Raw genomic sequence first — 54,653 nt, 5'->3', positions numbered from 1 at the left:
AGGCGAAGCCGACGCCCGCGACCCCGAAGACGGCGCCGAAGGGGCTCGGCCATGTCGCGACGAGCAGCCACACCCCGCCCACCAGCATGGACAGGGCGAACAGGTGGACGGCCGAGGCGAGCGCGTACGCCGCGATCCTGCCGGGGTCACGGGACGGCGTGCCCACCCCGGAACCGAGCACCTGCCGGTGGAGGTCGGCGGCGAACCGCGCGTCGAGGCGGTTCCTCAGCCGCGCCAGCGGGCCGGGGCGGGTGGACGGCGTGTCCCGGTCCGGGCGGCTCAGGTTCCACTCGCACTCCGGGCACCACATGACGAACCGGCTGTCGCCGGTGATGGACGCCGCACACTGCGGGCATTCCTGAATGATCGCTGAGGGGGTCATGGAGCGAGGAGCGTGCCACAGCGCGACGATCATGTCCAGGTCAGCACACGCTTGCGCCAGGCGTACAGGATGCCGAGGGCGATGAAAGCCAGGAAGACGAACATCTCGACCAGCGTGGCGACCCCGAACCCCGGAGCGGCGAAGATCGTGGCCCACGGGAAGAGGAAGACCGCGTCCACCGCGAAGACGACGTACAGGTAGGTGAAGACGTAGTAGCGGACCTGGGACTGGGCCCAGCCTTCGCCGACCGGATCGACGCCGCACTCGTACGTCAGCAGCTTCTCGGGGGTGGGCCGGTGGGGGCGCAGCAGCCGGTTGACGAGCAGCGCTCCGGACACGACGGCCAGGCCGATCGCGAGGAGGGCGGCGACGGTGAGATAGGAACTGAAATATCCGTTCATGCTCGCCTCCGAGCCCGTACAGCTACTGCCACGATCATAACCGTGTCACCGCTTTGTCACCGTTCGCAGCCAAAAGATGCGCGGTGATCACACAAAGAGCCAGTAAAGCCGACATATCCGCCCATACCCTCCAGGCATGCCCCCACTTGGTTTCGCCGGCGCCGTCATGCTCCTGGTCCTGGTCCTGGCGAGCTGCGGCCTTCCAGTGTTCGGCGGCCACAAGGACAGGAACGTCGACGTCAAGTCGGAGCCGACGGTCCTCGTCTTCGCCGACCCGGCCAAGGTCGCGGGGCTCTCCGTCGCCACGATCTCCAGCGGCACGGCCAAGCCGCACGTCCACGTCAGCTACCCCACCCTCGCGGACGCGCCCGCGCTCAACCGGCGGCTCAAGGACGAGCTGGCGGCCAAGGCGCGGCGGTTCACTGAGAAGACGCAGGTCCGGGAGGGGCAGCCGGTCCTGGAGTACAACGTGGACTGGGATCTCACCGCTGCCGCCCTGGACGCCGTCGCCGTCAGGCTGCGGGAGAGCCGGTTCACCGGCCGCACCTGGGTCGACTCCTACCGCACCCTCTGGTACGACCGGAAAAGCCGGAAGGTGGTGGATTCCACCAGCCTGATCGCCGACGTCGAGCAGCTCTCGGCGACGGTGCGCAGGCACCTGCCCGGCAACTCGCCGGTCCAGGCCCAGAACGTCGTGGTGGACCCCGAGCTCTTCGACTCGCTCAACTTCAACGCCAGGGGCGACCTCGTCGTGGAGTTCGACGGCCAGGAGGCCAGCCCGGGGACGGTCGGCCGGGTGGCCGTGGCGATCCCACGCAAGGAGGCCGACGGGCTGCTGACGCCATTCGGACGCCTGGCCCGCTCGGCGGTCGCCGCCACGGTCACCCGCCCGCTGTCCAAGACCATGGACGACAACCCCACCGCCGTCAGCACCATGAACGGCTCGGTGAACTGCGCCGTGGCCAACTGCGTGGCCCTGACGTTCCAGGGCGGGCCGGGGCCGCACACCGAGCGGCTGCTGAAGACGCTGTCCGCGCGGGGCGCGCGGGCGACGTTCTTCATGGTCGGCACGAACGCGGCGGCGACGCCCGGGGTGCTGCGCCAGATGCGCGAGCAGGGCGACCTCGTCGCCAACCAGACGTGGACCCACCGCGACCTCACCCTGCTGTCCGGCAGCATGATGTACGACCAGCTCCGGCGCTCCCAGCACGCGATCGGCGTGGCGAGCGGCCAGACCCCGTCGCTGCTCATGGCGCCGTACGGAGCGGCGGACGCCAGGGTGGCCGACGCCGCGCGCGAGTTCGGCCTGTCGATCGTGCGCGGCGACGTGGACGCGGGCGACGTGGCCGGCGCGGACCCGAAGGAGGTCGCCAAGCGCGTCGTCGCCGGCGCCCGGCGCGGCTCCGTCATCGTGATGCGCGACATCGACCAGGTGACCGCGGACGCGCTCCCCCAGGTGCTCGACGAGCTCGGCAGACGCGGCTTCGTCTTCGTGACCGTGCCCGAGCTGTACGGCACCGCCCAGATGACGCCGGGCCGTACCTATTCCGCTCCGATCGTGCCGGCGACCGCCGGGTCCACCGCCGGGTCGCCGAGCTCGCAGGCCGCGCCTTACGTCGGGTCGACGAGTCCGCAGGTACCGTGAAAGGCCCGGGGACATATAGTTGGACCTCGTGACTCGCAACATCCTCTTCGCCCGCTTGCACGTGGATCTGTGCCGGCTCGCTGCGGGGTTGTGTCGAACGAAGCGTCACCCACGTTCGTGACAGCGCCGTCGACCCGACGGCCATGGAATTTCCGAGCGATACGCGCAGCGGCGGGCACCCCCGTGGGCGGGCCCCTCCCCGCCGTCCGATGCGACGCAGGTCACACCTTGGGGACGAGCGGTTCGCGCGACAATCGACGCGTGTGCCAGGTGACTTCTTTGCTCCCCGCAGAGATCGTCCTCTCGCTTCCCTCGGTGGAGGTGGGTGGCGACCGACCCCTGACCGCTTCGAGACACGCACCATGACAGGGAAGCGATTCGCCAGCCGGTGAAGCCGGCGGCACCGTCGCTGGAGATGATGGATCTAGCATGGACAGAACAACGTGCCACGAGCTAAGACAGCCTGGCGCGGCGAGGAGGACTGAGCAGCTGTGACCAAGCAGGTTCAGCAACTCGATCGCGTGATCATCCGGTTCGCCGGCGACTCCGGTGACGGCATGCAGCTGACCGGTGACCGGTTCACCGCGGAGACGGCGAAGTTCGGCAACGACCTCTCGACGCTCCCCAACTTCCCGGCGGAGATCCGCGCCCCCGCGGGAACCCTGCCCGGCGTGTCGAGCTTCCAGCTCCACTTCGCCGACCACGACATCCTCACCCCCGGCGACGCCCCGAACGTGCTCGTGGCGATGAACCCGGCGGCGCTCAAGGCGAACCTCGGCGACCTGCCGCGCGGCGCCGACATCATCGCGAACACCGACGAGTTCACCAAGCGCAACCTGCAGAAGGTCGGATACGCCGCCAACCCGCTTGAGGACGACTCGCTCGCGGAGTGGCGGGTCCACTCGCTGCCGCTCACGTCGCTGACCGTCAAGGCGCTCGAAGGCTTCTCGATCTCCAAGAAGGACGCCGAGCGGGCCAAGAACATGTTCGCGCTCGGCCTGCTCTCCTGGCTGTACCACCGGCCGACCGAGGCGACGATCAAGTTCCTTGAGGCCAAGTTCGCCAAGAAGCCCGACATCGCGAAGGCCAACGTCGCCGCCTTCCAGGCCGGGTGGAACTACGGCGAGACCACCGAGTCGTTCTCCGTCTCCTACGAGATCAAGCCCGCCACGCTGGCCCCCGGCGTCTACCGGAACATCTCCGGCAACCAGGCGCTCGCGTACGGTCTGATCGCGGCGTCGGTGCAGTCGGGGCTGCCGCTGTTCCTCGGCACCTACCCGATCACCCCGGCCTCCGACATCCTGCACGAGCTGTCCAAGCACAAGCGGTTCGGGATCAGAACGTTCCAGGCCGAGGACGAGATCGCCGGGGTGGGCGCCGCTCTCGGCGCCGCGTTCGGCGGCGCGCTCGGCGTGACGACCACGTCCGGTCCCGGCGTCGCGCTGAAGGCCGAGACGGTCGGCCTCGCCGTGGCGACCGAGCTGCCGCTGATCGTGGTGGACGTGCAGCGCGCCGGCCCCTCGACCGGCATGCCGACCAAGACCGAGCAGACCGACCTGCTGATGGCGATGTTCGGCCGCAACGGCGAGTCGCCGGTCCCGGTCGTGGCCCCCTCGACGCCGTCGGACTGCTTCGACGCGGCCATCGAGGCGGCGCGGATCGCGCTGAAGTACCGCACGCCGGTCATGCTGCTCTCGGACGGCTACCTGGCCAACGGCTCCGAGCCGTGGCAGGTGCCGGAGGTCTCCGAGCTGCCGGACATCTCGGTCGAGTTCACCACCGAGCCCAACGGCGAGGACGGCACGACCTACCTGCCGTTCAAGCGCGACACGGAGACGCTGGCCCGCCCGTGGGCCGTCCCCGGCACCCCCGGGCTGGAGCACCGCATCGGCGGCATCGAGAAGGCCGACGGCAGCGGCAACATCTCCTACGACCCGGACAACCACGACCGCATGGTCCGGCTCCGCCAGGCCAAGATCGACGGCATCGACGTCCCGCCGCTGGAGGTGGACGACCCCGACGGCGACGCCCGGGTCCTCGTCCTCGGCTGGGGATCGACGTACGGGCCGATCGCGGCGGCGGTGCGGCGGGTGCGCCGGGAGGGCGGCAAGGTCGCCCAAGCCCACCTGCGGCACCTCAACCCGCTGCCGGCCAACACCGGCGACGTGCTGCGCGCCTACGACAGGGTGCTGCTCCCGGAGATCAACCTCGGTCAGCTCGCGCTGCTCCTTCGGGCGCGCTTCCTCATCGATGTGATCAGCTACAACCGCGTGCGCGGGCTTCCGTTCAAGGCCGAGGAACTGGCCGGTGTCATCCAGGACGTGATCAACAGTGACTGAGAGCCTCAACGGCAAGGGCCTGGCGCTGGTGCCCAAGACCGATGGCAAGCAGACCCTCAAGGACTTCAAGTCCGACCAGGAGGTCCGTTGGTGCCCCGGTTGCGGTGACTACGCCATCCTCGCGGCCGTCCAGAGCTTCCTGCCCGAGCTGGGCCTGCGCCGGGAGAACATCGTCTTCGTCTCCGGTATCGGCTGCTCGTCCCGGTTCCCGTACTACATGAACACCTACGGGTTCCACTCGATCCACGGGCGGGCTCCGGCGATCGCGACCGGGCTGGCGGCGTCCCGCCCCGACCTGTCGGTGTGGGTGATCACCGGTGACGGCGACGCCCTGTCCATCGGCGGCAACCACCTGATCCACGCGCTGCGCCGCAACGTCAACCTGAACATCCTGCTGTTCAACAACAGGATCTACGGCCTGACCAAGGGGCAGTACTCTCCCACCTCCGAGGTCGGGAAGATCACCAAGTCGACGCCGATGGGGTCGCTGGACAAGCCGTTCAACCCGATCTCGCTGGCGATCGGGGCCGAGGCCGGGTTCGTCGCCCGGACCATCGACTCCGACCGCAAGCACCTGCAGAGCGTGCTGCGTGAGGCCGCCGCGCACCGGGGCACGTCGCTGGTCGAGATCTACCAGAACTGCAACATCTTCAACGACGGCGCCTTCGAGGCCATGAAGGAGCCGGAGACCCGGGACGAGATCACGATCCGGCTGGAGCACGGGCAGCCGATCGTCTTCGGCACCGGCGACAACGCCAAGGCCGTACGGCTCGCGCCGTACGGCGGCGTCGAGGTCGTCAACCGGTCGGATGTGGCCGAGAGCGAGATCCTCGTCCACGACGCGCACCGGCCCGACCCGTCCCTGGCGTTCGCGCTGTCACGGCTGGACGAGCCGGCCTTCCAGCATGTGCCGATCGGGATCTTCCGCTCGGTGGACCGTCCGGCGTACGACACGCTGATGAGCGAGCAGCTTGAGCAGGCCACCGCCGACAAGGGCAAGGGGCAGCTCGCCGACCTGCTTCTGGGCGGCGACACCTGGCGCATCGACTAGTTCGCGCGCCTGAGGGCCCGCGTCTCGCGCGAGACGCGGGCCTTCGCGTGTCGGCAGCGGCCGGCACAGTGAGACGGCACAGTGAGACGGCGGCGTCGCGGCGGCTCCTCAGACGCTGTCCACGATCACGGCCAGTCCGGCGATGAGCCCCATCAGGGTGACGATCGCGATGACGCAGACGAAGAGCATCAGCCAGCCGAGCACGATGCTCAGCAGCGCCATCCCACGTCCATCCCCGTCCAGACTCCGACCCCGGTAGCGGCCGACATGCCCGACGCCGATCGCGAGGAGGGCGAAGAGGATCGCCATGCCGACGAAGATGCCGGGGTTCAGCCACGCGATGCCAGTGAAGAAGTTCCCGATGCACGCGATGCTGAGGCCGGCGAACACCATGCCGGCTTTCGCCGGGCGGTTTCTGCTCGGGCTGGTTCGCCGGCTCTGTGTGTCGCTCATGATGATCCTTCGACCGGGAACGATCTCAGTTCGGTCGCCCCCACCCGGATGGCGAGGGTCGTGCCGGCCGACAGATTATCCAAGATCATGACAAAGGGCGTCGTCCGGCGAACCGCCCCGGATTGCCTTCACGCCACGGCGATCGGCATCGAAACGACGGAAATCGTACGGCGCGATCGCGACCCTGTGACAACAAGCTAGTCGTAGTCGAAATCGGGCAGCGGGGACGGGGGCACGGGGCTGCGCCAGACCACGACGTAGTCGCCGGCCGCCGCCTCGACCGCCGAGCTGAGCCGAGCGAGGTCGAAGTCGGGCAGGTAGCGCAGCCGAGCCAGAAAGGACGCGTCCGTCGCCGATCTGGGGACGACGCACTCCTCACCGTCACGGGACAGCAGGACGATCAGGACGTCGTCCTCATCGTCCCCCCGCCGCTCCTCCCGCCCGTCACCGAAGTCCGCGCGCGGGCCGGCGAGACCTCCCACGCGCACCTCGGCGACGTCCTCCCATGCGAGGGCCTCGACGCTGCCGTCGGCGTAGTGACGGGTTACGCCCTCTTCCGTGACGTACACGTAGGACTCCGGCACTGCGTTGGCGTGCATGGGCGGATTGTGACTACATCCGCCCGCTCCGTGCAAGAGCGCGGTCAGCCGCTCCGCCAGTGGAGATGCTCCCTGACGGCCCGCCGCGCCGCCTCCCGAGGCCCCCGCGCGATCGTCTCCAGCAGCTCGCGGTGCTCGGCTACCAGCTCCTCCCGGTCCGGGTAGACGTCGCGGAGCCGCACCAGGCCGAGGCGGGTCTCGGTGGCGAGCGCGCCGTAGAGACGCTCCAGGCGGGGGCTGCCCGCCGCCACGACCAGCGCCTCGTGCAGCGCCATGTGCTCGCTGACGACCGCCGCCCACGGCGCGTCGGCCGGGAGGGCGGCCAACCGCTCCAGCGCGGCCTCGGCCGCCGCCACCCGGCGGCCCGCGACGGCCTCGGCCATCAGGTCCTCAAGGGGCCGCCGCACGTACATGAGGTCGGCGAGGTCCGCGGGCGTGACCTCGGGCACGTACGCGCTGCGATTGGGCTCGCGCCGCAGCAGCCCCTCGTGGACGAGCGCGGCGAGGGCCTCGCGCACGGTCGGCCGGGCCACGCCGTACCGGGCGGAGATCTCCTGCTCGGGCAGGGACGCGCCGGGGTGGATGTCGCCGGAGAGCACGCGCTCACGGAGCGCCGCCGCCAGAGCCTGCACCGTGGAGACGGGTCGGAGGGACGTCACGCTGACGAGCTTAGGCCGGTCGCGTGTTCCGGGGCCGCCGGGTGGGGCGCGCTCCGGTCGGGCAGCGCCACGACGACCAGGCTCGCGGCCAGCAGCGCGAGCCCTCCCCAGGAGATCGCCGACAGGTGCTCGTGCAGCACGACCAGGCCGAGGATCGCGGCCACCGCGGGCTCGGCCAGGGCGAGCGTGGCGGCGGTCGCGACGGGGGTCGTGCGCAGGCCCCTGCCGTACAGGACGTAGGCGAGGGCGGTGGTAGCGACGCCCAGGTAGAGGGCGGCGAGCAGCCCGCGCGGCTCGGCCAGCCAGCCGGGGCCGCTTCCGGCGAGCACGGGCAGCATGATCAGGCCGGCGGCCCCGAAGAGCACGCCCATCACCGTGTCGGACCCCATGCCCGCGCCGATCGCCCGCGCCGCCGTGACGGCGTAGAACGCGTAGAGCAGGCCGCCCAGCAGGGCGAGCGCGATGCCGCCCGCGTCCGCGCCGCCGGCCCCTCCTCCGGTGACCAGTACGGCACAGCCCGCGATGGCGGCGGCCGTGGCGACCGCCCACCGCCGGCTCGGCCGGTTCCGGTCGAGAAGCCAGGACAGCAGTCCGGTGAACACCGGGCCGCTGCCGATGGCGACGACGGTGCCGATCGCGACCCCGGTCCTGGCGACGGCGGCGAAGAAGCAGAGCTGGTACGCCGCGACCGCCAGCCCGCCGGCCGCGAGCAGCGCCCCGGGGACGCGCCGGGTGGTTTTTCCCGGGGCGCGCGATGTCGCCCGCCCGGCGGCGGCACGCGCGGCGCGCGCCGCGACGGCGGCCAGCACGGCACCGCCGATCACGAGGCGGGCCGCGGCGAGCGAGATGGATCCGGCGGGGGCGAGCGCTCCCACGGTGCCCGCCGTCCCCCACAGGACGGCCGCGGCGACGACGGTCAGCGGGCCCGAGCGCGAAGTCATAGCACGATTGTCTGACAATCAGACAAAGTTTGTCCACCGGCGCGGTTCCGTGCCCCTGACCTGGGCGATCGCTAGCCTGGCCGGCATGACGCAGTCAAGGGTCGCGGGACAGTTCATCAAGGCGCCGACGGGGATGGGGGTCGCGGCAGCGATCCGGCAAGTCAGACTCCGCGGCGCGACACCGCACGTTCTGGACGGCTCGGGCGCGCAGAGCCCGGCCGCGATCCTGGAGCTGATCGCCCGCGCCCTCGACTTCCCCGAAGACTTCGGGCACAACTTCGACGCCCTCTACGACTGCCTCACCGACCTGTCCTGGCTGCCCACCGGCGAGCACGTGCTCATCTGGTCCAAGCCCTCGGCACTGCGGCGGGCCGACCCCACCGCCTACGACGCGCTCGGGAGCGTCCTGTCGGACGCCGTCAGCGACGGAGCGTCGGGCAAGGTCACGTTCTCGGTGACGATGCTCGCCAACTGACCGCGACTTCCGGCGTCCGCACAGGTCAGCCGGCGACCACGGGCACGCACGGCCAGGAATGCCGCTCTTTCGTTAGATACCGCCGCTGGTATCCACATCACTGTCATTGCTAATGTTTCGCCGCAATTGACACAGCGGTTCGTGGTGGGCGAGGTCACATGGCAAGACGCAGGCGTTCCGTTCGCGCCAAGATCTTCGCCATCATCGTGGTCCCCGTCACGGCGCTGGTGGTGGTCTGGGCGTACGGCTCGGTGATCACCGTACAGAACGGCACGGAGCTCCTCAAGATCCGCGCCGTGTACGACAACGTGGTGGTTCCGACCCAGGACGTCATCGACGAGCTCCAGGCCGAGCGCACCCTGTCCGCCGAGTACCTCGGCGCCAAGATGACGACGGCCTACCCGGAGCTGCGGAGCCAGCGGCAGAAGACCGACGAGGCGGTCGCGCACCTGGAGCAGGCGTCCGCGCAGGCCAGGGACGCCACCCCGGACGAGATGTGGGGACGGCTCCGCGAGCTGGTCACCTACGCCCGCGGCCTGAACGCGATGCGCAGTCAGGTGGACCAGCGCCTGCTGACGGCGATGGAGGCCGTGGAGCACTACGACTCCGTCACCGAGGTGGGCTTCCAGGTCTACGACCGGCTGATGATCGCGGACGACCTCGACATCATCCAGCAGGTCAAGGCGGTCATCCTGATCAGCCGCGCCCGCGAGGTGATGAGCCAGCAGTCCGCCGTGCTCGCCGGGACGCTCGCGGCCTCCCACATGACCAAGGCCGAGTACGACGCGTTCGGGAAGATGACCGGCAAGCGCAAGCTCCTCTACGAGCTGGGCGTCGGCCAGCTCGACGCCGAGCTGGCCGCGCCGTTCCTGACGCTGAACGCGTCGGCCACCTACCGGGCGTTCAGCGCGATGGAGACCGAGGTCACCGACAGCGTCACGCCCGGCCGGGCCCTGGGCCCCGGCACGCTCACCTGGCGTACCGCGAGCGAGGCCATGACCGTCACCCTCGGCGAGCTGATCGGCGAGGCGAGCCAGACGATCACGGACCGGACGGTCCCGCTCGCCGAGAAGGCGCTCTGGCGCATGGGGATCGCCGCGGGCGTGGGCCTGCTCATCGTGGCGTTCAGCGTCCTCTACTCGATCAGGTTCGGACGGCGGCTGACCGCCGAGATGGTCGGGCTGGAGCAGGCCGCGATCGAGCTGGCCGACCGGCGGCTGCCCGCCGTCGTCGGCCGCCTGCGGCGCGGCGAGGACGTGGACGTGGCCGCCGAGACGCCGCCGGTCACGATCTCGGGAACCACGGCGGAGGTGGACCACGTCGCCAACGCGTTCACCTCCGTGCAGCGCACCGCGATCGAGGCCGCGGTGGACCAGGCGCGGATGCGCGACGGCGTCAGCAAGGTCTTCCGCAACCTGGCCCGCCGCAACCAGTCGCTGCTGCACCGGCAGCTCGCCATGCTGGACCGGTTGGAGCGGCAGGTCACCGATCCGGACGTGCTGGACAAGCTGTTCGGCGTCGACCACCTGACGACGCGCATGCGCCGCCACGCCGAGGGCCTGATCATCCTGTCCGGCGCCGCTCCCGGGCGCGGGTGGCGCACCCCGGTCTCCCTGTACGACGTCGTACGCGCCGCGACCGAGCAGGTGGAGGACTATCTCCGGGTCGAGATCGGGGTGCCGCACGGTCCGGCGCTGGCCGGCCCGGCCGTGACCGACATGATCCACCTGGTGGCCGAGCTGGTGGAGAACGCGACGATCTTCTCGCCGCCGCACACCCAGGTGATCGTCCACGGCGAGGTGGCGGCCAGGGGGTTCACCCTGGAGATCGAGGACCGCGGCCTCGGCATCGGCGCCGAGGAGATGGTGCAGATCAACGCCAGGCTGGCCGAACCGCCCGAGTTCGACCTCGCCGACAGCGAGCGGCTGGGCCTGTTCGTCGTCGGCCTGCTCGCGCGGCGGCACGGCGTGCGGGTCTCCCTGCGCGCCTCGGTGTACGGAGGGACGTCCGCGATCGTGCTCATCCCCGCGAACCTGATGGCCGACGACGCCACGCCCGAGTACGCCGTCGGCGCCGGGGCGGCCGCGGACGAGGGCAGGACCGGCTTGGAGCGCTCGCAGGAGGAGTCGTGACGGAGCAGGAGTACGGCCCGCTGCTACGGCCCTACACCATCACGCGCGGCCGGACCCGGCCCACCGGCCCGGAGTTCGACCTGATGACGATCATCAGGTCGACGCTGCCCGAGTCCGGGCGGGCGGGCGGGCTGTCGCCCGAGCACCTGCGCATCCTCGACGTCTGCCGCTCCGCGACCACGCTGGTGGACCTGGCGTCCGAGACCGGACTCTCGGTCAACGTCCTGCGGATCCTGCTCGGGGACCTGCGGGACCGCGGCATGATCACCGCGCACGCGCCGGCCACGGCGAGCCGGCTGCCGGAGGAGCGCATCCTGCTTGAGGTGATCCAGGGGCTCCAGGCGCTCTGACCCCAGGGAGTGAGTCAGTTCCGGCCCTTCCCGTAGAAGGCGTAGCACTCCACCTCCGACCGCCGGAAAGTGAGACCGCTCCGCACCGACTCCCGTACGCACGCCTTCTGGCGGGGGCTGAGCTTCAGCTTGCCGCACACGGTGACGCTGGAGTACGTCCGGCAGTCGAGGTTGGGGTTGGCCGCCCCGATGGTGTAGGTCCGCTGGACCTTGGCGCGGCACTCCCGCCGGGCGGTCTTCGTGTCGGCGTACCTGCACTGCCTGATGAGGATCCGGTATTGAGCCCGGCTGACCTGTCGCTTGCCTCCGGTCACGCAGTCCATCGCGTACCCGGCCCCGGTCGTCCCGAACACCGTCGCGGCGAGCGCCGCAACGCAGATGATCTTATGCATAGCGTCCCCCCAGTGCTACATAACGTTACATTCCTCCCATACGGTGCGACCAGGTGGGATGCCAGATGTGCCCCGGCCATGTCAGGTGAAACCAGAGGCCCATGATGCCGCTCAGCGCGTCGCGTGCCGTGCCGTACGGACCGCGAGGGCGGCGCCGACCAACACCAGGGCGACGGCGGCGACCGCGAGCGGCGACGGACCGGCCGGCAGGCCGGCGGAACGGACCACGCCCATGTAGTCCACCGCCGCCACCCCGTTGACGGCCAGGTACCACACGCCCAGGTAGACAACCTGGAACACCCGGTGCGTACGGCACGCCACGCCGAGCGCCAGGGCCAGCGACGGGACCAGGAGCGTCCCGCCCGCCCAGGCCCCGGCGCCGGGCCAGTCGGCGGCGACCGCCATCCGGACCAGCGGCGCGACCCCGGTCACGGCCGTGAGCACGACCCCGGCCGCCCACTCCGCGAGCAGCCCCTTCGACGGCGTGGGGTAGGCGCCGAGGAGCCCGTCCAGACCGTGCTCGACCCGCTGGGTGCCGAGCCGGGACCAGATCAGGACCGGCCAGACCCAGGCGAGCGGGAGCAGCATCGTCGGCTCCGGCGCGACGAACCCGGCCACCGTCACCCCCGCCGCGGCGAGCCACCACCAGCGCGAGATCCCCTGGGCGAGGATGCGCAGCTCGCCCGCGAGGAGCCGCCAGAACGGGAACACCCGGCCCAGGCGCGCGATGCTCGCCGGGACGGCGCCGAACACGGCGGGCGCCTGCGGCTCGGCGATCGGCCGCCCCGCTGCTTCCTGCGCGCTCCCCGCCGCCTGCGCGCCCTCGGCCGCGGCCGAGGCACCGAGCAGCCGGCGCGCCGGGTCGAACCTGCCGAACCACAGGACGGGCAGCAGCGCGACGGCGAGCGCCAGCACGAAGAAGAGCAGCCGGCCGCCCAGGAAGGCGCCGTCCAGGGCGAACCCGTCCCAGCGGAAGGTGCGCAGCGGCTCCTTCACCTCGGTCAGACCGAGGCTGAACTCCCGGGCGCGCACGCCGATCCCCTGCTCGGCCATGGCGACGCGCATGGACTCGGCCGCCTGCCGCACCCCGAAGCCGCCGAGAGGGGCGTTGCGCCCCTGCCCGGCCAGCAAGAACGCCATGGAGACGCCGAACCAGACGACGTTCCCCACACCGCTCCGCAGCAGCGGCACGGTCTCGAACAGCATCGCGGCCGCCGCCGTCAGCGCCAGCGGAGGCAGCGTCATCACCGCGAACGGCAGCAGCAGCGCCACCGGGTCGACGGCGAAGGACTCGCCCCGCGCGAGCTGCATGAGCGGGGCCGTCACCGCGAGGACGACCACCATCGAGGCGAGCACCAGGAAGTTGCTGAGGAACTTCCCCAGCAGGTACGTCGGCGTGCGCAGCGACGTGGCGGCGAGGAGCGGGCCCACACCGGTGCGCTCGTCCCGGCCGATCGCGTCGCGTACCACGTAGAACCCGCCGGTCGTGAGCCACAGGGCTCCGGCGAGGGCGGTGGCCGTCCCGACCCAGGCGCTGGTGTAGACGCCGCGGTAACCCCCGACGTCGAGGATCACCCACCGGGACGCGGCGCTCGGGACGGCCAGGCACGCCAGGCCGACCGCCGCGAGCAGGGTCACCGCGTACGCGGGACGCCGTACCCGCTCGCGGAAGTCGGCGACGGCCAGCGCGATCAGGGTCCGCGCGATCATCGGCCCGCTCCGGCGCCGGCCTGCCGCAGGGACCGCCCGGCGGACCCGTTGATGACGGCCAGATACACGTCCTCCAGGTCGGGCGTCACCCGTACGGCGTCGCCGCCCGGCGGCGCGGCGGACAGGAGCCGGAGGCGGACGCCGTCCGCGGTCCGGAGCGTCCGGCTGATCACGTGGCGCTCCCGCAGGGCGGCGGCCTCGGCCGGTCCGGCGACCGTCTCCCAGACCTGGCCGTCCACCTCGCGGAGGAGCTCCTCCGGGGCGCCGCGCCGCAGAAGCCGTCCCCGGGCCACGATCGCGATGTCGGACGCCACCGACTCGATGTCGGACACGATGTGTGTGGACAGCAGCACCACCCGGTCCTCCGCCAGATCGCTCAGCATGGTGCGGAACCGCACCCGCTCCTCGGGGTCCAGCCCGGCCGTCGGCTCGTCCACGATCAGCACCTTCGGGTCGGCCAGCAGGGCCTGCGCGATGCCGACCCGGCGCAGCATGCCGCCGGAGTACTTGCCCAGCGGTCTGCGCCCCGCCTCGGTGAGATTGACGAGTTCGAGCAGCTCCTCGATGCGGCGGCGCGCCGAGCGGGCCGACAGCCCCTTCACGGCGGCGAGGTAGGAGAGGAACTCCCGGGCGGACAGATGGGGATAGACGCCGAAGTCCTGCGGCAGGTAGCCCAGAACCGCACGAAGCGCGTTCGGCCGGGACACCACGTCGGTCCCGTCGAAGAGGATCTTTCCGCTGGTCGGGCGGGTGACCGTCGCCGCGATGCGCATCAGCGACGACTTCCCGGCTCCGTTCGGGCCGAGGAGGCCGAGCAGTCCCGCGCCGAGACGCAGCGACACCGCGTCCACGGCCCGTTTCCCGCCCTTGTAGACCTTGGTGACGTGCTCCAGTTCGAGCGTCGGCGTCCCCTGAAGTGGTGTTCTGTTCATCGTTTTCTGGCGCGCGGCCCCACGGCGTCGGTCTCTGCCTGGGGGGAGACGCGCTTCCATGCCTTCCGCAGATCGTTCGTGGAATGGTGGTCTCGGTGCGCTCAGCCCGCCGCGGGCGTGCCGTCCGTGTCCGGGGACGGCGTGGCGCTCCCGACGAGCTTCGTCTTGCGCCCGTCGCGCAGGACCTTGACGTGGCGCGGCACCTCCACCCGGAACCGGGCCGCGCAGTTCGCCCACCCGTTGCACCCCGCCTGCAGGTTGAGCTTGTTCCCGTCGAGGGACCAGCTCGACTTCGGGTTGGTTCCCTTCACGTCGAACCACATGGTGACCTTGACGTCGTCCCGGTCCGCCGCGACCAGGTCCGTCGCGTTCTCGTGCGCCCGCACGTCCAGCGTCGTGCCGCTGAACGGGAAGGTCGTGGACCGGGGCGTGGCGTTCGACGCGTCCGCGCAGCCGCTGAGGGCCGCCGCGGCCGCGAAAAGCATCAGAACGGACATCGCCGTCTTCCGCGTCATCATCGGGTCCTCCGGATCAAATGGGCGTCCGGAGCAGGATCGGCCTTCTCAGGCGGCCGCGGCATCTGCCGTTCGGCAGATATCGGCCGACCTCTTCCTCGCCCACGGTCCCGGGGACGACGGCGGCCGTCCGGAGGGGCGCGACCGCGGTTGTCGCGGGCCGCGCCCAGGGCGCGGATGACGGCTCAGGGCCGCGCCGCGGCCCCGTCCAGCGCGCCCTCCGGGACCGGCAGAAGCGCCGTGACCTTCCACCCTTGCTCGTGGCGGCCGGTACGCAGGACGCCCCCGAGCGCCTCGACCCGCTCGGCCAGGCCGATCAGCCCGGTGCCCCCGCCCCGCCGCTCGCTCCCCGACAGCCCGGACGGCCGGACCTCGCCGCCGTCAGGTCTCCTCCGGCCGGTACCACGGCCCCGGCCGCCGTCGTCCACGACGGACACCTCCAGAGCGGGACCGGCGGCGCGGGCGACCTCGACCACCACCCGGCCCGCCGAGGACGCGTGCCGCCGGACGTTGGTCAGCGCCTCAAGGACGACGGCGTACGCGGTGCTCTCGATCTCGCGCGGCAGCGGATCAGCAGGGACGCCGTCCGTGCCCTCGGGCATGTGGATCTCGGCGGGGATCCCGCCGGTGGCGGAGAAGCGGCCGACGAGGTCCGGCAGGTCGGCCAGGCCGTACAGGCGGGTCGGCGGCGGCTCCGCGGCCGCGCGCTCGTCCGGATCGCGCAGCGCGCCGACCATGTGGTCCATCGACGCGAGCGCCCGCAGCCCGGCCTCCTCGACGCGGAGGGCGAAGTCCCGCGCCTGCTCCGGGTCGAGGTCGCCGAACTGCGCGGCCTGGGCCTCCAGCACGATGCCGGTGACCTCGTGCGCGACGAAGTCATGCAGGTCACGGGCCACTTCGAGCCGCTGGGCGCGCTTCGCCCGCGCCACCGCGCGTACCCTCCGGTCGTCCTGGATCCTGAGGTACAGCGCGACGCCGGCCACGCAGGCCATGGGAAAGAACGCCAGAAAGCAGGCGATGGCCGACGTCTCCAGCGAGGGGTGGGGCATCCGGAGCGTGAGCCGCAGGGGCAGCTCCACCGCGGCCGCGACGGCCAGCGACGTCCCGATCACCGCGGCCTGCGCGCCCGGCAGCCGCCGGATCACCCGTCCGAGGAGGACCAGCACCCCGCCCATCTCGACCGGCAGCCACACCCCGACGAGCTGATGCCGTCCCTGATAGAAGAAGGCGACGGCGAAGGAGACCCCCGCGACGACGCTCGCCGCCGTGGCGAGGCTGACCCGCCGGTACGGCCAGCGCGTCAGCGCGACCGCCGCGGCCAAGGTGGCCGAGAACGCGACGACGAGCCCACTCGGAGGAGCGAAAACGGCCGGGATCGGCACCATCGCGACGACCACGGCGCACAACACGTCGCGGAACCAGATCTTTCTCGCACGTCCCGCACCGCCTGGCGGGAGCGGCTCCGTGCTCTGCCCCTTTCGCCCCAGCCCGTTTCGCGCCGGCCTCTTTCGCACCGGCCCCCTTCGCACCATGGCCACGAGCGTACGCAGCCTCGCCGCTCCCCCGGTTCGCGCGACGAACGGAGGTCACAGAGGGCGGGCGTACCCCATCTCCCAGGCCCGTACGGCGATGCCGACCCGGTTCCGCACGCCGAGCTTGCGCTGGATGCTCGCGACGTGGGTCTTGACCGTGCCGGGCGAGATGAACAGCTCGGCGGCGATGTCGGCGTTGGTCTTGCCCTCGGCCACCTGGCCGGCGATCTCGATCTCGCGCTCGGTCAGCGGCTCGGGCAGCGGCGCGCGCCGGGGGCCTGAGTCGGTGACGTGCTTCAGCAACCGCACGGTGACGGAGGGGCTGATCAGGCTGTCCCCGGCCACCGCCGCCCGGACCGCCTCAATGAGAAGCGTCGGCCCCGACCGCTTGAGCAGGAAGCCGGACGCGCCGTGCCGCAGCGCCGGGTAGACGTACTCGTCCAGGTCGAACGTCGTCACCACCACCACCTTGACCGGCGACGCGACGTCGGGACCGGCGAGCAGGCGGGTCACCTCCAGCCCGTCCATCCGCGGCATCCGGATGTCGACCAGCGCCACGTCCGGCTGGAACCGCCGGGCCATCTCCACCGCGGTCACGCCGTCGGCGGCCTCGCAGACGACCTCGATGTCCGGCTGGCTCTCCAGGATGCGGCGCAGGCCGCGCCGTACCATCTCCTGGTCGTCGGCGATCAAGACTCGTATGGCCATCCGCTCATTCTGGCCGGTCCCGGCACCGCGCGCGGCGGCCGAGCCGCACGGGGACACGCGGGGGAACGTCCGGCACCGCCGCGACCGCAGGTGGGAGCATCGGACGGGTCTGTGATCATCGCTCGGGGGATGCGCTATGGGAAGGCTCCGGCCCGGAACGGGCGTGCTGCGCCGCAAGCCGATCGAACTCGTCGACGAGACGCCGGGTGAGGAGTCGGTCCAGCTCACCAAGGTGCTCGGCCTGTGGCAGCTCACCGCGATCGGCGTGGGCGGCATCATCGGCGCGGGCATCTTCACGCTCGCGGGCACCGTCGCGAACAGGACGGCCGGGCCCGCCGTCGTGGTGTCCTTCCTGATCGCCGGGATCGCGAGCGCGGCCGCCGCCTTCTCCTACGCCGAGTTCGCCGGGCTGGTGCCGAAGGCCGGGTCGGCCTACACATACGGATATGTCGCCCTCGGCGAGCTTCCGGGCTGGTTCATCGGCTGGGACCTGCTGCTGGAGTACACGGCGATCGTCTCGGTCGTGGCGATCGGGATCTCGGGCTACCTGTCGTTTCTGCTCGGCGACGTGGGCCTGCACCTGCCCGCGTGGATGCTGGGCGCCCCGGGGACGGGCGAGGGGCACCGGGTGGACCTGTTCGCCGCCGTCCTCTGCCTGCTGATCGCCTACCTGCTGACCCTCGGGATCAAGAACGCGGCGCGGTTCGAGACCGTCGTCGTGGTGGTGAAGGTCGCGGTCGTGCTGCTCGTCATCATCGTCGGCTTCTTCCACGTGGACGCCGCCAATTACACGCCGTTCTTCCCGTACGGCGTGGGCGGGGCGGTGACGGGCGCGGCGACGGTCTTCTTCGCCGTCTTCGGCTACGACGCGATGAGCACGGCCGCGGAGGAGTCCAAGGACGCCGCGCGGCACATGCCCCGAGCGATCATCTACTCGCTCGCCATCGCGATGGTGCTGTACGTCCTGGCCTGCCTGGTGCTGACCGGGATGCAGCATTACACGCAAATCGATCCGAGAAGCGGCTTCTCCTCGGCGTTCCTGTCGGCGGGCCTGCGCCGGCTCGCCGACGTCATCGCTGCCGGGGCGATCATCGGCATTCTGACCGTGATGTTCACGTTCATGCTCGGCGTCACCCGGGTGTGGTTCGCGATGAGCCGGGACGGCCTGCTGCCCCGCTGGTTCGCCAGGACGCACCCGACCCGGCACGTGCCCACCCGGGTGACCTGGCTGGTCGGCGCCGGCTCCGCCGTCATCGCGGGGCTCGTGCCGATCGGTGAGGCCGCCGAGCTCACCAACATCGGGATCCTGCTGGCCTTCGTGGTCGTGTGCGTCGCGGTGATCGTCCTGCGCTACCGGCGGCCCGACCTGCCGCGCACCTTCCGCTGTCCGGGGATGCCCGTGGTGCCGGCGCTCGGCGCCCTCTTCTCCCTCTGGTTGATCACGTATCTGCGCTGGGAGACGTGGGCCCGGTTCGTGGTCTGGTTCCTGATCGGGCTGGTCATCTATTTCGGCTATTCGTACCGGCATTCGGCCCTGGCCGGCCCTGCCGAGGCCGGCCGGCCCTGACCTCCGCCCGGCGAAGCGGGCTTCGCGAGAACCGGAGCTTCCGGACGGGGCGGCGCGTCTCCCAACCCGCCCGCCACCGTCAGCCCTGCTCGACACCCAGGTGCGTACGGCTGTGCGTCGGGGTGTCGATCTCGTCGAGCAGCGAGATCGCGAAGTCGGCGTAGGAGATGCGGCTGTCCATGTCCGCCGGCGCGATGCGGTAGCGCCCGGTGCGCCCGTCGCCGTGGTCGAAGTCACCGGACGGGCTGATCACCAGCCAGTCCACGGGCGTGTCCGCGGAGCGCAGAGCGTCCGTTCCCGCGCCGTGCCCCAGGCAGAAGTCGCGGTACTCCTGCGGATATCCGGGCGTGTCCATCAACCGCACGCCGGAGGAGTTCTCCAGGACGGAGGCGAGGCCGACCGACAGCAGCCGCGCCACGCCCGCCCGGGCCAGGCCGTCGAGCAGGGCGCGCGTCGCGGCGGGGAAGTGGACGGCCGGCGGCGCGGCCAGGTCGGCGGCGGCGTTGACGACGGCGTCGTGTCCCGCGGCGAGCCGTGCGACGCCGTCCGCGTCGGTGACGTCGCCCGCGACGAGTGTCACGCCGTCCCACAGCCCGTCCGCCTGGTCGCGGTACTTGGCCGGGTCGCGGACGACGGCGGTGACCTCGTGACCGCGTCGGCGGGCCTCGTGGACCGTCGCCCGGCCGGCCCTTCCGCCTGCACCGAAAATGATGATTTTGCTCATCCGAATTACCTCGTCCTTGGAAGGCCGGATCTGATCTCCAGCCGCTGCGCGGACGCTATCCGGTGACGTGGTTACCACCGGGATACCGGTTAGCGTGGGGCCGTGCGAGAGCCCCTCGATCCGGACATGTTCGACCCGGTCTGCCCCTCCGACCTCACACCGATCCGCTTCGGCGACAAGTGGTACGGCATGATCGTCCGGTGCCTCGAACACGGGCCGCGGCGCTTCTCCGAGCTGCGGGTCCCGCTGCGCGGCATCTCCGCGAAAGTGCTCACGCGGTCGCTCCGCGCCCTCGAAAGGGACGGCATGGTGGTCCGCACCGAACATCCCGGACCGGTGCGGCAGGTCGAGTACGAGCTGACCCCGCTCGGCCGCAGCCTCCTCGAACCGATCGCCGCCGCCTACGCCTGGGCCGAGGAGCACTGGGAGAAGCTGCTCGACGCCCGCGAGGCCGCCGCCGGCCGTCCTCGGTGACGCCGACCGCGACGGCCAGGCACCCTGGCACCAAGGCGGCGGCCCCCAGCTCAGCCGGCGAGCAGACCCGATCGGACGAGCAGCGGGACGACCTGGTTGCGGATCGCCGGGGCGAGCAGCGGCGCGTACCGGTCGGAACCGCTCGTCCAGCCGAGCGCGGCCAGTTCGGCGGCGATCCGGGGAGCCCGGTCGATCGCGGCCGTGAAGACGGTCAGGCGCATGGGCACGCCCTCAAGCGCGGCCACGTCCCGCACCTGGGCCAGCGGCGCGACCTCGGTGGGCGTGACGCCGAGCTCCTCGTCGAGTTCTCGGATCAGCGCCTCCTCCGCGCTTTCTCCCGGCTCCGGCTTGCCGCCGGGCAGGTAGAAGACTTCCGGGGCGGCCTTCTTGCTGACGATGAGGAGGCGCCCCTCTTCGATGATCGCCGCCGCCGACACGTCGATGCCCGGCGCCGGGCTCCCCGCGATGCTGTCCGTTTCCTGCCACACGACCCGCCATCTTCTCAGACGGCATCGATGGGGACAGAACAGCAGGATCCGGCCGGTACGGACGGCATGGCCATGGGTGGAGCCGCCGCCGGAGGCCCCGGAGGACGCACACGGAAATCCGGTTGCCCGGGCGTACGGGGAGCGGATAGAACTACTCCCGATTCTCCGGCCGGCGACGACCGGCCCCGCTGACGGAAGGAGGGATGAGCCGATGCGTGCCATGACCATCGTGCCGGTCCCCTCCCTGGAAACGGCCGCGCGCTGACCCAGGGGCGACCTGGCACACCTCATCGAAGGAACGTGCCGTGATTCACAACGACCTGACCATGCGCCCGATCACCGGGCGTGAAGAACTCGACCTCTTCACCCGACTGTCGTACAAGTTCGACCACGAGCTGGCCGACGACCTGGACGCCGGCCGCCGCCGACCGGAGTGGATGTGGATGGCCCTGCGGGGCGATCGCCTTCTCGCCAGGCTCGCCTGGTGGTCCCGGGGCGCGGGTGAGCCGCCGTTCATGCTCGACATCTTCGACCTCGACGACACGCTGCCCGAATCCGAGCGCCTCGACCTCGGGGTCCGCCTGGTGGAGACCGCCACGGCCGCGGTCATACCGCCGGGCACCCCACGGACGGAGTACTCCCGGTTCGTCCCACCCGCGTGGCGCGACGACGAGATGGCCCGCCGTGTCGTCGAGAGTCGCATGACTTCCCTCGAACGGACCGGCGCCCGGCTGCTCGTCGAACGGCTGCGCATCGAATGGCGACCGGGGACCCCGATCCCCGAACCGAGTGGGCGGCTCCGGTTCCGGCCGGTGCGCGGCCGGGACGACCTCGTCGAGCTGATGACCCTCGTCCTGGAGGGCACGCTCGACGCGCACAGTCACGCCGACCTGGCGCAGATGACCCCCGCCCAGGCGGCGGCCGCGCAGTACGACGACGAGATGGCGCGGTACAAGAGCCCGCGGGAGTGGTGGCAGACGGCGACCACGCCCGACGGCGACCCCGTGGGCTTCGTCATCCCGGCGCGGAACAACTACAACGCGATCATCGCCTACATCGGCGTGCTGCCCGCGTATCGGGGCAACGGCTACATCGATGATGTGCTCGCCGAGGGCACGCGGATCCTCGCCGCCCACGATGTCCCGCGGATCCGCGCGTCCACGGACCTCGGGAACGTCCCGATGGCACGTGCCTTCGAGCGGGCCGGGTACGTCAACTTCGAGCGTGAGATCAACATGGTCTGGAGCTGACGCGCGTCCGGGCCGGGGCGGACCGTCGCGTCCGTCCCGGCCCGGACGACCTGTCCGCAGGCCGCCGAACCCGGCCATGTCCAGCGCCGCCGACCGGCTGGATCAGAGGCGGAAATCCCAGTCGATCCGGCCCGCGCGCAGATCGTCGGTGAGGCCGCGTATGTACTCCAGCTCGGCCGTGAGCACGCAGCGCTGGTATTCGGTCTCCACGAGGAAGACCCGCTTCAGGAACTTCCCGACCTCCTCCATCTCGGCGTCCGCCGCGGCGAGCCGTCGCTCAAGGGCGGTGACACGCTCCCGCAGCGCGGCCTCGACCTCGTCGGGCGTGAGGACGGGCAGGAAGGCGAGCGCTGCGGGGAACTCGGGGAACTCCCGGGCGGGAGTGGAGAGCATGGTCCGCATCCACTCGCGCAGGGTCTCCCGTCCCGCGTCCGTGGGTTCGTAGACCGTGCGCTCCGGGCGGTTCTCCTCACGCGCGGTCTCCCGTACCGCGATGAGTTCGGCCCGGAGCAGCCGGTCGATGGTCTGGTAGACGCTGTTGCGCTGCGCGACGTTGACCACGTCGTCCTTGTGCCGATCCTTGATCATCTGCTGCATACGGTAGGCGTGCATCGGCTCTTCACAGACCAGGGAGAGCAGCGCCATGGCCAGGGGAGACCGCCTCGTCGACATGCCGGACATCGTATCGGCCTAGCATCGACTAGTCATATTATGTATATTCAACTTATGACTAAAGCACTCATCATCGGCGGCGGCATCGCGGGCCCGGTCACGGCCATGGCCCTGCGGCAGGCGGGCATCGACAGCGACGTCTTCGAGGCGTACGACCACGGCTCCGACGGCGTCGGCGCCTTCCTCACTCTCGCGACCAACGGGCTGGAGGCCCTCCGTGTCCTCGACCTGCGCGACCTCGTCTGCGACCTCGGCATGGACTCACCGCGGATGCGGATGAGCAACGGCCGCGGCAAGGAGCTGGCCGCCGTCCGGCAGCCCGGCCGCACGGTCAGGCGCGCCGACCTCTACCAGGCGTTACGCGACGAGGCCTTACGGCGCGACGTGCGCATCCACTACGGCAAGCGGCTCGTCGACGCGCAGATCACCCGGGACGGCGTGCGCGCCGCCTTCTCCGACGGGAGCACCGCCGAGGGCGATCTGCTGATCGGCGCCGACGGCCTGCGATCGCGCACCCGCGCGATCATCGATCCCGACGCGCCGCGCGCCCGGCACGTCGGGCTGCTGAACACGGGCGGCTTCGCGCGCGGCGTCACGGTGCCGGGCGAGCCGGGAACGTACTACTTCGTCTTCGGGAAGAAGTGCTTCTTCGGCTACCTGATCCACCCCGACGGAGAGGTGTGGTGGTTCGCCAACCCGCCGAGCCGCGAGGAGTCGACCCGAGAGGAGCTCGCCGCGATCACCCCGGCGCAGTGGCGGGCCCGGCTGAAGTCGCTGTTCTCGGACGACGCCGGGCCGATGCTCGACATCATCGACGCCACCGAGCACATCATCAGCGGCTGGAACACCTACGACTTCCCGACCGTGCCGAAGTGGTTCAACGACCGCATGGTGATCGTCGGCGACGCCGCGCACGCGACCTCGCCGTCGTCCGGTCAGGGCGCCTCCATGGCGATCGAGGACGCGGTGGTGCTGGCCAAGTGCCTGTGCGATGTCCGCGAGCTCCCCGCCGCGTTCGCCGCCTTCGAGGGGCTGCGGCGGGAGCGGGTCGAGCGCATCGTGGCCCACGGCAAGCGCAACGGGGACGGCAAGGCGCCCGGAGCGTTCGCCGCGCTGGCCCGCGACCTCATCCTTCCGACGATCATGCGGCAGGTGGACAAGAAGAACGCACTGGCCTGGATGTACGACCACCGGATCTCCTGGGACGACCGCGTCCCCGCCCCGTCCCGGTGACGACGGCCAAATCGAGATCGGCGGATCAAATAGAGAGCACTGCTCTTGACGAGATCGGGCAATTGAGAGAGCATTGCTCTCGCAACGAAGCACTGATCTGAAGAGGAGCCCGCCATGGCGAGCACGCTGTTCTACTCGGGCCCGGCGCTGACGGTCCTGCACGACGAGTACGCCCGCCACGGCCGCGTCGACCCGAACGCCCAGCTCGTCTCCTCGTCCAGCATCGTCGTGGACGCCCCGGTGGAGCGGGTGTGGGCGGTGATGGCCGATCTCGCCACCTGGCCGCGCTGGGCCTCGAATCTGGAGATCGTCGAACTCTCCGACGTCCGGCCCGGTGCTCCCTTCCGGTGGAAGCTCAACGGCGTCGCGCTCCGGTCGCGCTTCGCCGTCGTGGCCCCGGAACGAGAGCTGACCTGGACCGGCGTGTTCTTCGGCTACAAGGCGGTGGACCGGCACGTCCTGGAGCCGCTGGACGGCGGGCGGACCAGGATCACGGTCGAGGAGTCGCTCGCCGGCCCGCTCTTGCCGCTCTTCTACAGCGAGCGCAAGCTCCGGGCCAACCACGAACGCTGGCTGGCCGAACTGAAGGCCGCCGTCGAGAAGGCGTAGGACCCGCGTCATGGGGCGGGTCCGCGAGGGGCCTCAGGGGGTGCTCGGACGGCGGGTCACTCCGCCCGCCACCTGCGTGCTCGCGCCCTCCTGGGCTTCCCGCTCGCGGAGGGCGGCCACGCGGGCGGTGAAGAGCGCGCGCTCCCGCTCGTTGCGGGTCAGCGCGACCGCGCGCTCGAACTCCTCGCCCGCCTCGTCGAGGCGGCCCAGCCTCTCCAGCAGATCACCCCGTACGGCCGGCAGCTGCGGATAGTTCGCCAGCGCCCGTTCCGCCACCAGCCGGTCCGCGATCTCCAGGCCGCGTTCCGGGCCGTACGCCATGCTCACCGCGACCGCGCGGTTCAGCTCGACGACGGGTGAGGGGGCGACGTGGGCCAGCAGCCGATAGAGCGCGGCCATCCGCTCCCAGTCGGTGTCCTCGGCGGACATCGCGCGGGCATGACAGGCCGCGATCGCCGCCTGCAGTCCGTACGGCCCGAGCCTGCCGAGCGCCTCGGCGCGGCCGAGCGCCTCCAGCCCCCGGCGGATGAGCAGCCGGTCCCACCGGCGCCGGTCCTGGTCGAGCAGGGTGACGGCCGCGCCGTCCGGACCGGTCCGCGCGGCGGCGCGGGACGCCTGGATCTCCATCAGGGCGACGAGGCCGTGCACCTCGGCCTCGTCGGGCATGAGCCCGGCCAGGACGCGACCGAGGCGCAGCGCCTCCTCGCAGAGCGACGTGCGCATCCAGTCGGCGCCGGCGGTCGGCGAGTAGCCCTCGTTGAAGATGAGATAGACGACCTCCAGGACGGACGAGAGCCGCTCGGCCAGCTCGTCCGGCACAGGCATCTCGATCTTCACCCGCCGGTCGGCGAGGGTGCGCTTGGCGCGGACGATCCGCTGCGCGACGGTCGGCTCGGGCACGAGGAAGGCGCGGGCGATCTCCTCGGTGGTCAGGCCGCCGAGCAGCCGGAGGGTGAGCGCGAGGCGCCCCTCGGTCGAGAGCACGGGATGGCAGGCCGTGAAGAGCAGCCGCAGCAGGTCGTCGCCGATGTGGTCGTCGAGCGCGTCGTCCAGCTCGGCCTCGGCCGCCTCCTGCCGGATCTCCATGTCCCGGCCGATCTCCACGAGCTTCTGGTCGTACCGGGACCTGCGGCGGATCAGGTCGATGGCGCGGTGCTTGGCGGTCAACATGAGCCACCCGCCCGGATTGTCTGGAACGCCGGACTCCGGCCAGCGCTCCAACGCGGCGACCAGGGCGTCCTGCGCCAGCTCCTCGGCCAGCCCGACGTCGCCGACCATCCGCGCCAGCCCCGCGATCACCCGGGCGGACTCGATCCGCCAGACCGCCTCTATCGCCTGCCGGGGGTCGCCACCTTTCATGACGACCGATTCAAGCACAGCTCGCCGCCCAGGCGGCCTCTTCTCATGACCTGTCGTCACAAGGCCCGTCTGGGCGGCGAACGGCGCCGGCCGTCAGGCGCCGGGGGCGAAGTCCTCCGGGCCGAAGACGCGCCGGATGTCGGCCTCGCCCTCCCAGCCGTCCCACAGGTCGTGGTGGAGCTTCAGGAAGCGCGAGGTCCACTCGATCGCCTCTTCCTTCGACCTGACCTGGTACAGGGCGTAGCTGATCAGTTCCTTCGCCTCGGCGAACGGGCCGTCCGTGACACTCAGCTTCCCTCCGACGAGCTCGACCCGCGCGCCCTCGGCGCTCGGCGCCAGCCCGTTCGTGTCCAGGAGGACGCCGGCCGCGGTCGCTTCCTGCCCCAGAGTGGCGATGGCCTCCATCAGCTCGGCGGGCGGCGGGGTGGTGGGCTTGGTGACGGCCTTGAGAGTGATCATGTACCGCATCGCGGGGTCCCTTCTCGGTGAGGTGTCCGTGCGCCGGATCTCTCCGGCTCCTTCGACTACGCATCGAACGGAGGGACGCCGATTCGACACGGCGGCCACACTTTTTTCAAGATTTTTCCGTCGCGCCATTCTCCCAGGTCAGGGCGTCACACGAACCGGGCGCGCGGCGCACGTGGGGCCGCGCGCCCGGGAGGCGGCGTCAGCCGCAGTGCCCGAACGGGCTGTCGTACCGGGCGGACTCGATGGAGCCGCCCCACTTCACGCAGGTGCGGGCAGCCGCGGCGCTCACCGGTCCGGCGTAGTACTGGAAGCTCCCGGAGTCGGTCTGCCGGCTCTTGCCCTTGACCTCCAGGTAGGCGCTGACCTTGGCCTTGCCCGTGCCGTTGGCGCGCAGGGTGACGACGCAGTTCTTTCCGGTCGCCGCGGAGTACATCAGGACGACACGGCCGTACGAGCCCAGCGACGCCGAGTCGATCGCCTTGTAGCCCGCGCCGCACACCTGCTCCGCGCTGTACGGGTTCGAGCTGCCGGCGGGCTTGGACGGCTTGGAGGGGGCGGAGCCGCCGCCACAGTTGTTGGACGTCACCTTCTGACCGGGGTACTTGAAGGTGGCGCCGTTGAAGACGGCCGGAACGATGGACCCGGAGGACGAACGCTGCTCGTAGTGCAGGTGGGCCGCGACCTTGTACTTGGCCGAGCTCTTGCCCACCTCGCCGATCTGCTGCCCCTGCGCCACGGTCGCCCCCGCCGCGACCATGCGCTTGTTCAGGTGCGCGTAGAGCGTCGTACTGCCGTCCGAGTGCCGGATCTTGATCAGGTTCCCGTAGCCGTTGCCGGTCTGGTACGCCGAGATCACGACGGTGCCGGCCGCCGCGGCCACGACGGTCCGTCCGAGGTCGCCGTCGCCGTCGTTCGCGCTGCCGTTGAAATCGATCTCGTTTCCGGTGTGCGCGTAGCTGCCGCTGCTGCCCACCCAGGTCTCCCCGCAGGGGAAGGGCAGCTGGAAGCCGGGACCGGCGGCGCGAGCCGTCGCACTTGCCACCCCGGAACTTCCCAAAGCCACCATGGCACCACAAATGCCAATCGTAACGATCTTCATTCGCATAACGGGTAAGGCTGCCATTTCACCGCCAACCCGTCTAGATCGTTTGACGAATATTCAGCCGTTCCACAGCCCTCCGTCGTTCCGAGCCGCCTGAACCGGCGGTCATCGGCGGACAAGCGCGCGATAGTCCTTGAGCGTGATGTCGGTGGCGTATTTGTCGGTCATCTTCATCATCAGCGAGAACAGGACGCCGGATCGGAAGATCCGGTTCCGCATCCGGATCCCGCGCCGGGTGCGCGGTGCGAGAAAACGGCCCGCGTTGCCGTTCTTGGCGATCTTCGCGTAGTCGCGGAACCCCTCCTCGTAGCGCCGGAAGGCGACCTGGTGATTTCCACCCGCCTCGGCCAACTCGCCGGCCAGCACGTACGCGCCGACCATGGCGAGCCCGGTACCGAAGCCGCCCAGCGTGTTGCCGTACGCGGAGTCTCCGAGCAGCACCACGCGGCCCTTGGAGTAGTGGTCGATCCGGACCTGGCTGATCGAGTCGAGGTAGACGTCGTCCGCGTGCCGGACCGCTTCCATGATCTCGGACGTCCGCCACCCCATCCCGGCGTAGGCGTCCCGCAGGATCCGCTTCATCTCCCCGGCGTCGTAGCGGTCGTAGTCCAGACCCGGCGAGGCGAAGGCGAAGAAGGCGGCCGCCGCGGGACCGCCGGTGGAGACCAGCCGGCCGGGCTCGTTGTACATCGTCGCCCTCGCCCCGAAATCCCCCTGTACGTCGACGAGGCCGTAGTAATAGCCGAGGAAGTGCACATAGTCCGACTCGGGGCCGAACGCCAGGCGGCGGACGTTGGAGTGGATGCCGTCCGCGCCCACGACCAGGTCGAAGGTACGCGGCGCGCCGCGCTCGAACGTCACGTGCACCCCGCCCGACGTCTCGGTGATCGAGGTGATGGAGTCGCCGAAGACGTACTCGCAGCCGGCGGCGACCGTCCTTTCGTACAGCAGCCGGGACAACTCGCCGCGCCGGATCTCCAGCTCACCGCCGGTGAACTCGCCGGGAATCACCGTCAGCCTGCGGCCGTTCGCGTCGACGATGTCCTGGTCGGTGCCGCCGGTCTGCAGCCGCCGTACGTCCTCCAGGATGCCCATCCGCTCCAGCACGGTCAGGTGGGTCTCGCCCTTGAAGTCGACGGCCTGGCCGCCGAGCCGCAGCGCGGGGGCCTTCTCGACCACGGTCACGGTGAAGCCGTAACGGATGAGCCAGTGGGCCAGCGCCGGACCGGCGATGCTCGCGCCGGAGATCAGGATGTGGGTGTTCGTCAGGCCGTTCGTCCCGGCCACGCGGTTCGTGGAGTTCATGCGTTCAGCGTCGCCGGGAGCGCTGACAGGCCATGGACACTCCGCTGACAGCCCGGAACCGCGGCTGACAGCCGTGGACCGCCGCCGTCAGCGCTCCGCGCGTACGGCGGGCCGGGTCAGCCGAGAGCCGCCCACACCCCGGCGCGGTCGAGCGCCGCCCCGCGCGCGTACACCGCCGCGAACGCCTCCGCGCCGATCGCCTCCGTGGCCCGCGCCGCGACCCCGGCCACGTCGGGGTCGCCCGTGACGGCCGTGCCGCGCAGCGCCGTACCGGCTCCGAGCAGGAACGCGGCGCGCTCCGCCGCGCCCTCGAGCAGGGCGAGTCCGGCCTGCCCCTCCACGACGTCCGCGAGGTCCGTCGCCGGAACCGCGGACGCGAGAGCGAGCGCCTCGCCGTGCCGGAGCCGCGCCTCGGCGAGGTCGCCCTCGGCCTGGGCCAGCCATCCCAGCGCGGTGAGCGTGCATATCCGGGTGGTGTCGCCCACGTAGGTGCCGGGAATGACGCCGTCCAGCGCCTCCATGTAGCGGGCGCGCGCCTCGGCGTGATCGCCGTGCAGCCGGGCCAGGTCGCCCCAGCCCAGCGCGACCAGCGCCGGCCGGTGGGAGCGGCCCGCCCGGCGGGCCAGCTCGGCGGCGCGCCGCAGGTCGGCGGCCGCTCCGTCCGCGTCACCCGCGCGAAGCACGGTGCCCGCCCGCCGGCAGAGCACGTCCACCATCTCCTCCAGCGCGCCGAGCTGCTCGTGCAGATCGAGGGCGCCGGCCCACATCTCCCGGGCTCGCGCCCGGTCGCCTCTCCAACTGGTGATCGTCCCCAGCCACTCGAACCCCTGCGCCATCCCCCAGCGCTCGCCGGCGGCCTGGAAGCCCACCAGGCTCGCCGCGAGCAGCCGTTCGGCCTCGGCCACCTCGCCTCCGAGCAGGCTCATCGTCCCCTGTCCCAGCAGCACGACCGCCCGGCCCCACGGGTCGGAGCCGAACTGCCGCGTCCGGACCGACCCCGGCTCCGGCGGCCCGGCCACCATCCCCCACATGACCGCCGCGAACGGATATCGGAGTTCGTGCCCGAGCGACCCCATGATCTCGGCGGCCCGCGACCACTGCTCGGGCAACACGTCCGGCACGGCGGCGAGCACGCAGAGGACGTACTCCTCCTCCAGGCCCGGCGGTGGTTTCGCCGCCGCACCGCCGAGCCGTACCAGCAGGTCGAGGGCGGACGCCGTCGCCTGCCCGCGCCGCCCGCTCAGCCACCGGTACGCCGACAGGGCGGCGATCAGTCGCAGCGCCGTCTCCGGATCCGCCGGTACGGCATGGCGCAACGCGGCGTCGAAGTTGCTGTGCTCGGCGGAGAGCCGGGCCAGCCAGTCGAGCTGCGCGGCCCGCCGCAGCCAGGGGTCGGCGCGCCGCGCCAGGTCGAGGAAGTACGCGGCATGGGCGTCGCGCAGCCGCCGCTCCTCCCCCGCCTCCGCCAGCCGTTCCGCGCAGAACAGCCGGATCGTTTCGAGCATCCGATAGCGGCCGCCGCTCGCCTCGACGAGGGACTTGTCCACCAGGTCGGCCAGCACCTCGGCGGGCCCGCAGATCCGCTCCACCGCCTCCAGCGACGCGCCGCCCGAGAACACGGAGAAACGCCGGGCCATCGCCCGCTCGTCGGCGCTGAGCAGGCTCCAGCTCCACTCCACCACCGCGTGCAGCGTCCGGTGGCGTTCGGACGCGGTGCGGTCGCCGCGCGACAGCAGCGCGAATCTACCGTGCTCGCCCAGCCGCGCGGCGATCTCCGCCACCGTGAACGAGCGGACCCGCGCCGCCGCCAGCTCGATGGCGAGCGGCAGCCCCTCCAGAGCCGCGCAGATCTCGACGACCTCGGGCGTCATCGTGAAGCCCGGCCGTACGGCGGCGGCCCGGTCGGCGAACAGCCGTACGGCGGGGTAGGCCGCGGCCCGGTCGAGGTCCGCCTCCGGCGGAGCCACGGCCAACGGCCTCAACGGAACGAGCGTCTCGCCGGTGAGCCCGAGCGGCTCGCGGCTGGTGGCCAGGACGGCGAGCCCCGGGCAGTCGTCGAGCAGGCGGCGGACCAGGACGGCGGCTGCGGCGATCACGTGCTCGCAGTTGTCCAGGACGATCAGGAGCTCACGGTCCGCGAGCGCGGCGGCGATCCGGTCGGCGGCGTCGAGGCGCCCGGCGTCCGGCGACCGCAGCCCCGTCTCCCGCAGGCCGAGGGCGCCCAGGACGGCCTGCGGGACCTGGCCGCCGCCGTCGAGCGGCGACAGATCGACGAAGCGGACGTCCCCGCCCCGGCGGCGGGCCGTCTCGATCGCCAGCCTGGTCTTGCCCGCGCCTCCGGGACCGGTCAGCGTGATCAGCCGGGCGTCCCGGAGCGCGCCGAGCCGCTCCAGCTCCGCCGCCCGGCCGACGAAGCTGGTGAGCTGCGCGGGCAGCCCGCGGCCCGCCACCCGCTCCGGGCGCTGCTCGGCTCCCCGCAGGATCGCCAGGTGGATCTCGGCCAGTTCGGGCGAGGGGTCGGCCCCGAGCTCGTCGGCGAGCAGCCGCCTGGCCTCCTCGTACACGGCGAGCGCCGCCGCCTGCTGGCCCGACGCGTGCAGCGCCCGCATGAGCTGTCCGCGCAGCCGCTCACGCAGCGGGTACGCGGCCACAAGCTCCCGCAGCTCGGCCGTCGAGGCGCCCTCGGGAAGGGCCAGCTCGGCCTCGACGAGATCTTCCCGCGCCTCCAGCCGCGCCTCCTCAAGGCGGGCCGTCCGCGGTGGCGCGAAGGAGGCGTCGCCGACGTCGGCCAGCACGGGACCCCGCCACAGCGCCAGCGCGTCCCGGAGCGACCTCGCCGCGTGTTCGTGGTGACCGGCGGCCAGCAGCCGACGTCCCTCGCGGGCGAGCCGCTCGAAGCGGTGGGCGTCCACGTCCTCGGGATCGACGGCGAGCCGGTAGCCGCCGCCGTGGAACTCGATCAGGCCGGGCGGCAGGGCGCGCCGGAGCCGGGAGACGTGCGCCTGGATCGCGTTGGCCGCGCCCGCGGGCGGGTCGTCACCGTACTGGCCGTCGATCAGCCGGTCGATCCCGACCGGCCGCCCGGCGTCGAGCAGCAGCATCGCCAGAAGCGCGCGCGGCCGCGCCCCGCCGACGGAGACGGGTTCCCCCTCGGGCGTCCGCACCCGTAGCGGCCCAAGGATGCCGAACTGCACGACGCCGATTCTGCCGCATTCCACTTGTTTCCGGGCGAGCGGCTTTCCCCCGGCCCAGCTACTCGGCCGCCCTCACCTCCTCCCTGCGGCCCAGCTACTCGACCGCCTTCACCTTTCCCGCGGGCCGCCGGAGGACCGCGTCGGCGGCTGCCGATCTACGTCCCCGCATCTGCCGATATGTCAGGACGGTGCGGAAGCGGGCGGACTACGCTCCCGTCCATGAGCGCTACATGGGACCCCGCGGCGGCAGGTGTACTACGGCTTCCCTCGGGGCGACTTGTTCGCGGCCGGGGACTCAGCCGCCCGCTTCCGGAGGGTCCGACACCCGACTTCGCCCTCTACTTGCTGGGCAAGGAGCCGCCTCAGGTGACCTGGGAGGCCCGCTGGCTGCGCTGGCCGGACTTCTGGCTGCCATCCGACCGTACGGAGACCGCCAAGGCGCTGCGTGAGGCATGGGAGCGGGCCGAGACCGAGCGCGTCGAGATCGCCTGCTTGGGCGGCAGGGGGCGCACCGGCACGGCGCTGGCGTGCCTCGCCGTACTCGACGGCGTGCCGGGCGGCGAGGCGGTCGCCTACGTGCGGGAGCACTACGCGCCGAGCGCCGTGGAGACTCCGTGGCAACGCCGCTTCGTCACCCGCTTCCGCGCCTCGTAGCGTTCGCGCCGCCGCCGTGCCACGTACTCCTCGATCACGGCCGTAATCGTGGAATCGACGCTCTGCCCGTCGTCACCGGCTATCCGCTCAATCTGCGCATACGTCTCGTCGGAGAGGCTCAATCTGATCTCAGCCATGCGGGAATGGTACGAGCCGCGCGATATCCCTTTCCGCCCGTTTAATCGGCCCCGGTGCGCGGATTTCCCCACATAACGCCGACCTGGCGGCAAGAGGGTTTCACCTCCGAGAAGTGGACAGGATGTGTCCGCTTCTCCGGGTACATTGCGGCTTATGCCGAAGACGTCCGCGCGACTGCTGGCGCTGCTCTCCCTGCTCCAGACGCGCCGGGACTGGCCGGGGCAGGAACTGGCCGGGCGACTGGAGGTCAGCCCGCGCACCGTGCGCCGCGATGTCGACCGCTTGCGAGAGCTCGGCTACCCGATCGTGACCACCAAAGGCCCGGACGGAGGCTACCGGCTCGGCGCCGGCACGGAGCTGCCGCCACTGCTGTTCGACGACGACCAGGCCGTCGCCCTCGCTGTCGCCCTCCAGACCGCCGCCGCCACCGGCGCGGGAATCGAGGAAGCCGCGACACGCGGGCTGAGCACCGTTCGGCAGGTCATGCCGGCACGGCTGCGCCATCGCGTCGACTCCCTCCAGGTCACCGCCGTCGAACGCCCGGGGACCCGGCCGAACCCGCAGGCCGACCCGCAGGTTCTCGTGGCCGTCAGCGCCGCCGTCCGCGCCCGCGAAGTACTGCGCTTCGACTACACCCTCGTATCCCCGGCGGAAGCCGACGCCGATCCCGCCGGGCCCCCGCCCCGCCGGGTGCAGCCGCACCACCTCATCACCTGGGGCGGACGCTGGTACCTCGTCGCCTGGGATCTCGACCGGGACGACTGGCGCACCTTCCGCGTCGACCGGATCACCCCGCGCACTCCCACGGGACCCCGCTTCACCCCGCGCGAACTGCCCGGAGGAGACGTGGCCGCCTTCGTCACCGCCAGGTTCCACGGCTCCGACCGCCCCGGGGACTGGCCCTGCCGTGGCGAGGTGGTCCTCGATCTCCCCGCCCACGTCGTGTCCGCCTACACCCGCGACGGAGTCGTCGAAGAACTCGGCCCCGACCGCTGCCGCCTCGTCATGGGCGCGTGGTCATGGCCCGCGCTGGCCGCCACCATCGGCAGATTCGACGCCGGCATCCAGGTCGTCGGGCCGGCCGAACTCAAAGACGCCTTCGCGTACCTCGCCCACCGCTTCGCCGACGCCGCGACCGGCGAACCGGGCTGACCGCGCCATGACGGCGCGGGACGCGGACGCGTCGGCGAGTCGACGTCGTCGGCGTTCCCGCCGGTCCTCGATATGGCGGCGGTCGATCGCGCGGGTGCGGCCGGGGCGTTCAGCAGGGAGAGGCGGTGATCTGTACGCGGTCGCTGTCGTGGTCGGAGAGGAACGCCGCCAGCGCCCGACCCTGCTCGGCCACCGCGGCGCGGTCGGCGTGGGAGAAGCGGCGCAGCGGGGTGATGACCACGGTGCCGGCCTGGACGGTCCAGGTCGCGGCGACCCGGCCGTCGAGGAGAACGACGCGTTCGCCGGCGACCGACAGGCCGCGGTGGGCGTCGTCGATGATGCGGGTGCGGTCGTGGTAGCCGAGGATCGCGTTGTCGAAGGCCGGCAGGAAGCGGACCGGCACAGGGGTGTCGGGGTCGGGGCGGGGCGCGTCGGGGAGATCGAGGAGTTCGCGGCCGCGTTCGTCCCGGAAGGAGATCAGTTCGTCGCGGATCGCGGCGACCGCGGCCGGGAGCCCGGTGAGGCCGGACCAGGCGCGTAGGTCGGCGGTGGCCGCGGGGCCGTAGGCGGCCAGATAGCGGCGGACCAATTCCTGGCCGACCGGGTCGGAGCCGTCGGGGGCGGGCGGGTCGACCGCGCGGCCCAGCCAGAAGGAGATCGGGACGTTGCGCACGCCCGCCTTGGTGCGCCACAACCCGCGGGGTGGCAGCTGCACCATCGGGATGAGGGCGGCGACCAGCATCTCACCCAGCGCCCGCGGGCCCGGCCCCGGCCAGCGCTCGGCGAGCGCCCGCGCGAGCTCGCCCATCGAGCGGGGCTCGTCGTCGGACATCACCTCCAGGCCCGCCGCGGCGAGCTCGTCGAGGTCCACCCCGTCGAGCTCGCGGCGATAGGTCCCGAGGACCCGCCCGCGCAGCATGCCGTCGTGGCGGGCGCGCCAGGCCAGAACGTCGTCGGCGGCCAGCAGGTGGACGGTGCGGCGCATGAGGTGGGTCCGCACGACGCTTCGGCCGATCAGCAGCTTCGAGAGGTCCGCCGGATCGAAGGCACCCAGCCGCGACCAGAGCCCGACGAACGGCTCCTGCGGCTCCTGGGCCTGCAGGCCGCACAGGTGCGTGACCGCATCGAGGACCGGCATGTCGGCGTGGTCGAGCAGCAGCTGGCGGGCGAGCGTGGCGCGGTTGAGCGCCCGGGTGTCCAGGACGGTCATCGGCTCACGCCGCCGCTCGATCGCCGGCCGACCGTCGGCGTGGTGTCGTCGTGGTCGAGGTTCCCGGCCTGGCCGGACATCATGGTGCCCTGGATTCCGGTCCGGCCCAGTGCGCGCGTCTTCACTGCTACGTCCTTGCCTTCGAGTCGCATGGTGGTCTGGCGGGAGCCGGCGGCGTCATGACGGAACGCATGGTGGCGGCTCCACGGAACACGCTCCTGGCCGCACCGGCCACCGGTCGGCGTTGAACGCCGTCGTCGGAGCGTCGCCCGGGCGGCGGACGCCCGCCCGCCCAGGCTCTGATCGTCAGGACGCCTGGTACTCGCTGACGACGTCCACGACCCAGGTGACGCCGAACCGGTCCTTCAGCATCCCGTACAGGGGCGCCCACTGCGCAGGCCCCAGCGGCTGCAGCACGGTCGCGCCGTCGGAGAGCTTCTCCCAGTACGCGGTGACCTCCTCGGCCGCTTCGCCCCGGACCGAAACGAAGAACGCGTTCTCTCCCTGGTTCCACGGCATGCGCGAGGGCACGTCGTAGGCCATCACGCGGAAGCCGCCGGCAGCGGCCACCTGGCCCCACATCACATGGTCGGCCTCGGACGGATCCTGGACGTTTCCGGCGTCCTTGTAGGTGACCATGACCACGTCCCCGCCGAACACGGACTGGTAGAACGTGAGTGCGGCGCGGGCGTCACCTCGGAAGTTCAGGTGGGTCACGGCGTTGACGGACATGATGGCTCCTTGTTTTTCGGTTCACCGTGCCTGGGCGATCGGACGGATCCTGGTCCGACGGCCCGCACGGCTGCCTGGCCCTGCTCAGGGAGCACATTGGCAGGAGAAGCGGCCAGGTAGTGGCCGCTTCTCCGGGCGATATCGCGTTGCGTGGCGGGTCCAGGTGCTTCCGCCCCCAGCCGCCTCGCGCTCGAGCGGCTTACGGAACGCCGTCAGCGGCGCTGACGCAGGTCAAGGACATAGGTGATCCCGGGTCGGCCGTCCAGCAGGGTCTCACCCGTCGGTACGAACCCCGTACGCTCCAGGACCGCCCGCGACCCCGCGTTGTCCAGCGCCGCGGCGGCGCGCAGGCCTGTCAGGCCGTACGTCGTGACCGCCAGATCACACACCTGACGAACTCCTGACGTCGCCAGGCCGCGACCGGTCGCCTTCTCCGCGACCCGGTATCCCAGTTCAGCGGTTCCGTCCGAAACATCGACGAGATTCATTCGTCCCAGCACTTCACCGTCATCTCCGACCAGCACGTGAAAGAGGATCAGCCCCGCTTCCTGCTCGACGAGCAGAGCCTCGTGCCTCGCCGCGAAATTCGCGAAATAGTCGTCGCCCCGATCGGGCACCGACGCCGCGAAATACGCACGGTTCTCGATCTCGAACGCGAGCAGGGCCGAGGCGTGGTCAGGTCGCAGGAGCTGAAGTTCGGGCATAGAGGGACCCTATTGGCGCGATCGGGAGAGCGGTACCGCCGCTGCCGGGGGCTGTGCTGCGCTCAGCTGTTCGCGCGGATGGTCTTGTTGATCCAGTCGCTGTAGGCGGGCACGTTGGTGTAGAGGCCGGGACCCTGCTCGCAGGAGGGGCTCTTGGCGCCTGGGCCGGAGGTGACGCCGATCAGCTCCCACCTGTTGTTGCGGCCGCGCTGGATCTGGGGGCCGCCGGAGTCGCCGTTGCAGGCCATGGCCTTGGGCTTCTGGCTGACGGTGCACAGGCGGGTGTCATCGGCGAAGCCGGGGCCGCACTCGGAGACTGCGCCACGCCGGGTGTCGAGCTGGCGCAGCTTCTTGGCCATCTTCCACTCAGCCGGGTTGGTGCTGAACTTGGTGATGCCGAAGCCGAGGATCCGGGTCGGCGTGCCGGGCTTGCCCGCCTGCTCGGCGATCTTGATGGGCTTGATGCTGACCGGGCGGTCCAGGCGGACCAGCGCGATGTCGTTCTTGTTGGGTGAGTTCTGGGCGTAGTCCGGGTGCAGGAACGCCTGCGCGATCTTGCGGACGGTTCCGCCGGACTTGCGCTTGTCACTGCCGATCCGCACCGTCCCCTTCGGGATCGAGCCGATCTCCATGTCGAGGCAGTGCGCGGCGGTCACGACCCACTGCGAGTCGATCAGGGCCGCGCCGCAGTTACCGTCCGTCAGGCCCATGAGCGGGGCCGTGGTCGGGATGGTCGCCATGAAGGGGTAGGACTCGGTGGACGTGGAGCCGTTGATGATCGCTCCGGCGCTCCCGGCGGTGACCGCGAGACAGGAAGCGCCGGCCAGTGCGACGACGGCGGAGCGGGAGACGATACGGCGGAACGAGGTGGTGCCGGACACGGGCGAGCCCTTCATTGGTTGTTTGTGACGTTATGAAGCTATATGTCCGACTTCGCCGAGGTGATCATGCCAGCAGGCCAACACGCGGTAGGGATGACCCCACCAGAGCAGGGCAGAACCACGGGTCGCCCCCGAACCCCGGCTCACCCTCGGTGAGGTCTATCGCTTCGAGGCGATCCGCGCACCACAGGGAGGGCGCCACTCCTCCGCCCATACCGAGCCGGCCGACTGACCGGGGCCACCTCCCCAGACCCCGTTATGCTCACGCAATGGAAAGGATCTTTCCCGCCAAGCTCGGCAAGGGCGACACGATACGAGTGGTGGCGCCCGCCAGATCCCGCGCGATGGTGACCGAGCACGACCACACCGACATCATCGAACGTCGATTCGCGAAGCTCGGCCTGAACGTGTCCTATGGCCGTCACGTCGATGAGCGGGACCCGCTCGACTCCTCCAGCGTCGCCTCCCGAATCGCCGACCTCCATGACGCCTTCGCGGACCCGTCGGTATCGGCGATCCTGACGGTTATCGGCGGCTACAACTGCAACGAACTCCTGCCCTTCCTGGACTGGGAGCTCATCCGCGACAACCCGAAGATCCTGTGCGGCTACTCCGACATCACCGCCCTGCAGAACGCCATCCTGGCCCGAACCGGTCTCGTCACCTATTCAGGGCCGCACTGGTCGACATTCGGGATGCGCGATCACTTCGACCAGACCCTGCGATGGTTCACCGCCGTCATGTTCGACAGCGCCCCGGTCGCCCTTGCCCCCTCGGCGGTCTGGAGCGATGATCTCTGGTTCCTCGACCAGGACCAGCGCGAACCGATCCCGAACGAAGGGTGGTGGCCCATCCACCCCGGCACGGCCGAAGGGCGGATCGTAGGCGGGAATCTCTGCACGCTCAACCTGCTGCAAGGCACCCCTTACATGCCGTCTCTCGACGACGCGATCCTGATCGTGGAGGACGATTTCGAATCCCACCCCGAGACCTTCGCGCGAGACCTGACATCTCTGCTCCAGCTTCCCGACGCCGTCAACATCCGGGGATTGGCGATCGGACGCTTCCAGAAGGAGAGCCACATGACTCGCTCGCTGCTGGAGCAGATCATCGGCACTCAGCCGCCGCTGGCGGGCATCCCGGTACTCGCCAACATCGACATCGGGCACACCCACCCCTTGGCCACCTTCCCCATCGGGGGCGAAGCCCAGTTGACCGTCACCGGCGAAGAGGCGAGCCTCACGCTGCGACACCACTGATCACGCCGGCCAGTTCGCGTACCAGGCGCCCGGCCCGTTGTCGGCTCGACTGCGCCGGATTGGCCAGTTCGGGAAGCGCGCTGCCAACTCTTCAGGCTCCGTCCCGCACCGCACGCATGACCCCGGGGCGGCGCTCGGGATGTTCAGGCAGCGACCCTGGTCACAGCAGGTCGCTGCCCGACTTGTAGATCTTGGCCAGCGCGATCATCAGCTGGCGGCGCTCAGCCTCGGTCAGGTCGGCGGTGACCTCTTCTTCCAGGCTGCGGCGCTCGGCCTCGACCGGCTCCCGAAGCGCCCGGCCCTCGTCAGTCAGCCAGAGTCGGACCAGTCTGCTGTCGCGCTCGTCGCGGCGACGGGTCAGCAGGCCCACGGCGCTCATCCGGGTGGCCATTTTGACGACGGTAGGCGTGGTGACATGCAGCGCGGCGGCGATCTCGCCGGGCGTACTGCCATCGCGTTCCCACAGCACCGCCAGCAGGCGATCCTGCCCCTGATGCAGGCCGTGGCGGCGCATGGCGGTCTCGGCCAGCGCACGCAGCACCTTCGTCGTTTTGCCGTGCAAGTCAAGGAACTCGGGCACCGCCACCTCCGGACAGCAGGTCGATTGACGGCTAATCATTAACCGGCTAGCCTTCCGTGGCAGCAGATCATTAGACGGCAAACGACTAGGAGTCTCGATGATACTGGTGACCGGAGCCACCGGCAGAATCGGCCGCGAGCTGGTCAGGGAGCTAGACGCGGGAAATGCGGAGTTCCGCATCCTCATCCGCGACCCGACCCGCGCGGCCGACCTCCCCGCACGCGCCGAACGCATGGTCGGCGACCTGGACAAACCCGCGACGCTTACCCCCGCTTTCGACGGCGTCGACCGGCTGTTCCTGCTTACCCCGGGCATCGGCATCGACCAGGCCGCCAACGCCATCACGGCCGCCCGCGCCGCCGGAGTGCGCCACATTGTGCTGTTGTCGTCCATCTGGGCCTTCGGCGATCCGGTGCCCGCCATGGGCCGTTGGCACTACGAGCGCGAGCAACTCCTCCGCATGTCCGGCATACCTGCCACGATCCTGCGTCCCGGCGGCTTCACGACCAACGCCCTGGAGTGGGTGCCGTCCATCCGAAAGGAGGGGTTCGTCCTCGACGCGATCGGGCCGGGCCGGGCCGCGCCGATCGATCCGGCCGACATCGCCGCCGTCGCCCGCCTCGTACTGACCGAAGACGGCCACGACGGGCAGACCTATATCCTCACCGGCGACGAGGCGCTCACCATCGCCGAACAGGTCGAGATCATCGCCGCCACCATCGGCCGTGACATCGAAGTCCGCGCGGCGGCCTCCCCTGAAGAGATCGTCCGGTCGCGCTACCCCGACGGCGCGCCGAAGCCCCTTGCCGACGCGATCCTCGAAGGCGCCGCGATCATGCGCGCGGACACGACCGGAGTCCGCACCGACACCGTGCGACGCCTGCTCGGCCGCCGCCCCCGCACCTTCGCCGAGTGGTGCGCCCGAAACGCCGACGCCCTGCGGCTCGACAACGAAACCGAGTAGCACAAGCGGCTGACGGCCCGAAGGCGTACGGCGACGCCACCGGACACACCTTCCTGATCTCGGTGTTCATCGCCGCACTGTCCCTCAAGCCGATCAAGCCGTACGAGAGCGTCGATCTGGGCGCGCCCGCCACGGCGAAGAAGGAGCATGCCGGTCTACAGTCACCGCATGCCCGCAGATCCATTCGGTTCCCCCCGGCGTTGGTTCGAGAGGTTCGCTGCGGCATGAGCATCATCGCCGCCGAGGCCATCCGTACCGACCGGCTGCTACTTCTGCCGCTGCGCGTCGACCACGCCGAGGAGATGGCCGTGGTGCTGTCCGATCCCGACCTGCACACCTTCATCGGCGGGTCACCGGCCGGCGCGGACGCGCTGCGCTCCCGCTACCAGCGCATGCTCGCCGGCTCGCCCGACCCCGCGGTCTCCTGGTGCAACTGGGTCATCCTGCTCCAGGAGCGGGAATGCCTGACGGGAACCGTCCAGGCGACCATCGCCCCCTCCGCCGACGGCCTCGTCGCGGAGATCGCATGGGTAGTGGGCACTCCCTGGCAGCGCCGAGGCATCGCCGGTGAGGCGGCCAGGGGGCTCGTCGCCTGGCTCGGCGGGAAGCCGGTGCGAAGCGTCATCGCCCACATCCATCCGGACCATGAGGCGTCCGCCGCCGTCGCCACCACCGCCGGGCTCACGCCCATCGACCAGTGGCAGGACGGCGAGATCCGTTGGCGCCTGGATCTCGAACGCTGACTCCGCGTTCATCGAATTCGCCCGCATGACCGCGGTGCCGTGCCAGATGGGACAGGGCCGCGGCGGGGTTCGAGGCACGGTCCACGGTGGGTGCCCCCGAGCAGCGCGCCGCAGCCGGGCTCGACACGGCCGGGGACATCGCCGACACGAGGGAGACCTTCTCCCTCACACGGGGGAGCGCCGAGATCGCTCTCCTCGGCGATTACTCCGACGCCCGGAAAATCCAGGATTGGAGGCAACCGATCCGAAGGAGCCCCCTGATGAACCCCCGTATCGCATTCGTCGCAGCACCGCTTCTCGTCCTGGCGTACGGAGTGATCCGGATTCTGGACGGACTGGACGGTGTCCGCGGTCCCGGCCTCGCCTGGACTTCCGGCCATCTCGCCTTCATCGGGGCCCTGGCCCTGTTCGTCCCTGTCTCCTGGCACATGCGCCGTCTGGCGGGACGGGGCACCCTGTCGACCGTGAGCACCGTGATCGGGTTCGTCGGGTCGCTGGCACTCCTCGCGCAGTTCGTCATCGACATCGCGGTCAGCTTCATGGCCACCGACCGCGCCGGCATGGACGCCATGTTCACCCAGATCCAGGCCGTCCCCGGCGTCCCCTTCGCGGTCTACAACGTGGTGCCGATTCTCTTCTACGTCGGCCAGCTCGCGCTCATCGTGCAGCTCACCGTCCAGCGTCACGTCAAGATCTGGGTCCCGTTCGTGTACGTGCTCAACATCCTCATGCCGCTTGTGGGCAAGGACCTCATCCCGGTCGGAGCGATCCTGATGCTCGTGTCCCTCATCCCGATCATCGGTCAGGTCTCCCGTACCACTGAGCCTGCCCCCGCCGTCCCCGCCGCCGCCTGACGCGCGCCGTGCGGTCGCTTCCCCTGGCGCCTCGACGCTCCGGCCGGAACGTCGAGGCGCCAGTGCCGATGCGCCGGCGACGATCGTTCTCGGCATGGAAGACCGCGAAAAGCCCCGTCTCTCCCCTCGCCGTGGCGATCGATCGGCACGGCGGGCAGCTCAAGACCCTCATGGCACGACGCTCGCACTCTCCGCGTTCAGTAGTGCTCGCCGCGGTAGGGGTGGGTCTGCACTCCGATGCCCGAGGCCCACGGCTCTCCGTGATCACCCGCGCTGATGTCCCCTGCGGTCAACTCGTCCGGGCACGTTGCCCCACGCGCTTGAGCATCCGCCGCAAGCGCTACCCCCGGCTGGTTCGTTGCCGGGCGACCGCCTCGTTAACGTCACCGAGGAAGCGCTCGATGGTCGCCTGATCCGCGGCGTCGAACCGTCCCATGACGGCGACGATCTCATGGATGAGCGGACCGAAGAAGCTCCATCCGAGCGCGACGGCGCTCTCATCCACTTTCAGCAGCACGCGCCGACGGTCTTGGGTGTCGCGTTCCCGGCGCACATGACCGAGTCTTTCCAGACGGTCGATCACCGCCGTGGTGCCCGCGGAGTTGAGGCCGAGGTGTGCCCCCAGGATTCCCGGGGTGGCGGGCGGGCCCGTGCGGGCGGCATCCAGGAGGCAGATGAGCGCACGCACATCGGTCGGATGGAGGGCGTGCCGGGCGGCGAATCCCTCCCCGATCCGGTCGAGTTCCACGGTGATCGCACGCAGCAAGTGCACCACTCGCATCCCGGCGTCCTGTTCGTGCACGTCGTTCGCCACCTTGCCTCCGTCCCGGCAACCGTCACATTGACAATATCTCGTTCAGCGAGATTATTGATGGGCGAGCTATTTGCCGAGGTGAGGCATGTCCGATGACCGTCACGGTGCGAACGCGGCCTTCCTCGCCGCCTATGACGCGGTTCTGGCGCGTTGGCCGGTCCAGGTCGAAGCGATCGACCTGCCGTCGGCGTACGGCATGACGCGGGTGAACGCGTGCGGGCCTACGGACGGCCCGCCGCTGATCCTCTTACACGGCGGTGGCACCACCGCGGCGACGTGGTTCGCCAACGTCGCCGAGCTCGCACGCCGGCATCGGGTGTACGCCGTGGACCGCATCGGCGAGCCGGGACGGAGCATCCGGGGCGAACAGCCCCCTCGCAATGTCCCCGACCTGCTCGACTGGCTGGACGGGGTGCTCGACGGGCTCGGGATCGAGAGCGCCGCCGTGTGCGGGCACTCCTACGGCGGATGGATCGCCCTGACGTACGGCCTCCACGCGCCCCAGCGGGTCCGGCAGCTTGTTCTCCTCGATCCGACGCAGTGTTTTGGAGGATTCCGGGTTGGATACCTTTTGCGCGCGCTGCCGTCTCTCATCCAGCCGACGGCTTCGCGCGCGCGTGCCTTCCTGGCGTGGGAGACCGACGACGCGGAAGCCGACCCCGCCTGGCTATGGCTGTACGGCCTGGCCGCGGAGTTCCCGGATGTGAAAGTCGTGACCGGGAAGCGGCCCGAGCCCGGACTGCTGCGCGCACTCACGACGCCGGCCCTGGTTCTCCTCGCCGGACGCAGCAGGGCCCACATTCCTCGCCGCGTCGCATCCGCTGTGGCGCGTCTCCTGCCCCACGCGGAGACCGCGGTGCTGCCGGGTCTCTCCCACCACGCGATGCCATGGCACGAAGCCGCCGACCTCAACACCCGCGTCGTCGATTTCCTCGACAGGACAGCGACGTGAGGGACCCCGAACAGTCCTGAGGCCGCGTCCAGCCATGAGCTTCCCGCATCCGCCGCACCGTCCGACCGCGCCACTCGCGTACGTGACCAGAGGCAGGGCGGCGTCCGGAACTCGGTGCAAATGAGCGGGCATGACATGTCATGTTGGCACCGGGCCGGGGAAGTACGGGTTCTCGATCAGCCCGATCAGGGACCGTCTTGGACTGATCAGCGCGACGAAATCGAGTCGGTGAACCCTGTCCGCCCGACCGATCAGCACGTCGTACTCGCTCCACGCCTCCCGAGGCAGTCCCTCCCGGTACTTCTGCGCGGGAACAACAACCTCCAACCTGCCCCCCACTTCCACGACCGCTCGGGCGAAGATCTGATCAGCACCATCCGCCAGGCAGGACAGGCCGATCACGTCTGTTACGTCGTCAAGGGCTCTCTTCAGTTCGGCCTCAACGAGAGCGGCGATGGCCCGGGGCAGTCCGCGGTGGCCGGAGATGGCGATACGAGGCTGGTCCTCATCTCTACAAGAGGGTGGCGCGACGCCTGTCGTCGAAGGCACGAACGCCGCTGGTGATCGGTCCGGTGCAGTTCCTGCGGAAGTGCCGACGAGAGCACGGCGCTCGGGAACAAAGGGCCAGGAATCATCCCCTGGCAATATCCCGCATGACCTTCTGTTCCAGGCGGAGAAGTAGGCGCCCTGGTGGGCTCGCATCGCTCGTGATCAAAGGCAAGGATGATCGTCATGCCCACCCACCCCCAACCAATCCTGCGCAACTCGGCCCGCGTCCTACTCGTCGACGATCATGACCGGGTCCTGCTGTACCGCGCACTGAGGTCCATCAAAGACCCCTACTACGCCTGGTACACCCCCGGTGGAGGCATCCAGCCCGGGGAGACACCGAGCGTGGCAGCCGCACGAGAACTCCGTGAAGAGATTGGCCACGAGGTCGCCCCCGATGCCCTCGGATCGGTCGTGGCCACGGGCTCGGGCGACTGGATCCGCTACGACGGCGCGCCGATGCGCTCTGAGCACTCCTTCTTTTTCCTACGCGTGCCGACCCTACAGGTGGACCCCTCAGGCATGGAGAAGCACGAACGCTCCCTGCTGGATGTCTTCCGCTGGTGGACAGCGGCCGAACTGTGCGTCACCGACGAATGCGTGCTTCCCACCGACCTGGCCAACCTGCTGGAGTACCTGCTGAGCGGCGAGGTCCCGCCCAAGCCGGTGGTCATGTCCTGGGATCGGTAGGTTGCGCGGCCCCACACATCTCTGCCCTGATCACCTCGGATGATGCTATGGCCTGTCTCTGCTCCCGTACTTGGGCTGGGAAAAGATCGGGGACTGGTTGTCGCGGCTCCGACAGCGCACACCTGAAACCTAGAAGCCCCTCGCCTGTATTCACGGACTCGCCGACCCTGACAACGTCCGTCCGCGGGCTGTCTGGGCTGTGACAGTCCCGGCGGGCCTCAGGCAGCCTCAGGAGCCAAGGTCCTGGACGAGCGTCGGGATGAACTCGCAGGCCCGCTCGTTGAGGCGGAGCACGAACCCGGTGATCAGTTCGAGCTGGTCGTCGTCGTATGCGTCCGCCACCGACGCGAACGACGCCGCGACCCGCCCGAAGATCTCCCCGAGCGCCGCCTCGTGCCGACCGGTCGAGCGTACGAGGACCTTGCGGCGGTCGGCCGTGTCCCTGTGCCGCTCGATGAAGCCGCCGCGCTCCAGCCGGTCGAGGAGCGCGGTCACGGCCGAAGTGCTGAGGCCCGTCAGCTCGGCCAACCGTCCCGCCGTGAGCTCCTTCTCGTGTCTGGCCAGGTTGAGGCACTTCAGGTCGGTGGGCCCGAGACCGAAGTGGGCGGCGATGGCCTGATGCATGATCACGCCATGCGCGGCGTTGTCCTGCGTCGCCTCGGCTAGCGTCCGCAGAACCTCGGCTCGACGACCCATTGACATCCGCACTCCAACGCGTACTATCTCGAATTATCTCGATACATCGAAATTTCCTACACTTCGAACAAAATTAGCACAGAGGAGGCGAGCATGAGAGGCGAGATCCCAGTGCTGATTGTGGGAGCGGGCCTCGCGGGGCTGTCCACGGCCGCGTTCCTCGGCGTCCACGGCGTGCCGTCGGTCGTCGTGGAGCGGCATCCGGGGCTGTCCACCCAACCCAAGGCCAGGGGTCAGATGCCGACGACCATGGAGGCCCTGGCCACCGCCGGGATCGCCGAGCGGTTCACCCACGCCGCTCCGCCGGGCGGGGACAGGAGCGTCATAGTCATCGCGGAGACCGTCACCGGCCCCGTCCTGAAGGACTTCGTCCGCGAGATGCCCGACTTCTCCCGGCTGTCTCCCGCGCCGTTCGCCGCCGCGAGCCAGGAACGGGCCGAGCGAATCCTGACCGGCAAAGCGGCCGAGCTGGGCTCCGACATCAGGTTCTCGACCGAGCTGGTGTCGTTCCGCCAGGACGATGAGGCGGTGATCGCCGAGCTTCGCGACACCGCGACGGGGGAGCGGCGGTCAATCACGGCGCGGTACCTGGTCGGCGCCGACGGTCACAAGGGCGCAATCCGCGATATGGCCGCCATACCGGTCCACGGGCGCCGGTCGTCACGGCCGGCGCGAACGATGTTCCTGCAGTTCGAGGCCGACCTCGACGTGGCGCTGCGAGGCGAGGCGTTCGGGCTCTTCTACCTGCAGAATCCGGCGCTGCCCGCCCGGGCGGCGACGGTCGTGACCACCGACTACCCGGGCCGCTACGTCCTGGCCGCCCCGTTCGAGCCCGGTGACGATCCGGACGCCGAGCAGCTCGTGGACGTCGTCCGCGCCGCCTGCGGCGTACCCGACCTGGACGTGGAGATCCTGGAGATCGCCTGGTCGTCCTCGGGAGAGCACGTCACCCGGGTCGCGGACTCCTTCCAGGCCGGGCGGGTCCTGCTGGCCGGCGACGCTGCGCACCTCATGCCCCCGACCGGAGGGCAGGGCGGGAACGCCGCCGTGATGGACGGTTACCACCTCGCCTGGAAACTTGCCGCCGTCCTGTCCGGCACCGCCGGACCCGGCCTGCTCGCGAGCCACGACGCCGAGCGCCGGCCGTACGCCGACGCGCTGGCCGAGCAGCAATACGCCAACCTGATCCAGCGCCAGTCTCCCCACCTGCGCGACGGGACGGAGGCCGAGATCCTGGATCCGGCGGTGGGGCTGTTCGGCTACATCTGCCCATCCGGAGCCTTCGTGCCCGAGGACGGCGACCGGCCCCCGCTGTTCGAGAACCCGGTCACGCCGTCCGGCCGTCCTGGGTCGCGTGCCCCGCATGTACGGCTGGCCCGCGGTGGCACTCCAGTCTCGACGCGCGACCTGTTCGGGAGCGCGTTCGTCCTCCTGTCTGCCGGAGGACGACACTGGACCGGCGCCGTTGAGCAGGCCGTACGCCGGCTCGGCGTGGCCCTCGACCTCCACGTGATCGGAGACGCCGCCGGCCTTGCCGACGTGGACGGGCTGTTCCTCGCGGCGTACGGCATCACGGAGGCGGGCGCCGTCCTCGTGCGGCCGGACGGGGTCATCGCGTGGCGGTCGCGCGGCGCGGGCGACCCCGGGAACCTCGAACATGCACTGCGACACGTCCTGGACCGCCCCTGATCCGGCTCTTCTCAACCGGTCTATGTCGCCGGCCTCGCGCGTCGCGTCGCGAAACAACTGCGCCACCCGGGGTCCACACCTCGAAACCACCGATCGTCAGGACCTACCACGGCGCAGTTCGAGGGCGAGCGAGCGCAGCCACGGTTGGGCGAACGAGGGCTCCTCGGCCATCTGGCGGGCAATCCTGGTCCGTACGGTGGACGTACGGCCGACGAGGGCGACGGCCTCCGCGAGGGCGTCAAGGGTCTGGTCTTGTCGTCGGGCCGGCAGCGCGCCCGGAGTCAGCGAGTTCCCCGCGCCCTCCCCTGGAGCGCCACTGGAGCAGACAAGACTCCGGGCATGCCTGACGAAACCGCGGGATGGGGTGCTCAGATCAACGTGCGGCCGGTGTACGTCGCGGCCGATCTGTGCGGATGAGTGATCAGCAGGTGGCGTCCTATATGGCTGAGTACGCCACCAAGGGAGCAGAGGCGGCGGGATGTCGGACCGCTGGGAGGCTGACCCTTCGTGAATAGGGATCGGGGTTGCGCCGAACTACTCGTGTCCGACGTACCACTCCGAAGGAACAGCGTTCATGTCAGCTCCCCCTCAAGGCTCAGCGCCTCCGATCGAGGTCACCGACGCCCACCTGATAGAGCAATCATGCCGTCACCCCGAACGCTTCGGGGTCCTCTTTGATCGCTACTTCGACATCCTCCACCGCTATGTGCACATGCGCTTGGGCGAGTCGGCCGCGGACGACATCGCCGCGGAGACCTTTCTGCGCGCTTTCCGCAGCCGACAGCGCTACGACGTCAGTCGCCCCAGTGCTCGCGCCTGGCTGTACGGCATCGCCTCCAACCTGGTCGCCGATCATCGACGCAATGAGGCCCGGAGGTATCGGGCCCTGGCCAGAAGCGCCGAACCCTCGGATGTCGCCAGTCATGCCGACGGCGTGGTCCAGCGTGTGTCCGCGGCAATCATGCAGCCGCAACTGGCCTCCGGTCTGGCCCGGCTCTCGGCCGGAGACCGGGATGTTCTGATGCTGGTCGCGTGCGCTCAGCTCAGCTACGAGGAGGTGGCCGACGCTCTTGGCATACCTCGGGGAACGGTTGGTTCACGTCTCAACCGCGCCCGTAAGAAGCTCCGCAAGGTCATCGGTCCCTATGAGGAGGCGCTGTGATGAATGATCTCCAGACGATCAAGGCTCACCACGACAGTCTGCCGGGGCCCGCTCCCCAGGTCGCCGCACGAGCATGGGAGCGGCTGGCAGCTGAGGCTGAGGTTGAGCGGGCCGGCGGCGCTCCTCACACGCCGGCTCCGTCGCGTCCTCGACGCTCACCTGCTCCTGGCCGTGGCCGCATCGCGCTCAGGGCCAGCATCGTCATGGGCCTTGCGGCGGCAGTGACCGCAGGGGTGATCGTGGTGCGCGGAGACGATGACTCATCTCTCTTGGGGGCCCGGCCGGCCAACGCCGCGGAGCTACTTCGGTACGCGGCCGCGGTGGCGGCCGAAGAGGGCCCGCAGCCGCAGCCCAATCAGTTCGTCTACGTCGACCGTAAGGACGTCGAGTGGCGTTTCGGCGCCTCGGGTACCGAGACGTTCGAATACGCGCAGGATGTTCGCCGTGAGGTGTGGATCCCCGCCACCGACCCCGGCAAGGCCGTGACGCGCTCCACGTACGGAGAGAAGCGTGTGGGCAGCGGCCGAAGCGAGGTGGGCGGGCAACCTGCCGGAGCGGTGGAGTATCAGCGCGCCGGTCAGTGTCCCGTGGACGTTTCGCCGTCACAGGGCGTCAGCGACCTTCCCACCGACCCCGACCGGCTTCTCACGCGGATCCGCGAGGACGCGGAAGCGGTTGTCCGCGCCGAGAAGCCCGCACCGGGAGAGGCTCCTCCGAGCCGCGACCAGATCAACCGCCGGATCGAAAGAACCGTCGCGATGAAGCTCGTCTTGCTGGCCAGGAATCCCTTCGGCACTTCCCAGACTCGCGCCGTGGTCTTCAGCGCCCTGTCGAAGATGCCCGCCACGACCATGGTTCCCGAGCTCACCGATCCGGCAGGCCGCCACGGAGTGGGTGCCTCAATCAGCTACCAAGGCCCTGACGGCCAGGAACGCGAGGAACTCATCTTCGAGCCTGGGACATACAGATTTCTCGGCTGGCGGAGCTGGATGGAAATGAAGCAGGCGGACGGACGTACCAGGGAAACCATGCGCGCCGGCACGGCAATGATGACGATCAAGGTCGTCGATTCCATGCCGGAGGTTCCCAAGGACGCCGATACGCAGCCGTACTGTTATTGAGATCATGGTTGGGATCTGCGCTGGTAGTAGCAGCGGCGGGCGGTGGCCTGATGGCGGCGTCGTCGGCGTGACCAGCGCAGGACAACCAGCAAGGTCTACGGCCTCCGGCGGGTGCACACGCGAGTCCGCGATCTGCTGAACGCAGGCCCAGACCACTCGTCCACGCCGGCCGGGATCACTGTGGTGAGCCCGTCGACCGCGTCCGTGCTCTGCTCGGGGGCGGTCAGTACCCTCGCCCTCGTCGCGCCCTCGGCGAGACTGCGGGCGCCAAGATGCGGCGCCACAGACCCGGGGCTGCGGCGCCGCACCACGATCAGCCGGTGTAGGCCGGCCTGACGACGACGGGCTCCTTCGGACCCGCCGTCGCCTTGACCGTGGGCCGCTGGTCGGCCGGCGCCGGGGCGGACGTGACGGACGGCTTGGGATCGGCCGCGGCCGTGCCCGAGAAGCCTGCGAGGCCCGCGGTCAGGACCAGCACCGCGCCGATGCCCATGAGCGTGGCTTTGATCTTCATAAGGTTCCCCTGTTCTTTCAATTCGGGCCTCAGCCCTGTACGACGACCGGAGTACCGATCGCCAGGTTGTTCGCCATCCAGGTGATGTCGTCGTTGCTGATCCGGACGCAGCCGTGGCTGGCCCGCGTGCCGATGGCGGAGGGCTTGTTCGTCCCGTGGATCGCCAGCTGGCCTGGGCCGCCGGCGAAGCTCTTCAGCACCGGTGAGAAGCCGCTCAGTCCGAAGGCGTAGGCACCGTAGGCCCCGCCCTGATCGACGGGCTTCACCAGCTCGGTGAAGAAGTAACGACCTGGAGGTGTCGGCGTACCCGCTTCGCCCGTCGCGACCTTGCCCGTCCTGACGGCCCTGTCGCCGTCATAGACAGTGAACTTGAACGCCCCACGATCGATCTCCACCCGGTAGGCGGTCTCCGCGAGCGTCACATCGGCGGCCTTGATCCAGCCCTTGCTGCCGTTCGGCCGGATCGGCAACAGCACCTGGAGCCACTCGCCCTCGTCACGTTCCACCAGGAAGACACGCGCCGCGCCGTAGTCGTTGGGGCTCGTGATCGTCCTCTGTGCCGTCCCCTCCTTGTTTCCGTAGACCGTGATCCGAGATCCCTTGACGGTCGCGATCTTCGAACTGGCGCCGGGCGTCGGCTCGTGCCGTACGGCGCTGCTCGCGGAACCGGCGCCGGCCGCCGGCTCGGGCCGTACGGTGCTGCTCGCGCTGCTCGCACAGCCGGTCAGCAGGAAGGCGAGCGTCGCCGCAGCAGCCGTACGAAGCAGGTTGGTTCTCACCTGCCGCAGCCTGGCGACAGAATGTGTGAAACCTGTTTGGTTGTCATGCGAATCCCATGTGCACCCCTGACATGGCCATAACCTCAGCCCATGTGCGCGTACGTGCTGGTCGCCGAGGATGATCCCAAGCAGGCCGAACTGCTCAGGCGATACCTGGAGCGGGAGGGCCATGAGGTCCTCGTCGTGCACGACGGGCGTTCCGCGATCGACGAGGCGCGGCGGGCGAATCCCGACCTCGTGGTGCTCGACGTGATGATGCCGAAGGTTGACGGGTTGGACGTCTGCCGGGTGCTGCGTGCCGAGTCCGACCTGCCGATCCTGATGCTGACCGCCAGGTCCACCGAGGACGATCTGTTGTTGGGGCTCGACCTCGGTGCGGACGATTATGTCGCCAAGCCGTACAGCCCGCGTGAGCTGATGGCCCGTGTGCGGACCCTGCTGCGCCGTACCGGGAAGTCCCAGGACACCGATCGGCAGGTGTTCCAGGCGGGCGATCTCCTCGTGGATCCGATCAGACACACCGTCACCGCGGCGGACACGCCGGTGGTCTGCACGCTCGCGGAGTTCCGGATCATCGAGACGCTGGCCGCCGAGCCGGAACGGGTGTTCACCAGGAAGCAGCTGCTGGAGCGCATCCACGGCTTCGACGGGTTCATCACCGAACGCACAGTCGACGTGCACGTGATGAACCTGCGCAAGAAGATCGAGCCTGATCCGCGCCGCCCGGTCCGGCTGTTGACCGTGTACGGCGTCGGCTACAAACTGACCCGCGCATGAGGTCATTGTTCGTCAGGTTGCTCACGAGTTCGGCGGTCGTGGCGGTCTGCTCGATCACGGCGACCGCGTGGCTGGCTGCCAGCAGCACCTCCGGCGCCATCCAGCGCGAGCAGGGCCAGACGCTGGCCAGCGACGCACGGATCAACAACAGCCTGCTCGGCTACGCCTCCCGCCACTCGGACTGGTCGGGCGTCGCCGCCCCCCTGCGCGATCTCGCCGCCCAGAACAGCCGCCGCATCGCGCTGACCACCGAGAACGGCACCCTCATCGCGGACTCGGCGACCGCCGGGACCCCACTGCCCGCCAAGGTGTCGGCCGTCGTCGACCCGCTGGCCGTGGACGTGACCCTGGTGCCGGGGGCGGCCAGGGACCGTATCGATCCACGCGCGGTGGGTCCCTTCCTGCTGTCCGCCCGCGATCGTGCCCGGCTGAGAAAGGCCGCCGACACCTACGCCGCCTGTGCGGGCCGCACCGGGCAGGCCGTACAGATGACCGTCTCGAACACCGGCAGGCCCCTCGTCACGACGCTCAGCCAGCGGGTCGGTCAGGAGCCGAGCCCGATGCCGAGGCCGACCACGGCCCCCGTCGTGGTCGTCGGCTGCGACGCCACCACCTTCAGCACGCCGACGCGCACCGAGAAAGCCGCGTTGAAACAGCTCAACCTCCTGGTCAGCAGGTGCCTCAAGGGCAAGGGCGCGGGAAGGGGCTCAGTCGGCCTCGACTTCACCTGGGTCTCCAGGGAGAAACAGCCGATGCCGCCGGTCGCCGAACCCGATCAGGTGATCTCCTCCTGCATCGTCACCGCCCGCAAAGAACAACTCGATCCCTACGTCGCTCCCGCGGCGTACCTGTACATCGGCTCCCCCGCCGAGGCCACCGGCCAGCGCATCCCGCTGCCCTCGATCGCCGGTGCCGCCCTCCTCGTGCTCGTGCTGACCGTGGGCGTGAGCGTCATGGCGGCCAGGCGCCTGGTCAGGCCCGTCAACGCGCTCACCCACGCCGCGCAGCGGATGCGCGACGGGGACAGCTCCGCCCGCGTCACGGTCAGGACCACCGGCGAGATCAGCGAGCTCGCCACGGCGTTCAACGAGATGTCGGAACACCTCCAGCGCATGGAGGAGCAGCGCAAGGCCATGGTCAGCGACGTCTCCCACGAACTGCGCACACCGCTGAGCAACCTCAGGGGCTGGCTGGAGGCCGCCCAGGACGGCGTCGCCGAGTTGGACCCCACGCTGATTGCCTCGCTGGTCGAGGAGATCCTGCTGTTGCAGCACATCGTCGACGACCTTCAGGAGCTCGCCCTCGCCGACGCGGGCAAGCTCCGTCTGCACGTCGAACCCGTCCATCTCGGCGATCTTCTCGACCAGGTGACCACCGCCCACCGAGGCCGGGCCGAAGCCGCAGGGCTCACGCTGACCACCGTGGTTACCGATGACCCCCCGCTGACCGCGGATCCGGTACGGCTCCGCCAGGCCATCGGCAACCTGGTGACCAACTCCCTGCGCTACACGCCACGCGGCGGGTACATCACGCTGAGCGCCCGCCAGGATGGCGACCAGGTCGTCGTCGAGGTGACCGACACGGGGATCGGGATCCGCGCCGAGTACCTCCCCCACGTCTTCGACCGGTTCTGGCGGGTGGAGAAGTCCCGCAACCGCCAGACCGGCGGCAGCGGGCTCGGGCTCGCCATCGTGCGCAACCTGGCCGAGGCGCACGGTGGAACAGCCACGGTCGCCAGCGTGCCAGGTGTCCGCACGACGTTCGCCCTGCGTCTTCCGTTGTAATGGGGCCTATGGAGGCATACACGCGGGTCAGAGATCGGGCGGGCTCACGGCCAAGAGCTGGACGCGAGCCGCACAAGTAAAGCCCGGAGAACTACTCCTCGGTCGGAACCAAGCCCGTCTGGCAGGCGCCCCACCGAGACGGGTCACCCAGCTTGAGGGTCTGTCCAGTCAACGGCTCTGTCGCAGAATCTGCGACAGAGCCGTTGTTCTTACAGTCCTTGATCGCCAACACCGTGACGATGTCACTCCACGAGATGTGGCCGAAAAACGCCTTGGAGATGTCGGGTGGCGTCGTAGTCTGACGCCATGAAGCCGAGCAACTTTCTGCTCTCTGCGCAGCAAGGCTTCCTGGGGACGCCGTTGGTGCGGCAGGTGTTGGACGTCGAACGGGTGACCGCGCTGCGGAGTGGCCCGCTGGAGGACGTGCCGGACCTGGAGGCTGCTCAGGCCATCATCTGCCTCGCACCCAGCGAACTGGAAGCTTTCGGTACCGGCGGCGCTGCGAACATATCCGAAATTACCGCGTCGAAGGCTGGCATCAACGCCGCACCGACGGCCGAGAATGTAGGTGTCTAGTATGACTGCTAACCGCATCAACCGGGCCTACCGCCTACGACGCCGACCCGTTGGGCAACTCACCGACGGTGACCTCGAACTGGTTGAAGAGCAGGTACCGGAGCTGGCCGACGGTCAGGCCTTGGTCCGCACCAAGCTTCTCTCGCTCGACCCAACCTCCCGCGTCTGGATGAGCGATATGCGTAGCTACGAACCTCCGGTCCCGATCGGCGCAGTGATGCGTGGCTTCGGCGTCGGCGAAGTAGTTGCGTCCAGGCGCGAAGACATGCCGGTCGGGGCCACTGTCAGCGGCTTCACCGGTTGGCAGGAACTGGTCCTTGCCGACGATTCACAGCTGGAGGCGCCGCTTACTGTCCTGCCGACCCCACTGCCGGCACCCGAGTCGGCCTTTCTCGGCGTCCTCGGCCACACCGGCATCTCGGCCTATCTCGGGATCGACTTGGCCGAGTTGAAAGAGGGAGAGACAATCGTCATCTCTGCCGCCTGCGGTGCGGTCGGCTCGATTGCCGGTCAGATCGCAAGGCAGAAAGGGGCGGGACGGGTGATTGGCATTGCTGGCAGTCCCAGCAAGTGCCAACACGCCGTCAAGGTTCTCGGCTATGACGCCTGCATCGACCACCACGCCGCTGACTGGCGTGCACAGCTCGACGCCGCCACACCGGATGGGATCGATGTCGATTTCGAGAACGTTGGCGGGCCGGTCATGGATCACATTTTGATGCGGCTCAACATCGGTGCCCGGGTTTCCCTGTGCGGAATGATTTCCGAGTACAACAGCTATAACAAGGGCGGCGAACACACTGGAAGTCTCACCAACATAGTCCAGCTGATCATGCAGCGGGCGACGATCAAGGGCTTCCTTGTACTTGACTGGGCCCACCGCTTCGAAGAGGCGATCACATACCTCGCTGGGCTGCTCGGCGAAGGTAAGCTCCACTACGACGAGACAATCGTCGACGGCGGCATTGAAGCTGCCCCGCACGCTCTCCACCAGCTGTTCAGCGGCGCAAACTTGGGC

General features: G+C 70.1%; 57 protein-coding genes (2 of these 57 running past the window's edge). 26 read left to right on the top strand and 31 right to left on the bottom strand.

Annotated elements, in window-relative coordinates:
- Positions 1-382, bottom strand: partial view of a M48 family metallopeptidase gene (locus ACQP1V_RS04755; RefSeq protein WP_433419150.1) — the beginning only. 893 nt of this gene lie to the left of the window's left edge; only the first 382 of its 1,275 coding nucleotides appear in the window; it begins with the start codon at positions 380-382; the stop codon falls past the left edge of the window.
- A 29-nt stretch (positions 383-411) separates the two neighbouring features.
- The gene (locus tag ACQP1V_RS04750; RefSeq protein ID WP_433419148.1) at positions 412-783 is read right to left on the bottom strand and encodes an NADH-quinone oxidoreductase subunit A; all 372 of its coding nucleotides are present in this window, start codon (positions 781-783) and stop codon (positions 412-414) included.
- 136 nt (positions 784-919) lie between these two features.
- Here ACQP1V_RS04750 and ACQP1V_RS04745 point away from each other — a divergent pair, with 136 nt between their 5' ends.
- The 3 genes from ACQP1V_RS04745 to ACQP1V_RS04735 all read left to right on the top strand — a co-directional run bounded on the left by ACQP1V_RS04745 (position 920) and on the right by ACQP1V_RS04735 (position 5,818).
- Positions 920-2,428: a polysaccharide deacetylase family protein gene (locus tag ACQP1V_RS04745; protein WP_433419146.1), complete on the top strand. Its 1,509-nt coding sequence runs from the start codon at positions 920-922 to the stop codon at positions 2,426-2,428.
- A 491-nt stretch (positions 2,429-2,919) separates the two neighbouring features.
- On the top strand, positions 2,920-4,767 hold the full coding sequence (locus tag ACQP1V_RS04740; RefSeq protein ID WP_433419143.1) for a 2-oxoacid:acceptor oxidoreductase subunit alpha: 1,848 nt from the start codon (positions 2,920-2,922) through the stop codon (positions 4,765-4,767).
- Entirely contained in the window at positions 4,760-5,818 is a 1,059-nt protein-coding gene (locus ACQP1V_RS04735) for a 2-oxoacid:ferredoxin oxidoreductase subunit beta (RefSeq protein ID WP_433419140.1), read from the top strand. Before ACQP1V_RS04740 ends, ACQP1V_RS04735 begins: the two co-directional genes overlap by 8 nt.
- A gap of 108 nt (positions 5,819-5,926) precedes the next feature.
- Here the strand turns inward: ACQP1V_RS04735 and ACQP1V_RS04730 are convergent, their stop codons facing one another.
- From ACQP1V_RS04730 to ACQP1V_RS04715, 4 genes are all read right to left on the bottom strand, one after another.
- Positions 5,927-6,271 (bottom strand): hypothetical protein, encoded by a 345-nt coding sequence (locus ACQP1V_RS04730; protein ID WP_433419137.1) that lies wholly within the window; start codon positions 6,269-6,271, stop codon positions 5,927-5,929.
- Positions 6,272-6,468: 197 nt separating this feature from the next.
- Positions 6,469-6,870 carry a hypothetical protein gene (locus tag ACQP1V_RS04725; RefSeq protein ID WP_387412182.1) on the bottom strand — a complete coding sequence of 134 codons (402 nt, stop codon included), beginning with the start codon at positions 6,868-6,870 and terminating at the stop codon, positions 6,469-6,471.
- Between the two features lie 44 nt (positions 6,871-6,914).
- Positions 6,915-7,529: a GntR family transcriptional regulator gene (locus tag ACQP1V_RS04720; protein ID WP_387412184.1), complete on the bottom strand. Its 615-nt coding sequence runs from the start codon at positions 7,527-7,529 to the stop codon at positions 6,915-6,917.
- Positions 7,526-8,470: a DMT family transporter gene (locus ACQP1V_RS04715; RefSeq protein ID WP_433419134.1), complete on the bottom strand. Its 945-nt coding sequence runs from the start codon at positions 8,468-8,470 to the stop codon at positions 7,526-7,528. Before ACQP1V_RS04715 ends, ACQP1V_RS04720 begins: the two co-directional genes overlap by 4 nt.
- An 85-nt stretch (positions 8,471-8,555) precedes the next feature.
- Here ACQP1V_RS04715 and ACQP1V_RS04710 point away from each other — a divergent pair, with 85 nt between their 5' ends.
- From ACQP1V_RS04710 to ACQP1V_RS04700, 3 genes are all read left to right on the top strand, one after another.
- On the top strand, positions 8,556-8,945 hold the full coding sequence (locus tag ACQP1V_RS04710) for a barstar family protein (RefSeq protein ID WP_387412188.1): 390 nt from the start codon (positions 8,556-8,558) through the stop codon (positions 8,943-8,945).
- A 158-nt stretch (positions 8,946-9,103) separates the two neighbouring features.
- Complete coding sequence (locus tag ACQP1V_RS04705; protein WP_433419131.1) at positions 9,104-11,077, top strand: sensor histidine kinase; 1,974 nt, start codon at positions 9,104-9,106, stop codon at positions 11,075-11,077.
- On the top strand, positions 11,074-11,427 hold the full coding sequence (locus ACQP1V_RS04700; protein WP_433419128.1) for a DUF742 domain-containing protein: 354 nt from the start codon (positions 11,074-11,076) through the stop codon (positions 11,425-11,427). Before ACQP1V_RS04705 ends, ACQP1V_RS04700 begins: the two co-directional genes overlap by 4 nt.
- Before the next feature lie 14 nt (positions 11,428-11,441).
- On the opposite strand, the gene ACQP1V_RS04695 is transcribed toward ACQP1V_RS04700, so the two are convergent.
- The 6 genes from ACQP1V_RS04695 to ACQP1V_RS04670 all read right to left on the bottom strand — a co-directional run bounded on the left by ACQP1V_RS04695 (position 11,442) and on the right by ACQP1V_RS04670 (position 17,216).
- Complete coding sequence (locus ACQP1V_RS04695) at positions 11,442-11,819, bottom strand: hypothetical protein (RefSeq protein WP_433419125.1); 378 nt, start codon at positions 11,817-11,819, stop codon at positions 11,442-11,444.
- A 111-nt stretch (positions 11,820-11,930) separates the two neighbouring features.
- A complete protein-coding gene (locus ACQP1V_RS04690) occupies positions 11,931-13,529 on the bottom strand; it encodes a hypothetical protein (RefSeq protein WP_433419122.1) in 1,599 nt (532 codons plus the stop codon).
- The gene (locus ACQP1V_RS04685; protein ID WP_433419120.1) at positions 13,526-14,461 is read right to left on the bottom strand and encodes an ATP-binding cassette domain-containing protein; all 936 of its coding nucleotides are present in this window, start codon (positions 14,459-14,461) and stop codon (positions 13,526-13,528) included. Before ACQP1V_RS04685 ends, ACQP1V_RS04690 begins: the two co-directional genes overlap by 4 nt.
- Before the next feature lie 101 nt (positions 14,462-14,562).
- On the bottom strand, positions 14,563-14,976 hold the full coding sequence (locus ACQP1V_RS04680; protein ID WP_433419117.1) for a hypothetical protein: 414 nt from the start codon (positions 14,974-14,976) through the stop codon (positions 14,563-14,565).
- 185 nt (positions 14,977-15,161) lie between these two features.
- Positions 15,162-16,385, bottom strand: a complete 1,224-nt coding sequence (locus ACQP1V_RS04675; protein WP_433419114.1) for a sensor histidine kinase — start codon at positions 16,383-16,385, stop codon at positions 15,162-15,164.
- Between the two features lie 177 nt (positions 16,386-16,562).
- On the bottom strand, positions 16,563-17,216 hold the full coding sequence (locus ACQP1V_RS04670) for a response regulator (RefSeq protein WP_433419111.1): 654 nt from the start codon (positions 17,214-17,216) through the stop codon (positions 16,563-16,565).
- 136 nt (positions 17,217-17,352) lie between these two features.
- Between ACQP1V_RS04670 and ACQP1V_RS04665 the strand changes: the two genes are divergently transcribed.
- Positions 17,353-18,783: an amino acid permease gene (locus ACQP1V_RS04665; RefSeq protein ID WP_433419108.1), complete on the top strand. Its 1,431-nt coding sequence runs from the start codon at positions 17,353-17,355 to the stop codon at positions 18,781-18,783.
- Between the two features lie 79 nt (positions 18,784-18,862).
- Here the strand turns inward: ACQP1V_RS04665 and ACQP1V_RS04660 are convergent, their stop codons facing one another.
- Entirely contained in the window at positions 18,863-19,507 is a 645-nt protein-coding gene (locus ACQP1V_RS04660; protein WP_433419105.1) for an NAD(P)-dependent oxidoreductase, read from the bottom strand.
- A gap of 102 nt (positions 19,508-19,609) precedes the next feature.
- Here ACQP1V_RS04660 and ACQP1V_RS04655 point away from each other — a divergent pair, with 102 nt between their 5' ends.
- Positions 19,610-19,981, top strand: a complete 372-nt coding sequence (locus ACQP1V_RS04655; RefSeq protein ID WP_387412205.1) for a winged helix-turn-helix transcriptional regulator — start codon at positions 19,610-19,612, stop codon at positions 19,979-19,981.
- A 50-nt stretch (positions 19,982-20,031) separates the two neighbouring features.
- On the opposite strand, the gene ACQP1V_RS04650 is transcribed toward ACQP1V_RS04655, so the two are convergent.
- Positions 20,032-20,469, bottom strand: coding sequence for an NUDIX hydrolase (locus ACQP1V_RS04650; RefSeq protein WP_433419102.1), 438 nt, complete (start codon positions 20,467-20,469; stop codon positions 20,032-20,034).
- 305 nt (positions 20,470-20,774) lie between these two features.
- On the opposite strand from ACQP1V_RS04650, the gene ACQP1V_RS04645 reads away from it, so the two are divergent.
- Complete coding sequence (locus tag ACQP1V_RS04645) at positions 20,775-21,719, top strand: GNAT family N-acetyltransferase (RefSeq protein ID WP_433419099.1); 945 nt, start codon at positions 20,775-20,777, stop codon at positions 21,717-21,719.
- A 102-nt stretch (positions 21,720-21,821) separates the two neighbouring features.
- Here ACQP1V_RS04645 and ACQP1V_RS04640 read toward each other — a convergent pair whose 3' ends face one another.
- A complete protein-coding gene (locus ACQP1V_RS04640) occupies positions 21,822-22,391 on the bottom strand; it encodes a PadR family transcriptional regulator (RefSeq protein WP_387412211.1) in 570 nt (189 codons plus the stop codon).
- A gap of 54 nt (positions 22,392-22,445) precedes the next feature.
- Here ACQP1V_RS04640 and ACQP1V_RS04635 point away from each other — a divergent pair, with 54 nt between their 5' ends.
- Positions 22,446-23,624, top strand: a complete 1,179-nt coding sequence (locus ACQP1V_RS04635) for an FAD-dependent oxidoreductase (protein ID WP_433419095.1) — start codon at positions 22,446-22,448, stop codon at positions 23,622-23,624.
- 114 nt (positions 23,625-23,738) lie between these two features.
- Positions 23,739-24,233, top strand: coding sequence for an SRPBCC family protein (locus tag ACQP1V_RS04630; RefSeq protein ID WP_433221864.1), 495 nt, complete (start codon positions 23,739-23,741; stop codon positions 24,231-24,233).
- A gap of 33 nt (positions 24,234-24,266) precedes the next feature.
- On the opposite strand, the gene ACQP1V_RS04625 is transcribed toward ACQP1V_RS04630, so the two are convergent.
- The 5 genes from ACQP1V_RS04625 to ACQP1V_RS04605 form a co-directional block, all read right to left on the bottom strand.
- Entirely contained in the window at positions 24,267-25,592 is a 1,326-nt protein-coding gene (locus tag ACQP1V_RS04625) for an RNA polymerase sigma factor (RefSeq protein WP_433419093.1), read from the bottom strand.
- A gap of 93 nt (positions 25,593-25,685) precedes the next feature.
- Entirely contained in the window at positions 25,686-26,051 is a 366-nt protein-coding gene (locus ACQP1V_RS04620) for a YciI family protein (RefSeq protein ID WP_433419090.1), read from the bottom strand.
- A 208-nt stretch (positions 26,052-26,259) separates the two neighbouring features.
- Positions 26,260-27,102, bottom strand: a complete 843-nt coding sequence (locus ACQP1V_RS04615) for a M23 family metallopeptidase (RefSeq protein ID WP_433419087.1) — start codon at positions 27,100-27,102, stop codon at positions 26,260-26,262.
- Between the two features lie 165 nt (positions 27,103-27,267).
- The gene (locus tag ACQP1V_RS04610; protein WP_433419084.1) at positions 27,268-28,467 is read right to left on the bottom strand and encodes an FAD-dependent monooxygenase; all 1,200 of its coding nucleotides are present in this window, start codon (positions 28,465-28,467) and stop codon (positions 27,268-27,270) included.
- Positions 28,468-28,583: 116 nt separating this feature from the next.
- Positions 28,584-31,661, bottom strand: coding sequence for a BTAD domain-containing putative transcriptional regulator (locus ACQP1V_RS04605; protein ID WP_433419082.1), 3,078 nt, complete (start codon positions 31,659-31,661; stop codon positions 28,584-28,586).
- 219 nt (positions 31,662-31,880) lie between these two features.
- Between ACQP1V_RS04605 and ACQP1V_RS04600 the strand changes: the two genes are divergently transcribed.
- Both ACQP1V_RS04600 and ACQP1V_RS04595 read left to right on the top strand, forming a co-directional pair.
- A complete protein-coding gene (locus ACQP1V_RS04600; protein WP_387412224.1) occupies positions 31,881-32,315 on the top strand; it encodes a protein-tyrosine phosphatase family protein in 435 nt (144 codons plus the stop codon).
- A 291-nt stretch (positions 32,316-32,606) separates the two neighbouring features.
- A complete protein-coding gene (locus tag ACQP1V_RS04595; protein ID WP_433419078.1) occupies positions 32,607-33,605 on the top strand; it encodes a helix-turn-helix transcriptional regulator in 999 nt (332 codons plus the stop codon).
- 109 nt (positions 33,606-33,714) lie between these two features.
- Here ACQP1V_RS04595 and ACQP1V_RS04590 read toward each other — a convergent pair whose 3' ends face one another.
- The 5 genes from ACQP1V_RS04590 to ACQP1V_RS04570 all read right to left on the bottom strand — a co-directional run bounded on the left by ACQP1V_RS04590 (position 33,715) and on the right by ACQP1V_RS04570 (position 37,147).
- Entirely contained in the window at positions 33,715-34,815 is a 1,101-nt protein-coding gene (locus ACQP1V_RS04590; RefSeq protein ID WP_433419076.1) for a winged helix DNA-binding domain-containing protein, read from the bottom strand.
- Positions 34,812-34,940: a hypothetical protein gene (locus tag ACQP1V_RS04585; RefSeq protein WP_433419073.1), complete on the bottom strand. Its 129-nt coding sequence runs from the start codon at positions 34,938-34,940 to the stop codon at positions 34,812-34,814. Before ACQP1V_RS04585 ends, ACQP1V_RS04590 begins: the two co-directional genes overlap by 4 nt.
- 181 nt (positions 34,941-35,121) lie before the next feature.
- Complete coding sequence (locus tag ACQP1V_RS04580; protein ID WP_387412229.1) at positions 35,122-35,547, bottom strand: VOC family protein; 426 nt, start codon at positions 35,545-35,547, stop codon at positions 35,122-35,124.
- Positions 35,548-35,759: 212 nt separating this feature from the next.
- Complete coding sequence (locus ACQP1V_RS04575; protein WP_433419070.1) at positions 35,760-36,251, bottom strand: GNAT family N-acetyltransferase; 492 nt, start codon at positions 36,249-36,251, stop codon at positions 35,760-35,762.
- Positions 36,252-36,313: 62 nt separating this feature from the next.
- A complete protein-coding gene (locus ACQP1V_RS04570; protein ID WP_433419067.1) occupies positions 36,314-37,147 on the bottom strand; it encodes a S1 family peptidase in 834 nt (277 codons plus the stop codon).
- Between the two features lie 17 nt (positions 37,148-37,164).
- Here ACQP1V_RS04570 and ACQP1V_RS04565 point away from each other — a divergent pair, with 17 nt between their 5' ends.
- Entirely contained in the window at positions 37,165-38,391 is a 1,227-nt protein-coding gene (locus ACQP1V_RS04565) for a S66 family peptidase (RefSeq protein ID WP_433419065.1), read from the top strand.
- Between the two features lie 160 nt (positions 38,392-38,551).
- Here ACQP1V_RS04565 and ACQP1V_RS04560 read toward each other — a convergent pair whose 3' ends face one another.
- The gene (locus tag ACQP1V_RS04560; RefSeq protein WP_067142978.1) at positions 38,552-38,971 is read right to left on the bottom strand and encodes a MarR family winged helix-turn-helix transcriptional regulator; all 420 of its coding nucleotides are present in this window, start codon (positions 38,969-38,971) and stop codon (positions 38,552-38,554) included.
- Positions 38,972-39,068: 97 nt separating this feature from the next.
- Here ACQP1V_RS04560 and ACQP1V_RS04555 point away from each other — a divergent pair, with 97 nt between their 5' ends.
- The 3 genes from ACQP1V_RS04555 (at position 39,069) to ACQP1V_RS04545 (ending at position 41,532) form a co-directional block, all read left to right on the top strand.
- Entirely contained in the window at positions 39,069-39,935 is an 867-nt protein-coding gene (locus tag ACQP1V_RS04555) for an NAD(P)H-binding protein (protein ID WP_433419062.1), read from the top strand.
- Between the two features lie 224 nt (positions 39,936-40,159).
- Entirely contained in the window at positions 40,160-40,678 is a 519-nt protein-coding gene (locus ACQP1V_RS04550; RefSeq protein WP_433419060.1) for a GNAT family N-acetyltransferase, read from the top strand.
- 260 nt (positions 40,679-40,938) lie between these two features.
- The gene (locus ACQP1V_RS04545; RefSeq protein ID WP_433419057.1) at positions 40,939-41,532 is read left to right on the top strand and encodes a hypothetical protein; all 594 of its coding nucleotides are present in this window, start codon (positions 40,939-40,941) and stop codon (positions 41,530-41,532) included.
- Positions 41,533-41,872: 340 nt separating this feature from the next.
- Here ACQP1V_RS04545 and ACQP1V_RS04540 read toward each other — a convergent pair whose 3' ends face one another.
- Positions 41,873-42,346, bottom strand: coding sequence for a MarR family winged helix-turn-helix transcriptional regulator (locus ACQP1V_RS04540; RefSeq protein WP_433419054.1), 474 nt, complete (start codon positions 42,344-42,346; stop codon positions 41,873-41,875).
- A gap of 85 nt (positions 42,347-42,431) precedes the next feature.
- Here ACQP1V_RS04540 and ACQP1V_RS04535 point away from each other — a divergent pair, with 85 nt between their 5' ends.
- On the top strand, positions 42,432-43,298 hold the full coding sequence (locus ACQP1V_RS04535; RefSeq protein WP_433419051.1) for an alpha/beta fold hydrolase: 867 nt from the start codon (positions 42,432-42,434) through the stop codon (positions 43,296-43,298).
- 138 nt (positions 43,299-43,436) lie between these two features.
- Here the strand turns inward: ACQP1V_RS04535 and ACQP1V_RS04530 are convergent, their stop codons facing one another.
- Positions 43,437-43,847, bottom strand: a complete 411-nt coding sequence (locus ACQP1V_RS04530; protein WP_433419048.1) for a hypothetical protein — start codon at positions 43,845-43,847, stop codon at positions 43,437-43,439.
- A gap of 183 nt (positions 43,848-44,030) precedes the next feature.
- Here ACQP1V_RS04530 and ACQP1V_RS04525 point away from each other — a divergent pair, with 183 nt between their 5' ends.
- Positions 44,031-44,537 (top strand): NUDIX hydrolase, encoded by a 507-nt coding sequence (locus tag ACQP1V_RS04525; RefSeq protein WP_433419045.1) that lies wholly within the window; start codon positions 44,031-44,033, stop codon positions 44,535-44,537.
- A 228-nt stretch (positions 44,538-44,765) separates the two neighbouring features.
- Here the strand turns inward: ACQP1V_RS04525 and ACQP1V_RS04520 are convergent, their stop codons facing one another.
- Positions 44,766-45,239 (bottom strand): MarR family winged helix-turn-helix transcriptional regulator, encoded by a 474-nt coding sequence (locus ACQP1V_RS04520; protein ID WP_433419043.1) that lies wholly within the window; start codon positions 45,237-45,239, stop codon positions 44,766-44,768.
- 87 nt (positions 45,240-45,326) lie between these two features.
- On the opposite strand from ACQP1V_RS04520, the gene ACQP1V_RS04515 reads away from it, so the two are divergent.
- The 3 genes from ACQP1V_RS04515 to ACQP1V_RS04505 all read left to right on the top strand — a co-directional run bounded on the left by ACQP1V_RS04515 (position 45,327) and on the right by ACQP1V_RS04505 (position 49,205).
- Positions 45,327-46,922 (top strand): FAD-dependent monooxygenase, encoded by a 1,596-nt coding sequence (locus ACQP1V_RS04515; RefSeq protein WP_433419040.1) that lies wholly within the window; start codon positions 45,327-45,329, stop codon positions 46,920-46,922.
- A gap of 574 nt (positions 46,923-47,496) precedes the next feature.
- Positions 47,497-48,084 carry an RNA polymerase sigma factor gene (locus ACQP1V_RS04510; RefSeq protein WP_433419038.1) on the top strand — a complete coding sequence of 196 codons (588 nt, stop codon included), beginning with the start codon at positions 47,497-47,499 and terminating at the stop codon, positions 48,082-48,084.
- Complete coding sequence (locus ACQP1V_RS04505; RefSeq protein WP_433419035.1) at positions 48,084-49,205, top strand: CU044_5270 family protein; 1,122 nt, start codon at positions 48,084-48,086, stop codon at positions 49,203-49,205. Before ACQP1V_RS04510 ends, ACQP1V_RS04505 begins: the two co-directional genes overlap by 1 nt.
- Positions 49,206-49,518: 313 nt before the next feature.
- On the opposite strand, the gene ACQP1V_RS04500 is transcribed toward ACQP1V_RS04505, so the two are convergent.
- Both ACQP1V_RS04500 and ACQP1V_RS04495 read right to left on the bottom strand, forming a co-directional pair.
- The gene (locus tag ACQP1V_RS04500; RefSeq protein WP_387412250.1) at positions 49,519-49,719 is read right to left on the bottom strand and encodes a hypothetical protein; all 201 of its coding nucleotides are present in this window, start codon (positions 49,717-49,719) and stop codon (positions 49,519-49,521) included.
- 29 nt (positions 49,720-49,748) lie between these two features.
- On the bottom strand, positions 49,749-50,498 hold the full coding sequence (locus ACQP1V_RS04495) for a L,D-transpeptidase (protein ID WP_433419032.1): 750 nt from the start codon (positions 50,496-50,498) through the stop codon (positions 49,749-49,751).
- 90 nt (positions 50,499-50,588) lie between these two features.
- Here ACQP1V_RS04495 and ACQP1V_RS04490 point away from each other — a divergent pair, with 90 nt between their 5' ends.
- The 4 genes from ACQP1V_RS04490 to ACQP1V_RS04475 form a co-directional block, all read left to right on the top strand.
- On the top strand, positions 50,589-51,275 hold the full coding sequence (locus tag ACQP1V_RS04490) for a response regulator transcription factor (protein WP_433419029.1): 687 nt from the start codon (positions 50,589-50,591) through the stop codon (positions 51,273-51,275).
- The gene (locus tag ACQP1V_RS04485; protein WP_433419026.1) at positions 51,272-53,059 is read left to right on the top strand and encodes a sensor histidine kinase; all 1,788 of its coding nucleotides are present in this window, start codon (positions 51,272-51,274) and stop codon (positions 53,057-53,059) included. The genes ACQP1V_RS04490 and ACQP1V_RS04485 overlap by 4 nt, the downstream gene beginning before the upstream one ends.
- A 306-nt stretch (positions 53,060-53,365) precedes the next feature.
- On the top strand, positions 53,366-53,635 hold the full coding sequence (locus ACQP1V_RS04480) for a hypothetical protein (RefSeq protein WP_433419023.1): 270 nt from the start codon (positions 53,366-53,368) through the stop codon (positions 53,633-53,635).
- Position 53,636: 1 nt separating this feature from the next.
- Positions 53,637-54,653: the 5' portion of an NADP-dependent oxidoreductase gene (locus ACQP1V_RS04475; protein WP_433419020.1), read on the top strand. Its footprint extends 27 nt past the window's final position; the window shows 1,017 of its 1,044 coding nt (coding positions 1-1,017); its start codon is at positions 53,637-53,639; its stop codon lies off the right edge, out of view.

This window comes from Microtetraspora malaysiensis (genome assembly GCF_050947145.1).
In the GTDB taxonomy this organism is placed as follows: Bacteria; Actinomycetota; Actinomycetes; order Streptosporangiales; family Streptosporangiaceae; genus Microtetraspora_A; species Microtetraspora_A malaysiensis.
The sequence above is the reverse complement of the archived record's forward strand: the minus strand, read 5'-3'. Positions and strand labels throughout refer to the sequence as shown.

Coding starts and splice junctions, on each gene's coding strand:
- ACQP1V_RS04750 (WP_433419148.1), bottom strand. CDS start 783: ATGAACGGATATTTCAGTTCCTATCTCACCGTCGCCGCCCTCCTCGCG.
- ACQP1V_RS04745 (WP_433419146.1), top strand. CDS start 920: ATGCCCCCACTTGGTTTCGCCGGCGCCGTCATGCTCCTGGTCCTGGTC.
- ACQP1V_RS04730 (WP_433419137.1), bottom strand. CDS start 6,271: ATGAGCGACACACAGAGCCGGCGAACCAGCCCGAGCAGAAACCGCCCG.
- ACQP1V_RS04725 (WP_387412182.1), bottom strand. CDS start 6,870: ATGCACGCCAACGCAGTGCCGGAGTCCTACGTGTACGTCACGGAAGAG.
- ACQP1V_RS04715 (WP_433419134.1), bottom strand. CDS start 8,470: ATGACTTCGCGCTCGGGCCCGCTGACCGTCGTCGCCGCGGCCGTCCTG.
- ACQP1V_RS04710 (WP_387412188.1), top strand. CDS start 8,556: ATGACGCAGTCAAGGGTCGCGGGACAGTTCATCAAGGCGCCGACGGGG.
- ACQP1V_RS04705 (WP_433419131.1), top strand. CDS start 9,104: ATGGCAAGACGCAGGCGTTCCGTTCGCGCCAAGATCTTCGCCATCATC.
- ACQP1V_RS04695 (WP_433419125.1), bottom strand. CDS start 11,819: ATGCATAAGATCATCTGCGTTGCGGCGCTCGCCGCGACGGTGTTCGGG.
- ACQP1V_RS04690 (WP_433419122.1), bottom strand. CDS start 13,529: ATGATCGCGCGGACCCTGATCGCGCTGGCCGTCGCCGACTTCCGCGAG.
- ACQP1V_RS04685 (WP_433419120.1), bottom strand. CDS start 14,461: ATGAACAGAACACCACTTCAGGGGACGCCGACGCTCGAACTGGAGCAC.
- ACQP1V_RS04680 (WP_433419117.1), bottom strand. CDS start 14,976: ATGACGCGGAAGACGGCGATGTCCGTTCTGATGCTTTTCGCGGCCGCG.
- ACQP1V_RS04670 (WP_433419111.1), bottom strand. CDS start 17,216: ATGGCCATACGAGTCTTGATCGCCGACGACCAGGAGATGGTACGGCGC.
- ACQP1V_RS04665 (WP_433419108.1), top strand. CDS start 17,353: ATGGGAAGGCTCCGGCCCGGAACGGGCGTGCTGCGCCGCAAGCCGATC.
- ACQP1V_RS04660 (WP_433419105.1), bottom strand. CDS start 19,507: ATGAGCAAAATCATCATTTTCGGTGCAGGCGGAAGGGCCGGCCGGGCG.
- ACQP1V_RS04640 (WP_387412211.1), bottom strand. CDS start 22,391: ATGTCGACGAGGCGGTCTCCCCTGGCCATGGCGCTGCTCTCCCTGGTC.
- ACQP1V_RS04635 (WP_433419095.1), top strand. CDS start 22,446: ATGACTAAAGCACTCATCATCGGCGGCGGCATCGCGGGCCCGGTCACG.
- ACQP1V_RS04630 (WP_433221864.1), top strand. CDS start 23,739: ATGGCGAGCACGCTGTTCTACTCGGGCCCGGCGCTGACGGTCCTGCAC.
- ACQP1V_RS04625 (WP_433419093.1), bottom strand. CDS start 25,592: ATGAAAGGTGGCGACCCCCGGCAGGCGATAGAGGCGGTCTGGCGGATC.
- ACQP1V_RS04620 (WP_433419090.1), bottom strand. CDS start 26,051: ATGATCACTCTCAAGGCCGTCACCAAGCCCACCACCCCGCCGCCCGCC.
- ACQP1V_RS04610 (WP_433419084.1), bottom strand. CDS start 28,467: ATGAACTCCACGAACCGCGTGGCCGGGACGAACGGCCTGACGAACACC.
- ACQP1V_RS04600 (WP_387412224.1), top strand. CDS start 31,881: ATGAGCGCTACATGGGACCCCGCGGCGGCAGGTGTACTACGGCTTCCC.
- ACQP1V_RS04595 (WP_433419078.1), top strand. CDS start 32,607: ATGCCGAAGACGTCCGCGCGACTGCTGGCGCTGCTCTCCCTGCTCCAG.
- ACQP1V_RS04590 (WP_433419076.1), bottom strand. CDS start 34,815: ATGACCGTCCTGGACACCCGGGCGCTCAACCGCGCCACGCTCGCCCGC.
- ACQP1V_RS04580 (WP_387412229.1), bottom strand. CDS start 35,547: ATGTCCGTCAACGCCGTGACCCACCTGAACTTCCGAGGTGACGCCCGC.
- ACQP1V_RS04575 (WP_433419070.1), bottom strand. CDS start 36,251: ATGCCCGAACTTCAGCTCCTGCGACCTGACCACGCCTCGGCCCTGCTC.
- ACQP1V_RS04570 (WP_433419067.1), bottom strand. CDS start 37,147: ATGAAGGGCTCGCCCGTGTCCGGCACCACCTCGTTCCGCCGTATCGTC.
- ACQP1V_RS04565 (WP_433419065.1), top strand. CDS start 37,165: ATGAAGCTATATGTCCGACTTCGCCGAGGTGATCATGCCAGCAGGCCA.
- ACQP1V_RS04555 (WP_433419062.1), top strand. CDS start 39,069: ATGATACTGGTGACCGGAGCCACCGGCAGAATCGGCCGCGAGCTGGTC.
- ACQP1V_RS04550 (WP_433419060.1), top strand. CDS start 40,160: ATGAGCATCATCGCCGCCGAGGCCATCCGTACCGACCGGCTGCTACTT.
- ACQP1V_RS04545 (WP_433419057.1), top strand. CDS start 40,939: ATGAACCCCCGTATCGCATTCGTCGCAGCACCGCTTCTCGTCCTGGCG.
- ACQP1V_RS04535 (WP_433419051.1), top strand. CDS start 42,432: ATGTCCGATGACCGTCACGGTGCGAACGCGGCCTTCCTCGCCGCCTAT.
- ACQP1V_RS04525 (WP_433419045.1), top strand. CDS start 44,031: ATGCCCACCCACCCCCAACCAATCCTGCGCAACTCGGCCCGCGTCCTA.
- ACQP1V_RS04520 (WP_433419043.1), bottom strand. CDS start 45,239: ATGTCAATGGGTCGTCGAGCCGAGGTTCTGCGGACGCTAGCCGAGGCG.
- ACQP1V_RS04515 (WP_433419040.1), top strand. CDS start 45,327: ATGAGAGGCGAGATCCCAGTGCTGATTGTGGGAGCGGGCCTCGCGGGG.
- ACQP1V_RS04510 (WP_433419038.1), top strand. CDS start 47,497: ATGTCAGCTCCCCCTCAAGGCTCAGCGCCTCCGATCGAGGTCACCGAC.
- ACQP1V_RS04505 (WP_433419035.1), top strand. CDS start 48,084: ATGAATGATCTCCAGACGATCAAGGCTCACCACGACAGTCTGCCGGGG.
- ACQP1V_RS04500 (WP_387412250.1), bottom strand. CDS start 49,719: ATGAAGATCAAAGCCACGCTCATGGGCATCGGCGCGGTGCTGGTCCTG.
- ACQP1V_RS04490 (WP_433419029.1), top strand. CDS start 50,589: ATGTGCGCGTACGTGCTGGTCGCCGAGGATGATCCCAAGCAGGCCGAA.
- ACQP1V_RS04485 (WP_433419026.1), top strand. CDS start 51,272: ATGAGGTCATTGTTCGTCAGGTTGCTCACGAGTTCGGCGGTCGTGGCG.
- ACQP1V_RS04480 (WP_433419023.1), top strand. CDS start 53,366: ATGAAGCCGAGCAACTTTCTGCTCTCTGCGCAGCAAGGCTTCCTGGGG.